Source organism: Methylobacterium sp. Leaf89 (genome assembly GCF_001422215.1).
GTDB lineage: Bacteria > Pseudomonadota > Alphaproteobacteria > Rhizobiales > Beijerinckiaceae > Methylobacterium.
This window is the reverse complement of sequence record NZ_LMML01000012.1, coordinates 330-58,000: the sequence shown is the minus strand read 5'-3', so window position 1 is coordinate 58,000 and position 57,671 is coordinate 330. Positions and strand designations below refer to the sequence as shown.

The window sequence follows — 57,671 nt, the reverse complement described above, 5'->3', positions numbered from 1 at the left end:
GTCCCCGTGCCGCCCGTTGTCGCAAGCGCGGCCGTGGGCTGCCCGTTCTTCGAAGCGAAGTAGGTATAGGAGAGCGTCATCTCCGACAGATGTGCGGTGTTCGAGTCTTTGCGGACCTCGGGGTCGATGTAGAACACCACCGGGAAATCCATCGTCTCGCCTGGCTGAAGGGTCTGCTCGTTGAAGCAGAAGCACTGCACCTTGACGAAGAAGCTGCCCATCAGACCCGGCTGAACGTTGAAGGTCGCTATGCCGGTGGAAGGCGTGCTGCCGGTGTTCTTCACGCGGAAAAAGACGGTCTTGGTCTCGCCAAGCTGGGCCTCAACCTTCGGCGACTCGGCCTGGAAGCGCCAGGGCAGGGTCGACGACACATTGGTGTCGAAGTGGACCACCATGCTGTCGTCGATCGCCGCAGCGGTCGGGGCTCGGCCCGTACGCGGCGTCCCGTCATAGCCGGTCGCTTTGCAGAACATGTCGTAGAGCGGCACCGACGCGAAGGCGAGGCCGATCATCCCGAAGGCGAGGCCTGCGCAGGCCAAGGCCGTCACGCCGGCCTTGCGGCCGGTTCCACGCGGTGGCGCATGTCTGGGGTCGGCCATCAGAAGCGTACTCCGTTGTCCGGCGCGATCAGATCGGACGGTTGAGGACCTGCGGCCCGAGCTTCGCGATCGTGAGCACGTAAAAGATGGTCACCAGGGCGAACAGGACGGCCGCGATGGCGATGGAGCGCTTGCGCCGGCGCTGCGACTCCTCGGGCGTCAGCGGGCGGGGCGTCCCCGGTGGGCCGGGGCGATCGCTCACAGGTTCACCGCGCGGAAAAGGCCGAGGCTCTGCTCGGCGAGCAAGGCCGCAAACATCAGGAAGAGGTGCAGAATCGAGAACCCGAACATGCCCATCGCCGCCTTGCGCTCCGGCTCGCCCTCACGATTGCGAAACACGTGGACGCTGAAGGCCAGCATCCCGAGACCGCCCAGCAACGCAGTGACCGCGTAGAGCCACCCACCGAAACCAAGGGCGACGGGCGCGAGGCCCAGGGGGAAAAGCAGGATCGAGTAGGCGATGATCTGGCGACGAGTTGAATCCGGCCCGGCAACGTTCGGCATCATCGGGATGCCCGCCTTGGCATAGTCGGCGGACTTGATGAGGGCCAGGGCCCAGAAATGCGGGGGCGTCCAGATGAAGATGATCATGAACAACACCAACGACTCGACGCCGACGGTTCCGGTGACGGCCGCCTGGCCGACCATCGGGGGGAGGGCGCCAGCGGCGCCGCCGATGACGATGTTCTGCGGCGTCGCGCGCTTGAGCCACATCGAATAGACGACGGCGTAGAAGACGATCGTGAAGGCGAGGAGTCCGGCGGCCAGCCAGTTGGAGGCAAGGCCAAGGACGAGCACCGAGCCCACCGACAGGACGATGCCGAAGGCCAGCGCCTCATCCGGGCGGATACGACCATCCGGGATCGGACGTTTGGCGGTCCGGGTCATCACGGCGTCGATGTCGGCATCCCACCACATGTTCAGGCAGCCTGAGGCGCCTGCGCCTACGGCGATCATCAGTAGCGAGATGGAGCCGACGACCGGTTGGATATGGACGTTCGAGACCAGCATGCCGACGAGGGCGGTGAAGATGACCAGCACCATCACCCGCGGCTTCAGCAGGGCGAAGAAGTCCGACACCTCGCCGCCGACCGGCGACAGAACTTGCGGCTCGGCGCCAGCGGATAGGCTGTTCGACAGGCTCGTCATGGGGTCCCGATACGGTTTTCGTGTCTGGTGGGGCTTCGGATCGCGCCGCGCGGCGCCGCCCTTTGCGGGAGGCCTCGGGCAAACACGCAGAGCGAACTCCGAGTGCTTGACCGGGGCCTCCTGGAAAGAGCGAGGACCGCTCGCGCGGTCCTCGCAATCCTCGAAGCTTAAAGCAGCTTCAGTGGTGGCCCGGCTCGTCGATGATCCGAGGCAGGGTCTCGAACTGGTGGAAGGGCGGGGGAGAGGACAGGGTCCACTCCAGTGTCGTCGCACCCTCACCCCACGGATTGTCGGCGGCGCGCCGGCTGGAGCGGAAGGCCAGGACGACGCCGATGAAGAACACCACCATGCCGAGGGCGAAGATGTGTCCACCCCAGGTGGAGACCTTGTGCCAGCCCGCGAAAGCCTCCGGGTAGTCGGCGTAGCGGCGCGGCATGCCGGCGAGGCCGAGGAAGTGCATCGGGAAGAACAGGACGTTCGCCCCGATGAAGGCGAGCCAGAAGTGCAGCTTGCCGGCCCATTCGGGGATGATGTGACCGGTCATCTTCGGGAACCAGTAGTAGACGCCGGCGAAGATGATGAACACCGCACCGAGCGAGAGCACGTAGTGGAAGTGCGCCACCACGTAGTAGGTGTCGTGCAGGTACTTATCGACCGCTGAGTTCGCGAGGACGACGCCGGTGACGCCGCCGACCGTGAACAGGAAGATGAAGCCGACCGCCCAGTGCATGGCAGCGGTGAAGCGGATCGAACCACCCCACATCGTCGCGATCCAGGAGAAGATTTTCACCCCCGTGGGTACTGCGATGACCATTGTGGCGAAGACGAAGTAGGACTGCGTCTGAAGCGACAGGCCGACGGTGTACATGTGGTGCGCCCACACGACGAAGCCGACGACGCCGATGGCGACCATGGCGTAGGCCATGGCAAGGTAGCCGAAGACGGGCTTGCGCGAGAAGGTTGAAATGATGTGTGAGACGATGCCGAAGGCCGGCAGGATCATGATGTAGACTTCGGGGTGACCGAAGAACCAGAACAGGTGCTGGTAGAGCACCGGATCGCCGCCGCCGGCCGGGTCGAAGAAGGTCGTGCCGAAGTTGCGGTCGGTAAGGAGCATCGTGATCGCACCGGCGAGCACCGGCAGCGACAGGAGCAGGAGGAACGCGGTCACAAGCATCGACCAGGCGAACAGTGGCATCTTGTGCAGGGTCATGCCCGGCGCGCGCATGTTCAGGATGGTGGTGATGAAGTTGATCGCGCCAAGGATCGAGCCGGCGCCGGAAAGGTGAAGGGCGAAGATCGCGAAATCCACGGCCGGTCCCGGGTGGCCGGAGCTCGACAGGGGCGGGTAGACGGTCCAGCCGGTGCCGGCGCCGGAGGAGCCGGGGGCGCCTTCCACGAACAGTGAACAGACGAGGCTAAAGAAGCCCGCGACCGTGAGCCAGAACGAGACATTGTTCATGCGCGGGAACGCCATGTCGGGCGCGCCGATCATGAGGGGTACGAACCAGTTGCCGAAGCCGCCGATCAGGGCGGGCATCACCATGAAGAACACCATGATGAGGCCGTGGCCGGTCACGAACACGTTGTAGGTGCCGGGATTGGCGAAGTACTGGAGGCCGGGCTCTTCCATCTCCATGCGGATGCCGAAGGAGAGGAACGCACCCATGATGCCCGCGCAGAATGCGAACAACAGGTAGAGGGTGCCGATGTCCTTATGGTTCGTCGACAGGAACCAGCGGGAGAAGAAGGAGGGCATGTGGTGGTCGTGGGCGTCGTGATGCCCCGTATGTGCAGCGGCGTTCGCCATGGATGCAGACCTTAGTCCAGGTTTCTCGTGATCATCTCGATGGGTGGATCCGGGCGCCGCTCGAGGGCCCGGGTCCGGGATCCGCGCCCCTACCGGGCGTCGGCGAACTTCGACGGGTCGTCGATGCGGGCGAACTTGGTCTTACCCTCGGCGAGCCACTTGGCGTAGGCCTCCTCGCTCACGACCTGAACCGTGATCGGCATATAGGCATGTCGGGCGCCGCAGAGCTCGGAGCACTGGCCGTGGTAGGTGCCCTCACGCTCCGCCTTGAACCAGAACTGGTTCAGGCGGCCCGGAACGGCGTCGATCTTGAAGCCGAAGGACGGCATCGCCCAGGAGTGCATCACGTCGGCGGCGGTGACCTGGATCTTCACGATCTTGTTCACCGGTACGACCATGTCGTTGTCGGTGCCAAGCAGCTTGGGCTGCTTGTCCTCGTCGAGGTTGGCATCGAAGGTGAAGCCGCCCCCGTTTTCCACAGCTGGGTACTCGTAGGACCAGTACCACGCATGGCCGATGACCTTCACGAGGACGTCGGCCTTGGGATCGGAGAGCTGCGTGCGCAGCAGGCGGAACGACGGGATCGCGACGGCGACCAGGATCAGCACCGGGACGATGGTCCAGGCCACCTCGATCATGGTGTTGTGCGTGGTCTTCGAAGGCGTCGGGTTCGCCTTCTCGCTAAATCGGAAGACGCAATAGAGGATCAGGCCGAGCACGAACAGCGAGATGCCGAACGACAGCCAATGCATGCCGTGCTCGAACGAGTGGATATCCCGGGCGTTCTCGGTGACGGCGACCTGACGGTCCATCTGCCACGGCACGGGCTGGCCGATGCCGGCCGCGAGAGCCGATGAAGAAGAAACGAGGAACGCGCCGAGCGCGGCAAGCCCCCATGATGACCGGTGTTGCGCCTGCGTCGTCCGCATGTGCCTCTCGTGGCTCCCCGTGATTGTGATCGTCGATGCCGCGCGTCTTGCTGGGTTTGTTCTAAATCGCAAGTGCATTTCGCGGATCGCGGGCCGTTTGCGGATAAGAACCCACGTCGGGCCGATTGGCGTGTCAGACCACAAGGGCGGGAGGCGCGCAACCGCAACAGCGTCGCATCAGACCGCTCGAAGGTCTCGACTCAGGCTGTTCACCGTCTATCGAAATGTCGCAGCCTCGGTAACGTGTCCTCCGGTATTCATCATGCCAGGTGAGGAAGCGTCGCCCGGCTTCGAGGCCGGCTGTGGGGTCGCGCGTGATCGATCGACTGGAATTCATCCTGGCTCTCGCCCGCGAGCGTCACTTCGGCCGGGCTGCCCAGGTCTGCAACGTCTCTCAGCAGACCCTCTCGGCCGGCGTGAAGCAGTTGGAAGAACGGCTCGGTGTGCTTCTCGTGCAACGGGGCTCGCGTTTCCAAGGGTTCACTCCGGAAGGCGAGCGCGTTCTCGAATGGGCGCGGCGCATCGTCGGGGATGCGCGGGCGATGCGAGAGGAGGTTGCGAGTCTGCGGCGCGGTCTTTCGGGAACGCTTCGACTCGCGGCAATCCCCACGGCGACTCCGATCGTCGCCGCGCTCACGACGCCGTTCCGGGCGCGCCACCCGAACGTCCGCTTTTCTGTCCAATCGACGACCTCCGGGGAAATCGGGCGCCTGATCGCCGATCTCGAGATCGATGCCGGCATCACCTATCTCGAGAACGAGCCCCTCGGCCGATTGACCGCCGTGCCGCTCTATCGGGAGCGCTACCGCCTGCTGACCGCGATCGACGGAGTGTTCGGCGAACGGGAATCGGTGACGTGGGACGAGGTGGCGAGCCTCCCTCTGTGTCTGTTGACCCCGGATATGCAGAACCGGCGGATCATCGACCGGCAGCTTCTCAACGCGGGAACGGAATCCGCACCGCTTCTCGAGTCCAACTCGATGATCGTTCTCCTGACCCACGTTCGCACAGCCAAATGGGCGAGCATCATGCCGGCGGTTCTCGCCGACACGTTCCGTCTGAATGACCGCGTCAGAGCCGTGCCGATCATCGATCCGGATCTCAGCCACGTCGTCGGTCTCGTGGTGCCGGAACGCGAACCGATGACGCCCCTCTGCGCGGGACTGATCGTGGAAGCGCGGGCCGTTGCTTCGTCCATTACCCAAATGATCGACGCGCTGTGAGAAAAGCTTGACGACGCGGCAAGAGGGACCAGGGTTGCGATGCCTTTTCGCGTCGCAGCATTCCTTTTCGACAAAAATCCGTTGTCGATCCACCGATCAGTGCGATTGATCGGGGGTTGGCGATATACCACCTTGGAACGAGAACAATCTCAGTCCAGGTAGGAATAATGGTGCCGAACGAACCCTGGAACGAGCCGCGGGCCGCCAGGATCATCGCCGAACATATTAACCTGGAGGGGGCGACGCTCCCGATCCTCCATGCGCTGCAGAATACCTTCGGCTACGTCGACGAAGGTGCTGTGCCGCTGATCGCCGACGCGCTGAACCTGTCGCGTGCCGAGGTGCATGGATGCATCACCTTCTATCACGATTTCCGTCGCGCGCCGGCGGGGCGCCACCAGGTGAAACTCTGCCGCGCCGAGGCCTGTCAGGCCATGGGCTCGGACGCGCTGCACGCCCAGATCCTGTCGCGTTTCGGGGTCGACTGGCACGGGACGACCGCCGACGGCCAGGTCACGGTCGAGCCTGTCTACTGCCTCGGTCTCTGCGCAAACGGTCCCGGAGCCCTCGTGGACGACGAGCCTCTGGCCCGGCTCACCGCCGATTCCCTCGAAGCCGCCCTGACGGAGATGACATCGTGAGCATCACGATCACCGTTCCGCGCGATGCCGTGGCCCTCGGGCTCGGCGCCAATCGCGTGGCCCGCGCGCTGTTCGCCGGCGCCGAGCGCCGTGGCCTCGACATCACGATCGTCCGCACCGGGTCCCGGGGCCTCCTGTGGCTCGAGCCGATGATCGAGGTCGCAACGCCGGGGGGCCGTATCGCTTATGGACCGGTGACACCCGCCGACATCGACAGCCTCCTCGATGCGGGCCTCGTCGAGGGCGGTGCCCATCCCCTCCGCCTCGGGCGACCGGAGGAGATCCCCTATCTCGCGCGTCAGCATCGGCTCACCTTTCAACGCTGCGGCGTGGTCGATCCGGTCTCGGTCGAGGATTACCGAGCGCATGGCGGCTACCGGGGCCTCGAAGCCGCCTTGAGGCTCGACGCGGCCGGCATCGTCGCGGAAGTGCGTGAATCCGGTCTTCGTGGCCGCGGCGGCGCCGGGTTCCCTGCCGGGATCAAGTGGAACACGGTGATGCTCGCTCAGGCAGAGCAGAAATACGTGGTCTGCAATGCGGATGAGGGGGATTCTGGAACCTTCGCCGATCGCATGATGATGGAGGGCGACCCCTTCAACCTCATCGAGGGTATGACCATCGCGGGTCTGGCCACGGATGCCACCCGCGGCTACATTTACCTGCGCTCCGAGTATCCTCAGGCCTTCGCGACCCTTAAGGAGGCGATCGCCAACGGCATCAGGGCCGGCGTCCTCGGCGAGAACGTACTGAACTCCGGCAAGGCCTTTCATCTGGAAGTTCGCCTCGGCGCCGGCGCCTACATCTGCGGCGAGGAAACGTCCCTGCTTGAGAGCCTTGAGGGCCGCCGCGGCATCGTGCGCGCCAAGCCGCCGATTCCGGCCCTGAAGGGATTTCTCGGCCAGCCGACGCTCGTCAACAACGTGATGACCTTCACGGCCGTGCCCTACATCCTACAGCATGGCGCCAAGGCCTATGCCGAGTACGGCATGGGTCGCTCGCTCGGTACCCTCGCGATCCAGCTCGCCGGCAACATCAAGCACGGCGGACTGATCGAGTACGGCTTCGGCATCACATTGCGCGAGATCATCGAGGATTTTGGCGGCGGCACGCAGAGCGGGCGTCCGGTTCGCGCTGTCCAGGTGGGTGGCCCTCTGGGCGCCTACTTCCCCGACCACCTCCTCGACACGCCACTCGATTACGAAGCGATGGCGGCCAACAAGGGTCTCGTCGGCCACGGCGGTATCGTCGTCTTCGACGACACCGTCGACATGGCCAAGCAGGCGCGGTTCGCGTTCGAGTTCTGCGCCGTGGAATCCTGTGGCAAGTGCACACCCTGTCGCATCGGCGCAACCCGCGGCGTCGAGACCATGGACAAGGTCATCGCCGGGATCCGGCCGACCGAAAATCTCGCCGTAGTCGCCGACCTCTGCGACGTGATGACCGACGGTTCGCTGTGCGCCATGGGCGGTCTGACGCCGATGCCCGTCATGAGCGCCATCACCCACTTCCCCGAAGATTTCCAGCAGCGCGGACCGATGTCCGTCGCAGCTGAATAAGGAGGCGCGATCCATGGCCCTCATCAAAGAGATCGACTACGGCACCCCGATCCGGGTGAACGAGCAGACCGTCACGCTCACCATCGACGGCATGAACGTGACGGTGCCCGCGGGCACGTCGGTGATGGCCGCCGCCATGCATGCCGGCACGCAGATCCCCAAGCTCTGCGCCACAGACTCGCTGGAGGCTTTCGGTTCCTGCCGTCTCTGCCTCGTTGAGATCGAGGGACGTCGCGGCACGCCCGCTTCCTGCACGACGCCTGCCGAGAACGGCATGGTCGTCTCGACCCAGACGGACAAGCTCGCCAAGCTCCGCAAGGGCGTGATGGAGCTCTACATCTCCGATCACCCCCTCGACTGCCTGACCTGCGCAGCCAACGGCGACTGCGAGTTGCAGGACATGGCGGGCGCGGTGGGCCTGCGCGACGTACGCTACGGCTATGACGGCGCCAATCACGTCAAACCGACCTCCGAGCAGTACCTAGCGAAGGACGCGTCGAACCCGTACTTCACCTACGATCCGTCGAAGTGCATCGTCTGCAATCGCTGCGTCCGCGCCTGCGAGGAGACGCAGGGGACCTTCGCGCTGACCATCTCCGGTCGAGGCTTCGACAGCCGCGTCGCTGCCGGCCCGACCGACTTCTTCAACTCCGAGTGCGTGTCGTGCGGCGCCTGCGTCCAGGCCTGCCCGACCGCGACCCTGCAGGAAAAGTCGATCATCGAGTACGGTCAGCCGGACCATTCGGAGATCACCACCTGTGCCTATTGTGGCGTCGGCTGCTCGTTCAAGGCCGAGATGCAAGGCACCCGGATCGTCCGCATGGTGCCCTACAAGGGTGGCAAGGCGAATGAGGGCCATTCCTGCGTGAAGGGCCGGTTCGCTTACGGCTACGCCACCCACAAGGACCGCATCACCAAACCGATGATCCGCGACAAGATCACGGACCCCTGGCAGGAAGTCTCCTGGGAGGTCGCGATCGACCGAGCAGCGTCCGAGTTCAAGCGCATCCAGGCCAAGTATGGCAAGGATTCGGTCGGCGGCATCACGTCGTCCCGGTGCACCAACGAGGAGGCTTACCTCGTCCAGAAGCTCGTGCGCGCCGCCTTCGGCAACAACAACGTCGACACCTGCGCCCGCGTCTGCCACTCGCCGACCGGCTACGGGCTGATGTCGACGCTCGGCACCTCGGCCGGCACGCAGGACTTCGCGTCCGTAGCGCATTCCGACGTGATCCTGGTCATCGGCGCGAACCCAACGGATGGCCACCCCGTCTTCGCGTCCCGCATGAAGAAGCGCCTGCGCGAAGGCGCGAAGCTCATCGTCGCCGATCCGCGCAAGATCGACCTCGTGAAGTCGCCCCACATCCAGGCCGACCATCATCTGCCGTTGAAGCCGGGTTCGAACGTCGCCTTCATCAATTCGATGGCGCATGTCATCGTCACGGAAGGCCTCGTCGACGAAGCTTATGTCCGCGAGCGTTGTGACCTCGGCGACTTCGAAGCCTGGGCGCGCTTCGTTGCCGACGAGCGCCATTCTCCCGAGGCGCAGGCGACCTACACGGGCATCGATCCGACCGAGCTGCGTGCCGCTGCGCGGCTCTACGCCAAGGGCGGTGCCGCCGGCATCTATTACGGCCTCGGTGTTACCGAGCACAGCCAGGGCTCGACCATGGTCATGGGCATGGCCAACCTCGCTATGGCCACCGGCAACATTGGCATGCTGGGTGCCGGCGTGAACCCGCTGCGCGGCCAGAACAACGTCCAGGGCTCCTGCGACCTGGGCTCCTTCCCGCACGAGCTGCCTGGCTACCGCCACGTCTCCGACGACGCCACCCGCAAGACCTTCGAGTCGCTCTGGGGCGTGTCGTTGGACCAGAACCCGGGCCTACGCATCACAAATATGCTCGACGAGGCCGTCGATGGTGCTTTCAAGGGCATGTACATTCAGGGCGAGGACATCGCCCAATCGGATCCTGATACGCACCACGTGACCGCCGGGCTGATGGCGATGGAATGCATCGTCATCCAGGACATCTTCCTCAACGAGACAGCGAAGTACGCCCACGTCTTCCTACCCGGCGCTTCTTTCCTCGAGAAAGACGGCACCTTCACCAATGCCGAGCGCCGCATCTCCCGTGTGCGCAAGGTGATGCCGCCGCTCTCCGGCGTCGGCGACTGGGAGGGCACGATGCTGCTGTCCAACGCCCTCGGCTATCCCATGAACTACAGCCATCCGAGCGAGATCATGGATGAGATCGCATCCCTGACGCCAAGTTTCTCCGGCGTGAGCTTCGCCAAGCTCGACGAACTCGGCTCGATCCAGTGGCCGTGCAACGAGGCCGCCCCGAAGGGCACGCCGATGATGCACGTGGACCGCTTCGTGCGCGGTCTCGGAAAGTTCATGATCACCGAGTACGTGCCCACCGAGGAGCGTACGGGCCCGCGCTTCCCGCTCATCTTGACCACGGGCCGCATCCTGTCGCAGTACAACGTCGGCGCGCAGACCCGTCGTACGGAGAACTCGCGCTGGCACGAGGAAGACGTGCTCGAGATCCACCCCTTCGACGCGGAGGTGCGCGGGATCGTCGACGGAGACCTCGTTGCGCTGGAAAGTCGCTCCGGCGACATTGCCCTGAAGGCCATCGTGTCCGAGCGCATGCAGCCCGGCGTGGTGTATACGACCTTCCACCACGCCAAGACCGGCGCCAACGTGATCACCACCGACTACTCGGACTGGGCCACCAACTGCCCCGAGTACAAGGTCACGGCGGTGCAGATCCGGCGGACGAACCGCCCCTCCGACTGGCAGGCGCGGTTCTTCGAGGAGGATTTCTCGTTGACCCGGATTGCGATACAGTTGAATGCGGCCGAGTGACCAGACCAGCCTGACGGCGAACGAGGATCATCCGGCGGTCGAGACCGCTCGGCGCGTCCCGACCCTGGTCGTCGCCTACGATGACCAGGAGCCACGGAGCGGCACCCGGCCCCTTGCGGTCGAGATGCCGGTCAACCTGATCTACGGCGCGGTGCCTTACGCCGTGATGATGACGACGCCGGCAGATCTCGTGGACTTCGCCTACGGGTTCAGCTTGACGGAGGGCATCATCGCCACCGCCGACGAGATCCGGTCGGTTCAGGTCGAGGCGGATACGACGGCGGGCGGCATGCGCCTTCTCGTCGATCTCGTGCCCGGGCGCCTGCGGGAACACCTCTCGCGTAAGCGCGCCATGTCGGGGCGTACCGGCTGCGGCGTCTGCGGAATCGACGATCTCGCGTCACTGCCGAAGACCGACGCGCCTCTGCACGGCGCCAGCCGGGTCACCATCGCGGCGATCCAGCGGGCTCTGATGGCCATGGGCGACGCGCAAGTGTTGAATGCCGAGACGCGGGCGGTCCATGCCGCGGCCTGGGCGAATCTCGATGGAAGCTTAGGGGCGCTGCGCGAGGATGTCGGGCGGCACAACGGCCTCGACAAGCTGATCGGCGCCTTGATCCAGCGCAAGACCGACCCGGCCGATGGATTCGTCGTCATCACCAGCCGCTGTTCCTTCGAGATGGTCGAGAAGGCGGCGAGCCTCGGCGTGACGGTGCTGGTGGCAATCTCTGCCCCGACTTCGCTGGCGATCGACCGGGCGCGTCTTCACGGTATGACGCTCTGCGCCATCGCCCGCTCAGATACCCTGACGGTCTTCACTGGACGCGAACGTCTCGACTTGCCCGCGCAGCCCTGACGCCACGCGATTCCCGTTCCCTCGACAGAGTTTTCGTACCGATGAGCGCCCTGACGTCCGACGAAAAACTGGTCCGCATGGCCAATCAGATCGCCACCTTCTTCCGGTCCTATCCGGACGAGGAGGCCGTGGCCGGCATTCACAAACACATCGTGGCGTTCTGGACGCCGAAGATGCGCAGAGCCCTCGAGGCCTGTGGACTCGATCCGGACAGTGGCCTCGATCCCCTCGCGCTCAGGGCCCTTCAGGACACCCCGGCTGCCGATAGCCCCGTTCGTGCCGCCACCCGCGACCCGCATTTGCAGGGTGCAGGGGCCAGCGACGCCGGCTGATCCAATTCCGGAATCGTCAAATGCGAAGGACCACGCGGTCCTTCGCGTCTCATTACCTGCAGCGCTGACTTCAGTCCTTCTCCGGTTCCTTCGTGGTACCTGGCACGATCGTCGCGCCACCGATCACCCGGACCGGTCGCTTGGCGTCCGCCGGCACGTCCTTCCAGTTCTGCGCCATCGGCTTCGGCACCGGAGGCGGCTGCACCGAGGCCGGCGTCATGGCGGCGGCCGGTCCATCGACCTTCGGAGATGAGACCGCGGCGGTTACGGCGGCGGGGGCAGCGTCGGCCTTTGATCCGGCAGGGGGCACATCGGACAGCTTCGGCGCCCCGGGTGTGACAACAGGCGAACCCGCTTTGACCGTTGGGGTGAGGCGGACGACTTTTCGAGGTGTCTCGGACTTCGGCTTTGCGTCTGCCCCGCGAGCATCGGGGTTCAGGCCCATGGGATTCCGATCGGCAGGTCCGGGCGGCGCCGGCGGAACGGTCCGCGATCCGGTTTCCGATCGATTCGCAAGGTCCGGAAGGCCCGCCGGAGCGGGGCGCGCACGTCGAGCCTGATCCTGCGGGAAGGGGATGTCCGCCGGCGGTATGATTCTTTCGGCTTGCCGGATCGGCTGACGGATCGCCTCGTCGTCTTCGGTCCAGCCATAGCCGGGTGCACGTCGCACGATCCGCGGAGGTGCGTCGGGCGCTATGTCCAGCCGATGGCGTCCAATAATTCGACCGTCGCGCGCATCGACGAAGAGCCGGAGGCGATCACCATAAGGATTCGATGCCTCGACGATATACGCCTGCCCATCGAAGCGTGGACGCGTGACGTCGGTGAATCCGCGGTCATTCAGCCGCCACACGACGGCACGGGGCGGTAGAAGGAGGTCAGGCTCGTAGGCGTATTGCGCCTGGGCAACAGGCGCGGCTGAAAGCGTCATGACACCGGCCAGGATGCCGGCCGACAGGGCGCGGGATGAGGGGGATGCACGCATGGGCTTCCTGCGAGACGAAAACATCGCTGTGAGATCCAGAGAGATGTCGGTGCGGAGGCCTGCTGTTGTCGCAGGTCCTCCGCTCCAAGGTCCGCCGGGATTCGGTACAATCCCCGCACGCCGCTTGTGCTCGGCACGCCGTGTAAACAGGCCGAATGGGGCGAGATTGCGAGGCTGCCACCGTGGGTTCGGCGTCAACGGATCTGGCTCGTTCCGATCACCCGTGGGCCTGCGGCAAGAAAGCTCGCGGCGGGATGGAACCATGCGCCGGAAAACCGCAGTGAGCCACCGGACACGCCCTTGCTGGAGCGGTTAAAATCTGTCACTTTCCGCCGGTAGGACAGTAACGCTGTCCCATTCCCGGCAGGGTATCTGTCCGGATGGCAGTGAGGATCTCGCCCAGGTGACGTTGCCGGCGACCAAACGAGATTCGAAGCCGGTCGCCATCGCGGCGATCCGGGCCCGCACGGCTTGAAACCAAGCCGGCGTCGAGCCCGCGAGTTGCGGGCGCTTCCTGACCGAAGAACCCGCCCAGAGCCGACGCTGTCGAGAGACAAACCCGGAAGCCCCTCGGGCTCTGGGCATGAAACATGCTCGCTTGCGGGCAGGTCGGAGGCGAGAGATGGTGGACGTGGTCGCATCTTCTGAGTTCGGGGCGCTGCAGGCGTCGGTTCCCGCCACCCGCGACGGGACCGCGCCGCTGATCGTGCGCGACCGGGCTCTGCCGAAAGCTCAGGGGCTTTACGACCCGGCTCGCGAGAGCGACGCCTGCGGCGTGGGTTTCGTCGCCGACATGCACGACCGGCGGACGCATGCCATCGTCCAGCAAGGCCTCCAAATCCTGAAGAATCTTGATCATCGGGGTGCCGTAGGCGCCGATCCGAAGATGGGCGACGGGTGCGGTATACTGGTTCAGATTCCGCACGCATTCTTCAAGGCTGAGTGCGAGGCACTCGGTATCACCCTACCCGAGCCCGGATATTACGGGGTCGGCCAGTTCTTCATGCCGAAGGATTCCGAGGCCCGTCGCCTCGTCGAGGAGATCGTCGAGAAGGCCCTGGCCGATGAGGGACTGCCCTTCCTCGGCTGGCGCGATGTGCCGGTCGATCCGAGCGACCTCGGCGTGACGGTCAAGGAGACAGAGCCCTGCCACCGGCAGATCTTCATCGGCCGTCCTGCCACGGTGTCGGACGAGGACGCTTTCGAGCGTCGACTGTTCACCGCTCGCAAGGTGATTTCGAACAAGGTCTATGGCCTGAAGGACGAGCGTGCGAGCACCTACTATCCCGTGTCCCTCTCGACCCGTACCATCGTCTACAAGGGCATGGTTCTGGTCGATCAGCTCGGCGAATACTATCGCGACCTTCAGGACGAGCGCTTCGTTTCGGGCCTCGCTCTGGTGCACCAGCGCTTCGCCACCAACACCTTCCCGACCTGGCGCCTGTCGCACCCCTACCGGATGGTCGCCCATAACGGCGAGATCAACACATTGCGCGGCAACGTCAATTGGATGGCGGCGCGTCAGGCGAGCGTCGATTCGGAGCTGTTCGGCAACGACATCTCGAAGCTCTGGCCGATCTCCTATGAGGGCCAGTCCGACACCGCGTGCTTCGACAACGCCCTCGAATTCCTCGTCCAGGGTGGGTATTCGCTGGCCCACGCGATGATGATGCTCATCCCGGAAGCCTGGGCCGGCAATCCGCTGATGAGCGAGGAACGCCGTGCATTCTACGAGTATCACGCCGCCCTGATGGAGCCGTGGGACGGTCCGGCTGCCGTCTGCTTCACCGATGGCCGCCAGATTGGCGCGACCCTCGATCGCAACGGCCTTCGACCTGCGCGCTACCTCGTCACCGACGACGGCCTCGTGGTGCTGGCGTCCGAGATGGGCGTGCTCCCGATCCCGGATGAGAAGATCGTCGAATCCTGGCGCCTGCAGCCCGGGCGGATGCTACTCATCGACCTGGAGAAGGGCCGCATCGTCTCCGATGAGGAGATCAAGAGCGAACTCGCCGCCGCGCATCCCTACGCCGAGTGGGTCAAGAACACCCAAATCGTCCTTGAGGACCTGAAGCCCGTGATCCCGCGGGCCTCGCGTTCGGACGTGTCGCTCCTCGATCGCCAGCAGGCCTTCGGCTACAGCCAGGAAGACCTTAAGCTTCTCATGGCGCCCATGGCTGTCACCGGCCAGGAGGCCGTCGGCTCCATGGGCACCGACACGCCGCTCTCGGCGCTGTCCGACAAGCCGAAGTCGCTCTACTCCTATTTTAAGCAGAACTTCGCGCAGGTGACGAACCCGCCGATCGACCCGATCCGCGAGGAAGCGGTGATGAGCCTCGTCTCGTTCATCGGCCCGCGCCCGAACCTGCTCGACATGGAGGGCGCCTCCCGCAAGAAGCGTCTTGAGGTTCGTCAGCCGATCCTGACCAACGGCGACCTCGAGAAGATCCGCTCGATCTCCCATTTCGAGGACCGGTTCGACACCAAGACCCTGGACATGACCTTCCCGGCCGAAACCGGTGCGGCGGCCATGGAGGGCGCGGTCGATCGCCTTTGCGATCGGGCCGAGGTTGCGGTGCGCGGCGGCTACAACATTATCATCCTGTCGGACCGAGGCGTCGGGCCGGATCGCATCGCAATTCCGGCGCTCCTCGCGACTGCCGCCGTGCACAATTACTTAATCCGCAAGGGACTGCGTACTTCCGTCGGCCTCGTGGTCGAGTCGGGGGAGCCACGCGAGGTACATCACTTCGCTTGCCTCGCCGGTTACGGCGCCGAGGCGATCAACCCCTATCTCGCCTTCGAGACGTTGATCGCGATGAAGGACGAGTTCCCGCCGGACCTGACGCCGGACGAGATCGTCTACCGCTACATCAAGTCGATCGATAAGGGCTTGCTCAAGGTCATGTCCAAGATGGGCATCTCGACCTATCAGTCCTATTGCGGTGCGCAGATCTTTGACGCGATCGGTCTGAATTCCGCTTTCGTCGAGCGGGACTTCTTCGGAACCGCGACGACGATCGAGGGCATCGGCATGGCCGAGGTTGCGCAGGAGACCGCGCGGCGTCACGCCGATGCTTTCGGCGACTCCCCGATCTATCGGACTGCCCTCGATGTTGGTGGTGAATACGCCTATCGCCTGCGCGGTGAGAGCCACACCTGGACGCCCGATTCGGTCGCGACGCTGCAGCATGCCGTGCGCCTCGGCCTGCCGGAGAGATACCGGGAATATGCGCGGTTGGTGAACGAGCAGGAGAACCATCTTAAGACGATCCGCGGGCTGTTCCGCATCAAGCAGGCGGCCGAGATCGGTCGGGCGCCGGTCGACGTCGATCAGGTCGAGCCCGCGGCCGATATCGTCAAGCGGTTCGCGACAGGCGCCATGTCCTACGGCTCGATCTCGAAGGAGGCGCATGAGACACTGGCAATCGCGGTGAACTCGTTCGGCGGTCGCTCAAATTCGGGCGAGGGCGGCGAGGAGGTCGAGCGCTTCAAGCCGATGGCGGACGGGCGCTCGCGCCGCTCGGCCATCAAGCAGGTCGCTTCCGGGCGCTTTGGCGTCACGACGGAATATCTCGTCAATTCCGACATGATGCAGATCAAGGTTGCACAGGGTGCCAAGCCGGGCGAGGGCGGCCAGCTGCCCGGCCACAAGGTCGATGCCAAGATTGCCAAGGTCCGCTACGCCACCCCCGGCGTCGGCCTGATCTCGCCGCCTCCGCATCACGACATCTATTCGATCGAGGATCTGGCGCAGTTGATCTTCGACCTGAAGAATGTGAATCCCGAGGCCGACGTCTCGGTGAAGCTCGTCTCCGAGGTCGGCGTCGGAACAGTCGCGACCGGCGTCGCCAAGGCGCGCGCCGATCACATCACGATCTCGGGCTTCGACGGCGGCACTGGTGCGGCCCCGCTGACCTCGATCAAGCACGCGGGCGGCCCCTGGGAAACGGGTCTGGCCGAGACCCAGCAGACCCTGGTGCTGAGCCACCTGCGCGGGCGCGTCGTCCTTCAGGCCGACGGTGGCATCCGCACGGGTCGCGACGTCTTGGTCGCGGCCCTGCTCGGGGCCGACCAGTTCGGTTTCTCGACCGCGCCGCTGATCGCGGCCGGCTGCATCATGATGCGCAAGTGCCACCTGAACACCTGCCCGGTGGGAGTGGCAACGCAGGATCCCGTTCTGCGCAAGCGCTTCAAGGGAACACCCGAACACGTGATCAACTACTTCTTCTTCGTGGCCGAGGAGTTGCGGGAGTTGATGGCGTCCATGGGCTTCACCAAGATCGAGGACCTTATCGGACGGGCCGACCTCCTCGACACGCTGGAGGTGATCAATCACTGGAAGGCGCGCGGTCTCGACTTCTCGAAGCTGTTCCACCGCCCGGAAGTGCCCGAGCACGTCGCGATCCGGCACACGGAGAAGCAGAAGCATCCGATCGATACGGTGCTCGACCGACGCCTGATCGCCGGCGCGCAATCGGCCCTTGACGGCGGAGAGCCTGTAGTGGTGCGGGAGGAGATCAAGAACTCGGATCGTACGGCCGGCGCCATGCTTTCCGGAGTCGTGGCCAAGTGGTACGGCCACGAGGGTCTGCCCGACGACACCATCCGGTTGGAGCTGTCCGGAACGGCCGGCCAGAGCTTCGGCGCCTGGCTCGCGGCGGGTGTCACGTTGGTTCTCACCGGCCACGCCAACGATTACGTCGGCAAGGGCCTGTCCGGTGGCAAGCTGATCATCCGCCCCTCCGACGCCCTGCGGGCGCCGGGCTCGCACACCATCATGGCCGGCAACACGGTCCTTTACGGGGCGATCGCGGGCGAGGCCTACATTCGCGGTTCGGCCGGTGAGCGCTTCGCCGTCCGCAATTCGGGCGCCATCGCGGTGGTCGAGGGCATGGGCGACCACGGCTGCGAGTACATGACCGGCGGCGTGGTGGTGTCGATCGGCGAAACCGGACGCAACTTCGCGGCGGGCATGTCGGGTGGCATTGCCTACGTCCTTGACGAGGACGGCTCGTTCTCGGCCCGTTGCAACCTGTCTATGGTCGATCTCGAACCCGTCGAGGAGGAGGACGACCTCATGCGTCGATTCCACCAGGACGGCGACCTGGAAACGAAGGGCCGTGTCGACATCCTGGCCGATATGTCGGGCCACGACGAGGAACGCCTGTCTCAACTCATCACCAATCACCTGAAGTACACGGGCTCCCCGCGTGCCAAGGCGATCCTCGATGATTGGGCCGGCTACCGCACCAAGTTCGTCAAGGTGATGCCGGTGGAGTACCGGCGAGCCCTGCGCGAAATGGAAATGGCGCGGATGCCGGTGGCGGCCGAGTAGGCGCTGCGCGACCGAAATTCTATCGAGACGGTTCCCGGTTCGTTGACGAACTGGGAACCGCACGGGTCAGCCCCTTGAGATGGCTGACGCATGAGGCAGGGCGGTGAGAGGCCGTTCTGCCGGGTGACAGCGGAATAGGCCATCGAGGCCGCCTTCCGCGCGACGGATCAGACAGACTCGCGAAAGACGGTCAGACGATGGGCAAGGTCACGGGTTTCCTCGAATTCGACCGGCAGGAGCAGAAGTATCAGCTCGCCGCCGATCGCGTGCGCCACTTCCGCGAGTTCACGCTGCCGCTCGACGAACACGATCTCAAGAAGCAGGCGGCTCGTTGCATGGATTGTGGCATCCCGTTCTGCCACGGTCCGACGGGCTGCCCGGTTCATAATCAGATCCCGGACTGGAACGAACTCGTCTACCAGTCCGACTGGGAAGAAGCGGCACGCAACCTCCATTCAACCAACAACTTTCCTGAATTTACCGGCCGCATCTGCCCAGCGCCCTGCGAGGAGGCGTGCACGCTGAACCTCGAGAATCAGCCGGTGGCGATCAAGACCATCGAGCAGGCGATCGCGGACCGCGCCTGGAACAACGGCTGGGTCAAGCCTGAGCCCGCCGATCATCAGACCGGAAAGAAAGTCGCGATCATCGGCTCCGGCCCTGCAGGGCTCGCAGCTGCGCAGCAACTCGCCCGTGTCGGGCACGAGGTCCACGTCTTCGAGCGCGAGCCCAAGGCCGGCGGCCTGCTCCGCTACGGCATCCCCGACTTCAAGATGGAGAAGCGCCACATCGACCGGCGCGTGAAGCAGATGGAGGGTGAGGGCGTTCACTTCCATTACGGCGTCAATGTCGGAATTAACAAGCCGCTCGATGAACTCACCGCCGAATTCGACGCAGTGCTGTTCGCCGCTGGTGCCGAGGACCCGCGTAATCCGCAGTTGCCCGGCCAGGATTTGGAGGGCGTCCACTACGCCATGCCATTCCTGGTGCAGTCCAACCGCCGCGTCGGTGCCGAGCCGATGCCGGGGAACGGCGAGGCTCCCATCCTTGCCACCGCCAAGAACGTCGTCGTCATCGGTGGTGGCGACACCGCTTCGGATTGCGTCGGCACCTCGTTCCGTCAGGGCGCCTTGTCGGTGACGCAGCTCGATATCCGGCCTCGCCCACCGGAGCGCGAGGACAAGCTCTCGGTCTGGCCGTACTGGCCGACCAAGATGCGGACCTCTTCCAGCCAGGCCGAGGGCGCCGAGCGCGAGTTCCAGGCCGCGACGCTCCGGCTGGAGGGAAAGAAGGGCAAGCTCACCGGCGTCGTCTGCACCCGCGTTGATGAGAAGCGTCAGCCGATCCCGGGCGGTGAGTTCACTTTACCCGCCGACCTCGTGTTCCTGGCGATCGGCTTTGCCGGCTCGGTCCGGAAGGGGCTGCTGGAAGAGTCCGGTGTCGTCATGGACAAGCGTGGGAACGTGACGGCGAACGAGCTTGACTACCGGACGTCGAACGAGAAGATCTACACAGCGGGCGATATGCGCCGCGGTCAGTCCCTCGTGGTCTGGGCCATCCGCGAGGGGCGTCAGGCGGCGCGTTCCATCGACGAGGCCCTGATGGGCGCGAGCATCCTGCCGCGCTGAAGATGATGCCGGACTGGATTGCGACGTCTCGCCGTCGCAGTCCGGAACACGCCGGGTCTACGCATCATTGCTGTCCTGACACCAAAGATGTCGGGATACGCGCATGACCGAACCGATGGCCGAACCCAAGATCGAACCGTATGACGGGCCTGCGGGAGGCTGGGGTTCTGCGGGCTCCCTCGCGGAGATCCTGACGCGGGAACAGATCCCAGTCTCCGGCGCGGCGCTGCTGATGAAGCAGAACAAGCCGGACGGCTTCATGTGCGTCTCGTGTGCCTGGTCGAAGCCGGCCAAGCCCAACACCTTTGAGTACTGTGAGAACGGGGCAAAGGCCACGGTCTGGGAGCAGACCGCCAAGCGGATCGGACCCGACTTCTTCCAGCGCCACACCGTGAAGGAACTGCTCAGCTGGACGGACTACGCCCTCGAGCAAAAGGGACGCCTGACCCATCCGCTCCGCTATGACCCCGGCAGCGACCAGTACGTGACGGTGTCGTGGGAAGAGGCTTTCGCGGAGATCGGACGCGAGCTGCGCGCCCTCGATCCGAACGCCGCGGTCTACTACACCTCTGGCCGCGCTTCGCTAGAGACCTCATACATGTACGCGCTGATGGCGCGGATGCATGGCACCAACAACCTGCCCGACTCTTCGAATATGTGCCATGAGCCGACCTCGGTCGGACTCAAATCATCGATCGGATCTCCTGTGGGGACCACGATCCTGGAAGATTTCGAATCGACCGATCTGATCCTGTTCTTCGGACAGAACGTCGGTTCGAATGCCCCCCGCATGCTCCACCCACTCCAAGAGGCACGAAAGCGGCGCGTTCCGATCGTCACATTCAACCCGCTGCGGGAGCGCGGCCTGGAGCGCTTCACGAACCCGCAATCGCCGACCGAGATGCTGACGCGCAGCTCCACCGAAATCTCGACGCAGTACCATCAGGTGAGGGCGGGCGGAGACCTCGCGGCGATCACCGGCATGTGCAAGGTCTTGATTGCCGCCGACCGCGAGGCGATGGAGGTCGGCCGCCCGCGTATCCTCGACGTCGATTTCATCGCTGAGCACACCCACGGCTTCCGGGAGTTCGTCGCATTCTGCGATTCGCAGTCATGGGCGGACATCGAGACGCGCTCGGGGCTCACCCGCGAGGCGCTGGAGGCGGCGGCGACGGTCTATGGGCGGGCCCGTTCGGTCGTTGCGGTCTACGGCATGGGCCTGACCCAGCACCGCCGTGGGACCGAGGGCGTACAGATGCTCGTGAATCTCATGCTTCTGCGCGGCAACGTCGGTCGCCCCGGGGCCGGGCTCTGTCCGGTCCGTGGGCATTCCAACGTCCAGGGTCAGCGCACCGTCGGCATCACGGAGAAGCCGGAGCTGGCACCCCTCGACAAACTCAAGGAACTCTACGACTTCGAGCCGCCGCGGGAAAAGGGTTGCAACACCGTCGAGACCTGCGAGGGTATCATTGCCGGTGAGGTGAAGGCCTTCATCGGTCTTGGCGGCAACTTCATCCGCGCCGTGCCCGATACCGTCCGGATGGAGAAAGCTTGGCGCGCGCTGCGCCTGTCGGTGCAAATCTCGACCAAACTGAATCGCTCGCACCTGGTTCATGGTGCCGTGTCCTACATCTTGCCCTGCCTCGGCCGGATCGAGGTTGACGAGCAGGCCAGCGGCCCACAGGCGGTCTCGATGGAGGATTCGACCTCCTGCTTCCACGGATCCCGCGGACAAACCAAGCCGGTCAGCGATCAGGTGCGCTCCGAGCCGTGGATCGTTGCTGAGATGGCGAAGGCATTGCTGCCGCCGAACCCGAGGGTTGATTGGGACGGTTGGGTCGGTGACTACGCCAGGGTTCGGGATGCGATCGAAGCGACCTATCCAGATGTCTTCCACGACCTGAACGGCCGGATGTTTCAGCCCGGAGGCCTCCACAAGCCCGTCGCGGCGCGTGATCGCAAGTGGGAGACCGAAACCGGCAAGGCCAACTTCACCGTTCCGGGCGGCCTGGAGGCCGACCCTGACATGCGCAGCAACCGCCGCGACGTGCTCGACCTGATCACCCTTCGCTCGAACGATCAGTTCAACACGACGATCTACGGCTATGACGACCGCTTCCGTGGTGTGAAGGGCACTCGGATGGTGCTGTTCATGAACGAAAAAGACATCGAGCGCTTCGGACTCGCCGACGGCGAGATGGTGGATCTTTCGGCCGACGCCGATGATGAGTTCCTGCGCGAGGTCAACGGCCTGCGGGTGATCAAGTACGGCATCCCGGAGGGTAACGTCGGTGGCTATTACCCGGAGCTCAACGCCCTCATTCCACTCTGGCACTACGACCAGCAGGCTAAAACGCCGGCCGCCAAGGCGATCCCGGTGCGGATCCGTAAAGGGGCGCCGATCGCCGTCGCGGATTGACGCGAAGTTGACTTTCCGCCGCTGGTCCCCTCGACGACCGGCGCCACAGACTCATAATCGACGGCATGGACCGCTCCGACGACGCCCATGACCGCCGCCAGACCATCATCGACCGGATGCTCGCCCAGGCGTTGGATCCGGCTTCGAATGAGCGGAGCCCGAGTCATGACGGACTGCCGAAGGACATGCGTGCAGTGGTCGATGTGCTCCTGGCCAAGGCCGAGGCACTGCGCCAGCGTCGCCTGACCTATGCCGACTTGGAGGCCGCGTTGCCGCCGCGGGATGTCACGGCGGAAGACCTGGAAGCGATCTTCTGGATCCTGTCCGAGCACGGAATCGCCATCGAAGACGGCGATTCGGGTGGAGACTGATTGGACGTGATTTCAATCGAAATCGGCGATTGCTCTTTTTAATCCAGACTCGCGCGCGTTGGGTGAATAGCAGCTACGGCTCGGCATCTCTCGCCTCTGCCGAAGAACCGCTTTATAAGCCGCGCTTCTCCGCGGGGCCCTCCGCCGCGCGGAGCCGACCGAAAGGCGGAACGGAGACGATTATGGCCGAGCGTTGGACACCGAAGACCTGGCGAAACCTGCCGATCCAACAGGTACCTGCCTATCCGGATGCCACCGCCCTGGAATCGGTCGAGTCACAGCTCGCAAGCTTCCCCCCCCTGGTGTTTGCAGGTGAGGCGCGGAAGCTTAAGTCGGCCTTGGCTCGAGTCTCGACCGGCGAGGCGTTCCTGCTCCAAGGGGGAGATTGCGCCGAGAGCTTCGACGAGCATTCGGCCGATAACATCCGCGACTTCTTCCGGGTATTCCTGCAGATGGCTCTCGTACTCACCTTCGCGGGCGGCTCGCCCGTGGTGAAGGTGGGGCGGATCGCCGGTCAATTCGCGAAGCCTCGTTCCTCACCGAATGAGACGATGAACGGCGTGACCCTGCCGAGCTACCGTGGCGACATCGTCAATGGTCTGACTTTCACGGAGGAGGCCCGCGTGCCCGACCCGCGCCGTCAGCTCGAAGCGTATCGCCAATCGGCGGCAACGCTCAACCTGCTGCGTGCCTTCGCGACTGGTGGCTATGCCAATTTGGAGAACTCGCACCGGTGGATGCTCGGCTTCGTGAAGGATTCTCCGCAATCCTCGCGCTACGCCGATTGCGCTGAGCGGATGACCGAGACCCTCGACTTCATGCGGGCCATCGGCATCAATCCGGAGACGCACCAAGAGGTTCGCACCACGGATTTCTACACCAGCCACGAAGCCTTGCTCCTGGGCTACGAAGAGGCACTTACCCGTGTCGATTCGACGAGCGGCGACTGGTACGCCACGTCAGGCCACATGCTCTGGATCGGTGACCGGACCCGGCAGCCGGATCACGCGCACATTGAATATGCGCGCGGCATTAAGAATCCGATCGGCCTCAAGTGTGGTCCGTCGATGACGGCCGAGGGTTTGCTCCAACTCGTGGATCAGCTGAACCCGGCCAACGAGGCTGGGCGCCTGACGCTGATCTGTCGCTTCGGAGCAGATAAGGTCGGAGACCACCTTCCCGGCCTAATCCGGGCTATCGCGCGCGAGGGCCGCAAGGTGGTGTGGGTCTGCGATCCGATGCATGGCAACACCATTTCGGCCGGAGGTTTCAAGACGCGTCCATTCGAACGGGTGATGCAGGAAATCGAGGGCTTTTTCGGCGTCCACCGTGCCGAAGGGACCATCGCTGGCGGCATCCACCTCGAGATGACTGGCAAGGATGTGACCGAGTGTACCGGCGGCGCCCGTGCGTTGACGGCTGAAGACCTGCGCGATCGCTATCACACCTACTGCGATCCACGCCTGAACGCCGAGCAGGCCTTGGAAGTGGCGTTCCTCACCGCGGAACTCGTGAAGCGAGAACGCTCGGCGATCGAACGTCCTCGCCTCGACGCTGCCGAGTAGCGCTCCGCTCACCGGGCGACGTCGGAAGAGCCTTGCAGCTCGTTCCGACGTTGCGTTCTCAGGATTGGGAACCCGGGTCCAGCATCGCGTTCCCAAAATGCTGCACCAGGCTCGTCTCGAGTTTTCCGGTCATCCCTGAGAGGATCGCCAGTGCGTCTCGCGGCGGCATCGGCTTCTTATAAGAGCGGCGCTCCGTCAGAGCTGCGTAAATGTCGCAGATGGTCAGCAATCGGACGGTGTCGCTGATCTCCGATCCAACAAGACCATCCGGATAGCCGGATCCGTCCAGCATCTCATGATGATGGCGGACGGCGCCGAGGGTAGCCGCGTCACACCCGCTCTCGCGTAGGATGTCGTAACCGATCACCGGATGGCGGCGCATGATAACCATCTCGTCGGCATCGAGGCGCCCGGGCTTGTTCAGAATCTCCAGCGGGATTTGCGCCTTGCCGACATCGTGCAGAAGGGCGGCCCGCACGAAATGTTCGCGATCCTCGGTGCGAAAGCCGAGATGCAACACGAACTGAGCCGCAACACCGGCAACGAGGAGACAGTGCTGGTACGTGGCATCGTCATGCGTCCAGACGGTCTCCAGCCAACGTGTTAGGCCGCCTTCCTTCACTGCAGCGAGGATTGGATCCAGCCCGGCATCGACCTGCGCCAGAGAGATTGGGCCGCCCCCACGGACGCCGTCGAAAAGGCCGCTCAGAATTTCCTTGGCGCGTGACACATTCTGAAGGACAGGCTGTATGCAGAGATCCGGCTCCGCTGTCTTCATCTCCGCCTGAAGTGCCTGCACGACGAGGTGCGGCGCGGTATAAGCGGGAAAGCAGATCGTTGCGCCGAGGTTGCGAGCCTGACGCAGATCGGTGTCGGTTGTCGATCGAAGGAGACAGATGACCGGTATATCGGTCGCCTTGCCGTGGTGCAGAAAACTACGGAGACGGCTCACCGACTCGCGTCGGCTCAAGGTCAGATCGGATACGATTGCGCGCGGCTGGACGTTCGACGGATGATCGTTGCCCGCAGCAATGACCTCGCAAGGTCCGATCGTTCTGATGAGTTTTTCCAAGGCCGCGCTCCGATCTGGACGATCAGTGAGCAGGTAAATGGCTCCTTGCGCCATGACGTGCGGGCTTCCTCCAGCGACCTTGATTGCGTATCCTGATTGCGACTGGGATATTGGTGATATATTTTGCCTTCGGGAGGCTTCTTTTTGCTGATCGCGTACTCGACAAATTTTCTAAGCACGATATCGATGTTGGTTGGGTCAGTGCAATCTGTAACACCCGCGCCGGAAATGCTCCGCACTGGTAAATTGTCATATGATACGATTTAACGCCAATAGCACGGTACGATAATGATCCGTAAGTGTTCTCAAGCCGTAAATTGCTGACGAGAAACGATGCGGGGACAGATCAATTCGATAGTCGAGCAGCGCGGAGGGCATGAGCGGAGGCTTAACAACCTTAGGTTCGATAAGCATACTTTCGCATAGCGATTTTTCAGGCGTCATTTTTTCATTAAGTCGTCATTAAGCTATTCTCTCGGTTTCAAGAGTTATTAATATTTATTTCTATATTGTATTATGAAACATTTAATTGAAAATCTCAATCGTGATAAATTGAGTAAAACTCTGACTTTGAGAATTTAAATTTTAATTTCAATATGATCCAAGTATTTGTATCAAAACTTATATATTTGATACTTTCAAATATATACTTATAAGCTTTCATTTTATTTGTAGTTATATACGAATGCTCGCGCAATTCCAACGGACGGAATTTAACCTATACATCGAAGGATCCTGCACGCGCATCGACGGTCTATGTTCCTCGCCTGGGCTCAGATGACGCACTATTGGCGCCTTTATTCATAAGGAGCGGCCGAACGGGCCGCACAGGAAGCGACACAGTCCCCAAAAATCCGGTCATTGGATCTGCTGCCGCCCGTCCGGTAACGTGGTGGTGCACCAAATACGAATCTCCCCGGTTGTTCACGCTACGTTGTGGTTCGTCATGGCCATGTATCCCGAGCTCGCATCCCCGTGGTGCGGGAATCTACGGCGTGGATGATGCCAATCCGACGCTTCGGCTCCTCGAACATCGTGTCCTGCATCCTGTGAAGATCGCCATCATCGCGCATCTGAAATTCCCGATCGCACAGCCGTTCTCGGGAGGGTTGGAGATGCACACGCATCTACTTGCGTCAGCACTCCAGGCCCGTGGCCACGATGTCACGCTCTACGCGTCGGAAGGGTCGCGGGGCGATTTCCAGCTGGTTGCCATCTGCCCTCCCACCGGATGCGCGTTCGATGATGTTTCGGAGGCGCGGATCGATGCCGCGGAACATTCTGCCTATGCCAGGATCATGGATGCGGTCGTGTCCGGTGGGTACGATCTCGTCCACAACAACAGCCTCCACTTCCTCCCCCTGCTTCGCGCCGGTGAACTTGCCGTTCCGATGGTGACGGCCCTGCATACGCCGCCCTTCGAGCCTTTCGTCCGTGGCGTGCGGGCACGGGCGCGGGATATGACTTTCGCGGCCGTCTCTCCGTCCCTCGCTCGAGAATGGCATGACCTGATCGGCAATCCGCAAGTCATCGGCAATGGCATCGATCTCACGGCTTTTGCCTATGCCGCGAAGCCGGCGGGCGAACCGCACGCGATTTGGATGGGTCGGCTCGTTCCCGAGAAGGGGCCGCATCTGGCCATCGATGCGGCACGCGCCGCCGGCCTGCCCCTGAAGTTTGCTGGGCCACGCTCCAATCCGGCCTATTGGGACAATGAAATTGCTCCCCGCTTGGGCGACGACGTGACCTACCTCGGGCATCTCGGACACGACGCGCTCGCGGCTCAGGTCGCGAAAGCCCATGTGGCTCTCTGTACGCCGCGGTGGGAAGAGCCGTTCGGGCTTGTGCTCGCCGAATTCTTGGCCTGCGGGACACCCGTGGCCGCCTTCCGGCGTGGCGCGATCCCGGACATCCTCGATGACTGCTGCGGGGTCCTGGCCGCGGCGGACGATGTCGCCGATCTCGGTCGGGCTGTGACGCAGGCCATCACTCTCTCCCGAGCCAATTGCCGCCGTCGGGCGGAGCAATTGTTCGATGCCGACACCATGACCGACCAGTACGAGGCCCTCTACGCACTCGAGCTCCAGCGAGTGGCCAGCACTGCGATCACTGCCCGTGCCAGCAATGCCTGAGCAGGATCTTTCCCTCGGGCGCGCTGTCGTTTGTGTGCCTGCCCGGAACGAGGCGAATGCGCTGCCGCGTCTGATACGATCTCTCAATCGGCAGTACGGCACCGGGGATGGCGCGCGTCTGCGCGTCGTGGTTCTCGCAAACAACTGCAACGATGACACCGTTGCGATGTTGCACGGACTGGAACGAAACGCCGAGATTCCGCACCTCGCCCTACGGATTCTCGAGGCGACGATTGCGTCACCCCATGCCCATGTCGGCACCGCGCGGCGTCGTGCCCTCGATGCCGGCGCTGCTTGGTTGGAGCAGGAAGGCGTGACCGAGGGCGTCCTCCTCAGTACCGACGCGGACGCGGTTGCGCCCGCGGACTGGGTGACGGCAAATCTGCGAGCGTTGCGAAACGCCGAGGTCGTGGGTGGACGCCTCGTGCTTCACGGCGAGACGCCGGCGGCCGACCCCCGTCTTGCCGCGCTCCATGCGCGGATCGAGGAATACTGGGTGGCTGTGCGGCACCTCGAGGAGGTCTTCGACCCGCCCGCCCACGATCCAGCCCCCCGCCATGGCGATCATGTCGCCGCCAGCCTTGCCCTGCGCGCCGACCTCTATCGTCGCGTGGGTGGGTTGCCGATGCTCTCCTGCGGCGAAGACAATGCCCTGGTTGCGCGGGTGCGCTGGCATGGCGGGCGCGTCCGGCATTGCCCCGGGGTATCGATCGCAGTCTCAGATCGGAGAACCGGCCGGGTGACGGGCGGAATGGCGACCGAGATGCTCCGCCGAACCCGTGTCGTGCAGGGGCTTGAAACCTATAGCCTTCCCTCGGCGGCTCACTGGCGCGCTCTGATCGCGCGACGCCATAGGCTGGCGCGATGCTTCACGGACCCCGCCGGGACCGCCGTGGCCCTGCGCGCCCTCGGTATGACCGAAGCCGATCTTGCCACCATCGATTGGGAGACCTGCCCGAACGAAATCGCACTGGTCGAGCGGATCGAGGCGCGCCTGGGGGAGGGCATCCCCGATGCGGTCCCGGTTCCTCTCGATGACGCCCTGGCAGGCCTTCAAGCGATGCTGGTCGGGTCGCATCCCGGCCGTGCCGCACAGGTCGCATGAGCCGGCGTCCTGTCGGCTACTACGTTCACCACCAGGGCGCCGGTCATTGGCAGCGTGCCTGCCTGATCGCGCGGGCGCTCGATCGCCCAATGACGCTGATCGGAACGTTTTCCAATCTCGACACCGCCACCGCAGCGGGATCGCTCCTCGATTTGCCCGACGATCGGGTTGGCCGCGAGTTCGACGGGAGGGACGGATCGGCCGAGCGGCCGCATGGCCTGCATTACGCGCCCGTCGGTGCCGACAACGTACGCGCACGAATGGGCCGGCTCGCAGGGTGGATCGCCTCCGCAGATCCTGCGCTGGTCGTCGTTGACGTGTCCGTGGAAATTGCGCTGTTCGCACGCCTGATGTCCGTGCCGACCTTGGTCGTCCGGCTCGCCGGCACGCGCACGGATACCCCCCATCTCGAGGCCTTCCGCAGCGCTGAGCGTCTGCTCGCGTTCTTCCCACCGGAACTCGACTCGGCCGAGATGCCGGAATGGGTTCGCGCCAAGACGTTCTACGCCGGATTGCTCTCCGGTGAGCCTGCATCGAACCGAGCGACGGATGCGGATGGATCGATCCTCGTCATCTATGGGCGCGGCGGGACCGGCGGTCGGCGCGCGGATCTCGCTGCGGCCGCGACGGCCGTACCGGATCGGCATTGGCATGTTCTCGGCCCCGTCGACGGGGCGGGTCTGCCTGTCCCGGCGAACCTTCACCTGCACGGTTGGGTCGCCGATCCGGGCTCCTACATCGCCCGAGCGGACCTGGTGGTCGGCGGCGGCGGCGACGGGGTTGTCTCGGCGGTCTCGGCGGCGGGAAAGCGCTTCATCTGCCTTCCCGAACCGCGCGCTTTCGACGAGCAGATTGAGAAGTCCCGCGCCCTCGCCGCGATGGGCGCGGCACTGCATTGCGCGTTCTGGCCCGAGCCTGCGGCGTGGCCGGAGATCATCGCGGCCGCGGAACGGCTCGATCCGCGGGTGATCGGCGGCCTGTCGCGTCCGGGCGTGATCGACCGCACCGGTGCCTTCATCGGCGACCTCGCGGATCGCCTCGACGCTCGGCGCCGTTAGGCGCCGAGCCCGTCAGAAGGGACGGTCCGCGGGAAGCCGCGTGGCGGCGATCTCGTCGGCGCCGGGTTGGCGCAGAACGACGAGGTCGTCGCGCCACTGCGTGTCGATGAGTCCGCGCTCGGCGAAGGCATCGAGCCATCCGTCCATGGGCCAGAGGCCGTGTCGCGCCCGAAAGCGCTGCGCGTTCCGAACGATGTCGGCGAAGTGCTGCAGCGGCGGATCACAGGCGACATGGTGCTGGTGAAAGGCTTGCCCGCCTGCGCTGAACAGCACCGGTATCCCGAGGGCATCGGCGCGGAAGGCGAGGTCGGTATCCTCCGCGCCGTAGCCGTCGAAGCCCTCGTCGAAGCCGCCGAGGCGGTCGAAGGTGGTGGCCCTGACGCCGAAAGCGAGCGACCAGAACAATCCGGGGTTGTCACTGCGCGCCAATCCCTGTTCGGGAAAGCGGCGGACGGGATGGGGATGTCCTACGGCCCGAAGCCCGGCTTCGGTCCAGCCGTCCGTGACGGCTCCGGCCGGTAAGTATCGGATTTCGCAGCAGATGAGGCCTTCGGCCTCCGCCAGATCGGCGCTGAGGCGCGGTACAAGATCGGCCGAGGGAATGCAGTCCACATCGAGGAAGACCAGCCGTCCGGTCTCGGCCGCGCGACGTCCGGCATTTCGGGCGCGGGCCAGCGGCAGACCGGGGCTTCCGAGGACGATGCGGCGGATCGGGAAGCCGTAATCCGGTAGGGGGGCGGGCTCGGCGCCCATTTCGACGACGACGCAGGCCTGCGGATGCGGACCCCGCGCGACGCCCTCGAGCAGGCGGGCGAGATGAGCGTCGCGACCCTTGTTCAGGGTGATAAGGGTGGTGTCGGCGATCACGGGGTGGGCGCGTCCATGGCGACGAAGATCTCGTAGGGGCCGGTGAAGCGATCGACCATGGCCGGCTCCAGGCGAAAGCCCGTCGGGTCGTCGGAGATGAGGTCGGTGGTTTGGGAGCGGTGGGCGCCGATCGCGGCGGTCTTCGCGGCGCGGTGGGCACCGAGGTCGAGGCGCAGGCCGGTCGGAGCGGGGCCGACCTCGGTACCCTCGGGCAGGGTCCAACCCCAGACGGGATAAGCGAAAATTCGGATCGGGCCGAGATGGGGCTGCGCGAGGCGGACGATGGCGGCGGCGGCCTGGTGGTCGCAGTGGGGATCGTGGCCCCAAGTGACGCAGACGGCTCCGGCATCGGCCTCATGGGCGATGGCGGCGATCCGGGCGGCGGCGGCCTCGGCGGTTGGGCCGGCGCTCGGGACGCCGGCATCGGGCAGGCGGAGGAAGGTCACGGCCTCCGGCGGGACGCCCAGTATACCAACGGCGTATACCGTCTCCGTTTCGCGCAGGTCACGCAGTTTTGCCGGCGGATAGAGTGTCGAGTGCGTGTGCGAGCCACAGCCGTCACTGACGATGACGACGCGGACCTCGCGACCCCGCGCCCGGGCCTCGGCCATGAGGCCGCCGCAGCCGAGGCTCTCGTCGTCGGGGTGAGGCGCCACCACGACGACGCCCTTGCCGCCGGTCAGGGCGTCGAGGTCGGCGACCGGCAGGCGTTCGGCGGCGGCGAGGAAAGCGTCGGCATGCATGAGTGGACTCGGGGCAGGCGTCGAGGACGCGAGCAGCCTGTCTAAACGGTCCAGTCTGATCGATGTCTGAACGGTCGGCCGACGCCGACCCGCTACCGGGCGGTACCGCTCTCCGCCGCGAAGGCCGCGATGCCGCCGGCAGTGGTCAGCCAGATCTCATCGCGGCGGGCGGCGATATGGGCGAGGGCGCGGCGCAGGGGGCGGAGGCGATGCGGCTGGCCGACGATGTAGGGATGCAGCGCGATGCCCATGACCAGGGGGGCGGTGCGCGCCTGCTCCAGCATCTCGTCGAAGGCCTCCACGAGGGCGTCGGCGAATTGCTGGCCGGTTTCCTTGCGGGCGACGATGGCGGGGATGTCGTTGAGTTCCTGGGGGTAGGGCACCGCCAGGATGCGGCCGCCGTCGCGGGTGGAAAACCAGGTGGGCTGGTCGTCGTGGCACCAGTCGAGGAGGTAGCTGTAGCCCGCTTCCGCCAGGAGGTCCGGCGTCCGATGGCTCTGCGAGATCCAGGGCCCGAGCCAGCCCTTCGGCGGCTTGCCTTCCTGGGCGGTCAGGACAGCGGTGGCCTCGGCGATGAGGGCGCGCTCCTCGGCCTCCTCCCGGTCGCCCTGGCGCTCGGCGTTGGTGCGTCCGTGGCCGACGATCTCGTCGCCGCGCGCCCGGAAGGCTTCGATCAGGCCGGGACAATCGGCGTAGAGGCGGCTGTTGACGAGGACGCTCGCGGGCATCTCCAGCGCGTCGAGGGTGTCCTTGATCCGCCAGGCGCCGACGCGGTTGCCCCAGTCGCGCCAGGCGTAGTTGAGCACGTCCGGCTGCGGACCGCCGGGGGCCAGTTCCGCGCCGAGGCCCCGGCCGAAATCGAAGCCCTCGAGGTTGAGCGCGAGATAGACCGCGAGGCGCTTGCCCCCGGGCCAGTCGTAGACCGGCCTGTCGGGCAGGGCGCTGTAGGCGTAGCGGCCGTGATGCGGCGCGGGCGTGTCGGTCATCGGGGGTCTCGAAGGAGGAGCGCGAAGAAAATCAGGAAGGGTTCAGCAGCGCGGGCCTGCGCCGGGTCACCCATCGGGTCGCGGCATCGTAGGCGGCCCCGAGCTGGAGGCAGGCGCGCTCGCCGTTGTTGGGGCCGACGATCTGGATGCCGGAGGGGCGCCCGGCGGGGTCGAAGCCGGCCGGCACGTTGAGGGCGGGCAGGCCGCTCATGGTGACGGGGATCGTCGCCTCCATCCAGCGATGGTAGGTGTCCATGGTCCGGCCGCCGACGGACTTGGGCCAGCGCTCCTCGACGTCGAACGGGAACACCTGGGTCGAGGGCATCAGCAGGAAGTCGTAGCGCTCCTGGAACCGCCGTACGGCCTCGTACCACGCGGTGCGGCCCTCCTGCGCGGCGGTGACCTGATCGGCCGAGAGCGCCAGGCCGCGCTCGACCTCCCAGACCGCCTCCGGCTTGAGCAGCGCCCGATAGGCCGGCTCGTCGTAGAGGGGGCGCAGGTTGGAGGCGGTCATCCAGGCGCGCAGGGTGAGCCAGTCACGCCAGACCTTGGCCATGTCGAAGCGCGGACGATCCCATTCGACCTTGGCGCCGAGGGACTCGAAGGCGGCGAGCGCGCTGCGGTCGAGGTCGAGCACGCCGGGCTCGAAGGGCAGGTAGCCGCCGAAATCGTCGAACCACGCGATGCGGGCGTTCGTGAAGTCCCGCTTCAGGTCCTCGGCGAAGATCGCCGGGTCCTGCGTGTTCGCGAAGGGCACCCGCGCGTCGTAGCCGGCCTGGACCGAGAGCAGCAGGCCGATGTCGGCGGGCGAGCGCCCGATGCCGCCCGAGACGCCGAGGCCGGGGGTGAAGGCGTCCTTGGTCTCGATGGGGATGCGGCCGTAGCCCGTACGCAGGCCGAACAGGTTGTTGAAGGCGGGGGGATTGCGCAGGGAGCCGGCATGGTCGCTGCCGTCGGCGACGGGCTGCATGTGGAGCGCCACCGCCACCGCCGCGCCCCCGCTGGAGCCCCCGGAGGTCTTGGTTGGATCGTAGGCGTTGCGGGTGGCGCCGTAGACCGGGTTGAAGGTCTGCGAACCGAGGCCGAATTCCGGCATGTTGGTCCGGCCGGTGAAGATCGCGCCGGCCCTGCGCAGGCGCTTCACCATGATCGAATCGGCCGCCGCGATCCGGTCCCGGAAGATCGGCGACCCTTGCGTGAAGGGCAGGCCCTTCACCGCGTCGATGTCCTTCACCGCGTGGGGAAACCCGTGCAGCGGCCCGAGAAATTCGCCGCGCGCGGCCTGGGCATCGCGCTCCCCGGCGGCGGCAATCAGCTCCGCCCGGTCGCGCAGGGCCACGATGGCGTTGACGGTCGGGTTCACCCGGTCGATCTGGTCGAGACAGGCGGTCATGACCTCGACGCAGGAGACGCGCCGGGCGCGGATCGCGGCCGCGAGGTCGACGGCGCCGAGGCCGAGGATGTCGTCGTCCGAAGCCGTGCTGGAGGCCGGTTCGGTGGCGGCGATGGAGGGGGCTGTGCTCATGATCTGGCTCTGGAACGCGCCCGCATGGACCACCGGCTCTCAGGCCGGCAGCCGCCGCTCCTGGAAGGCGTGGCAGGCCACACCCTCGACCAGGGCCGGGACCTCGATGCGACAGCGCTCGTTCGCGAAGGGGCAGCGCGGGTTGAAGGCGCAGCCCGAGGGGGGATCGATGGGGTTCGGGATCTCGCCGGAGACGGGGATGCGCTTGCGCCCGGTGAGCCCGATATCCGGTACCGCGTCGAGCAGCATGCGCGTGTAGGGATGTTTCGGAGCACGGAAGAGTTCCCGTCCGTCTGCGATCTCGACCACGCGCCCCAGATACATCACGCCGATCCGGTTCGCCATGTGGCGCACGACGGCGAGGTTGTGGCTGATGAAGAGGTAGGTGAGTCCGAGACGGTCCTGCAGGTCGCGCATCAGGTTGAGGATCTGGGCCTGGACCGAGACGTCGAGGGCCGAGGTCGGCTCGTCGCCCACCAGGAACTCCGCCTCGGAGGCCAGCGCCCGCGCGATCGCGATGCGCTGGCGCTGGCCGCCGGAGAATTCGTGCGGATACTTCACCCCGTCGTCGGGATGCAGGCCGACGAGGCCGAGGAGGTCCCCGACGCGGCGCCCGATCGCGACCTCGCCCTGCAGCAGGTTGAAGGCCCGGATCGGCTCGGCGACGATCTTTCGGACCCGCCAGCGCGGATTCATCGAGGCGTAGGGGTCCTGGAAGATCATCTGGATGCGGCGGCGCAGGCGCCGACGGGCGGCGGCCTCGCGCGGATCGGTCATCGAGACGCCGGTGATGCGGACGTCCCCGGCGCTCGGCGGCAGCAGGCCCACCACCATGCGGGCCACCGTCGACTTGCCCGAGCCGGATTCGCCGACGAGCGCGAAGGTCTCGCCGCGCCGGATCTCGAAGCTGACGCCGTCGACGGCGCGGAGGATCTGCCTGGGCTGACGCTCGATGACCCGGGCGAGCCAGGGACGGGACACGTCGAAGGTGCGGCGCAGGCCCTCGATGGCGACGTAGGGGGCCTCCGGGGCGCGGGCGCCCGTCCGGGGTGGAGGCATGACGGGCGCGTTCATGCGGCGGAGGCCTCCGACCGGTCGTAGAGGTGGCAGGCGACCCGATGGGCGCCGACCGGGATCGGGTCCGGCCGCTCCACGCGGCAGCGCCCGAAGACGGAGGGACAGCGGGGGTTGAAGGCGCAGCCCGGCGGAATGTCGGACAGGCGCGGCATCGATCCGGGGATCTGGGCGAGGCGGTTGGTCTCCTGGGCCAGGGTCGGAATCGCCCCCATCAGGCCCTTGGCGTAGGGGTGGAGCGGGTTCTGCACCACGTCGCGCACGGGGCCGATCTCGGCGATCCGGCCGGAATACATCACCGCCACCCGGTCGGCCGCCTCCGCGATCACGCCCATGTCGTGGGTCACCAGCATGACGGCGGTACCCCGCTCGCTGCCGAGGCGCTTCAGGAGCGCGATGATCTGGGCCTGGACCGAGACGTCGAGGGCCGTGGTCGGCTCGTCGGCGATGATGAGCTCCGGTTCGGCGGCGAGCGCCAGGGCGATCACCACGCGCTGGCGCATCCCGCCGGAGAACTCGTGCGGGTAGCCGTCGATCCGCCGCTCCGGGGCCGGGATGCCGACCTCGGCCAGGAGGTCGATGGCGCGCGTCCGCGCCGCCTTCTCGGACAGGTCGGTGTGGGTGCGGATGGTCTCCACGATCTGCCGGCCGACCCGGTAGAGCGGGTTCAGGCTGGTGAGCGGGTCCTGGAAGATCATGCCGATGCGCCGGCCCCGGATGCGCCGCAGGGCCTCCGGCGGCAGGTTGTCGATGCGTTCTCCCTTGAGCAGGACCTGACCGCCGACGATGCCGCCGGGCGGGTCGATGAGACCGATGACGGCCGAGCCGGTGACAGACTTGCCGGCCCCGGACTCGCCGACGACGCCGAGGATCTCGCCCCGCGCGATGTCGAAGGAGACGTCGTCGATGGCCGTGAGGGTGCCGCGCCGGCCCGCGAAGGCGACGCGCAGGTTGCGGACCGAGAGGACGGGCTCTGTCATGGCAGCTGTGTCATGCCGGCGCGATCACTGGAGTTTCGGGTTCAGGGCGTCGCGCAGCCAGTCGCCCAGCAGGTTGATCGCCAGGACGAGCCCGGCGAGCGCCAGGCCCGGGAAGGCGACGATCCACCACTCGCCGGAGAACAGGAAGCGGTTGCCGGTGCGGATCAGGGTGCCGAGGGACGGCATCGAATCGGGCAGGCCGGTGCCCAGGAAGGACAGGGTCGCCTCGGTGATGATGGCGAGTGCGAGGTTGATGGTGGCGATGACGAAGACCGGGCCGAGGACGTTGGGCAGGACGTGCCGCACCATGATCACCGGCGAGGACAGGCCGATCAGCCGTCCGGCCTGGACGTAGTCCTTGTTCTTCTCCACCAGCACCGAGGAGCGGACGGTGCGGGCGTACTGCACCCAGAACGACAGCCCGATCGACAGCACGATGAGCCCGATGGCGGCGTTCGTGTCCATCTGGCTGCCGACGGCGGCCTTGGCGACGCCGTCCACCACCAGGGCGATGAGGATGGCCGGGAAGGTGAGCTGCACGTCGGCGATGCGCATGATGAGGGTGTCGACGAAGCCGCCGAAATAGCCCGCCACCAGCCCGAGCACGATGCCGAGGAATCCGGAGACGACGACGCCGAGCAGCCCGACGATGAGGGAGAGGCGGAGGCCGTAGAACACCGCCGAGAGCACGTCGCGGCCCTGGTCGTCGGTGCCGAGGGTGAAGGGCGCGACCCCATCCGCGTACCAGAGCGGGGGCAGGTTCGAGTTGATCAGCTCGAGCTGGGCCGGATCGTACGGGTTCTGCGGCGAGATCACGGGGGCGGCGAGCGCCAGGAGGACCAGGACGAGGGTGACCGCGAAGGCCCCCATCGCCAGCTTCGAGCGGCGGAAGCTGGCATAGACGTCGGACTCGCGGAAGCGGGCCAGCGCCGAACGCTTCACCGGCGCCGGCGGGAGGAGGGGGGTGTCCTGCACGGAGGCGCTCATGAGGCCCGTCCCGTGGACAGCCGCAGGCGGGGATCGACGATGGTGTAGAGCACGTCCACCACGAGGTTGATGACGACGAAGATGGCGGCGACCAGCAGCAGGTAGGCCGCCATGATGGGGATATCGACGTTCTGCACCGCCTGGACGAAGAGCAGGCCCATGCCGGGCCACTGGAACACCGTCTCGGTGATGATCGAGAAGGCGATGACCGAGCCGAGCTGCAGGCCCGCGATGGTGATGACCGGCACCAGGGTGTTCTTCAGGGCGTGACCGAGGTGGATCGAGCGGGTGGTGAGCCCCCGCGCCCGGGCGAAGCGGATGTAGTCGGTGCGCAGCACTTCCAGCATCTCGGCCCGCACCAGCCGCATGATCAGGGTCATCTGGAACAGCCCCAGGGTGACCGAGGGCAGGATCAGGGCGCGCAGGCCCGAGGCGGTGAGGAACCCGGTCGTCCACCAGCCCAGCCGCACGGTGTCGCCGCGCCCGAACGAGGGCAGCCAGCCCAGCGTCACGGAGAACAGGAAGATCAGCAGGATGCCGATGAGGAAGGTCGGCAGGCTGATGCCGATGAGCGAGATGGCCAGAAAGACCTTGGCGAGCCAGGTGTCCCGCCGCAGGGCGCAGTAGACCCCCATGAGGATGCCGACGGTGAGGGCGAACAGCGTGGCACAGAGCGCGAGTTCGAGGGTGGCGGGCATGCGCTCGGCCAGCAGCGCCGAGACCGGCTGGCGGAACTGGTACGAGGTGCCGAACTCGCCCCGGGCGACGTTCCCGGCGTAGCGCAGGAACTGCACCGCCACCGGATCGTCGAGCCCGAGATCCTTCCGGATGGCGACGCGCTCGGCATAGGGCGTGTCGACGCCCACGATCTGGTTCACCGGGTCGCCGGCGAAGCGGAACATCGAGAACGCGATCAGGCCGACGGCGAACAGCACCGCGACCGACTGGAGCAGGCGCTGGAGGATGAAGGCGATCATGGGCGGGCGATCCGATCGTGCACATCGCCAAGACCGGCACGCCGAGCGATCGCAGACCGAAGCGCGACGTCACTCCGGGGCGCCGCAGGCGAGCCCGGAATCCAGGACTGCCGACGGTGTGAAGTCCTGCACCACCTTCGTTTCTGGATTCCGGGCTCCGCTGCGCGGCCCCGGAATGACGGGGTGCTCCACGCGCCATCCCGGCGGACACGCCAGCGGATGCGATCGCCCTGTCCGCGCCGGGCGGAGACGCGGGTCGGTGCCAGATCCTGAAACAGATCGGTCATGGGTGTCACGGCTGCTTCGAGACCCAGTACAGCATCAGCATGTTGTCCGGCCGCTGGACCAGGGTGACCTTCTTGGAGACGCCCCAGGCGAGGGCCTGCTGGTGCAGGGGGATGAAGCCCCAATCGGCCTGGATGGTGTCGAACCCCTCCTTGATCTCGGCGTTGCGCTTGGTCTGGTCGCTCTCGGCCTCGACGGAATCGGCGAGCGCGTCGACCTTCGGGTTGCAGTAATTGCCGAGGTTCCAGTTGCCGCGTCCGGGCTTGGAGCCGTTTCGGCAGCCGGCGATCTCGAACAGGATGTTGTGCGAATCCTGGGAGGAGGGGGTCCAGCCGACGAGGTAGAACGAGGTGTCGTAGGCCGGCGCCAGGACCTTGGCGAAGTACTTGGCCTTGGGCTGCGCGTTGAGGTTCACCTTCACGCCGACCCGGGCCAGCATCGAGACCACGGCCTGGCAGATCGCCTCGTCGTTGACGTAGCGGTCGTTCGGGCAATCCATGCCCAGGGAGAAGCCGTCCGGATAGCCGGCCTCGGTGAGGAGTTGCTTGGCGCGCTTCGGGTCGTAGTCCGGCCGCTTGAACTCGGAGGCGCGGGGGAACAGCACCGGCGCGATCAGCAGGGCGGAGGGCGCCGCCTGCCCGCGCATGACGCGCTTGGCGATCGTCTCCTCGTCGATGGCCCGGTAGAAGGCCTCGCGCACGCGCACGTCCTTGAACGGGTTCTTGCCCTTGACGTTCGAGTCCTTCAGCTCGTCGCGGGACTGGTCCATGCCGAGGAAGATCGTGCGCAGCTCCGGCCCGGCCATCACCGTGGCGGTGCCGCTCCCGTTGACGCGCTGGGCGTCCTGCAGGGGCACGGGGTCGATCCAGTCGACCTCGCCGGAGATCAGGGCGGCGACGCGGGTGGCGTCGTTCTGGATGGTGGTGAAGACCGCCTCGTCGAGGTTCGACTCCACCTTGCCCCAGTAGTTCGGGTTCTTCTTGAACACCGTGCGCACGCCGGGCTGGTGCTCGGTGATGATGAACGGCCCGGTGCCGTTCTCGTGCAGGGCGGCGTAGCTGGTGGAGGTGGCGCTCGGCAGGGTCGGCGCGACGGCGCCGTTCTTCTCGGCCCAGGACTTCGACATGATGTACCAGGTCGAGAACTGGTACAGGGCGATGGGGTTGGGGCTCTTGAGCTTCATGTCGACGGTGTGGTCGTCGATCTTCACCCACTCGGCGTCGGACGGCACGTTGGTGGTGAAGTTCGAGCCCGGCGCCCGCACGCGGGTGGCCGAGAAGATCACGTCGTCGGCGGTGAAGTCCGAGCCGTCATGGAACTTCACGCCCTTGCGCAGGTGGAAACGCCAGCGCGTCGGCTCCGGATTCTCCCAGGATTCCGCCAGCATGGGCGCGAGCTTCAGGTCCTTGTCGCGCGTGATGAGCGAGTCGAAGACCGCCCCGTGCATGCCGATGGTAAAGCTTTCCTTCAGGGAGTAGGGGTCGAGGGACTTGATGTCGCCCTGGAAGGCGAAGCGGAAGACGTTCGCCGCGGCGGCCGGGGCGGTGGCGGACAGGCCCAGCACGGCGGCGAGGGCGGTGGCCGAGACGAACGCTTTGACCGTGGACTTCAACAAGGCACCCATCCTCTTCGAGTCTGCTTCCCACGCGACTGCCGACACCTTGGCATGGATCGGGCCAAGCCCGAACCGGGTTCTCCGCGCCGTCCACGCCGAAGCCGCGGACCCGCCACCGCCCATCGACCGGGCCATTTCATGCCCAAAAATCGGTCAATAGCCACGAATCGGTCAAGTCCCAACCCAACGTGGTCGAAACGCAGCGACGGGTGCATCCGGACGACAGGGCCCGGATTGTCGTGTCGGGCCCGGGGGACGCTCCCCGAGCGCGGGCGCCGCTCCATATGATTTACGATCAGGCACCCGACGGAGCCGGCCCGCCGGTGCCTGGGCTCGGCGCGGGGCGTGCACCGCGCCCGGTTCGTGCCGGGCCGATCGTCACCGAGGACCCAGGGAGTTCGACATGGCCGATCTCGACCACACGCTGCAGCGCTTCCAAGGCCTCCTGCTGGCCGAACAGCCCGTCGCGATCGGCGAGGCCGAGGACGCGATCTGGGCGTATCTCTCCCAGGCCCAGGGCCTGTCCGCCCAGGTCGAGGCCCTGGAGCGGCTGCAGGAGGCGGTGAGGCCGTGGGACAGCCACTCGCCGTTCCTGCCGCAATTGCGGGCCGCCCTCGACCGGCATCGCACCCGCCTGGCCGAGCCCTCGGCCTGACGGAGGTCGCCCCGCCCTTGCGCCTCCTCAGCTACAATATCCGCCACGGCCGCGGCACCGACGGGCGCGTCGACCTGGAGCGCGTGGCCCGTGCCATCCGGTCGAGCCACGCCGACATCGTCGCGCTGCAGGAGGTCGATCTCGGCCGTGCCCGGACCGGCGGCGTCGACCAGGCCCAGGCCCTCGCCCGGCAACTCGGCCTGCGGGCGCATTTCCACGCCGCGCTCCAGGTCGAGACGGAGCGTTACGGCGACGCGATCCTCACGCGGCATCCCTCCCGCCTCATCAGGGCCGGGGGCCTGCCGGGGCTCGCCGGTCGGCCCGGTCTCGAGCCGAGGGGCGCCCTGTGGGTGGAGGTCGCGTGCGACGGACACCGCCTTCAGGTCCTCAACACCCATCTCGGCCTCGTCGCGGCGGAGCAGAAAGGGCAGCTGGCGGCGCTGCTCGGTCCCGACTGGCTCGCGGCGGCATCGGCGGCGGGACCGGTGGTCCTGGCGGGCGACTTCAACGCGACGCCGTGGTCGCGGGCCTACCGTCAACTGACCGCGCAGCTCAGCGACGCCCGCGCAATCGCGCGCAGCCGGGCGGGGCGCGCGACCTTCCCCAGCCGCTATCCGGTGCTGCGCCTCGACCACGTCTTCGTCGGCCCCGGCCTCCGGGTGGACCACGTGGCGGTGCTGCGCGACGGTGACGCGCGTCGCGCGTCCGATCATCTCCCGCTCCTGGCCACGCTGGATTTCGCCGCGCCGCCGCGGGCGGTGCGGCGGCCTCAGGACACGCCGGCCGCCGCCCCCGAGGCCTGAGTCGCGGGGGCCTCTGCGGGGTGCTCGCCCCGCCGGACCTGGTCCAGGGCGCCGGTCCGGCGCCAGGGCCGCCAGGCGTCGCGCACGCTCGCGGGGTCGCCGAGATGCCAAGACTCCACCACGCGCGCCAGGGCGCCGCGGGGTGAGGGCACCACCGGGCAGAGTCGGCGGGGCGCCACCAGGGCGGGGTCGTCGAGCACTGCGCGCAGGGAGCCGCGCCGGCGCACGGCCTCCTCGAAGATATCGCGCGGGCAGCCCGAATGGTGCGCGAGCAGGCCGTCCCGCAGCCGCAGGATGGCGGATCGCAGGAGGGGCGCGTCCTCGGCCGGCAGGACCTCGAGGGCGAGGTCGCACTCGCTGTCGTAGCCGAGGGAGCGGTTGTTGAGATTGGTCGACCCGACACGCACCAGGCGATCGTCGAAGATGCCGACCTTGGAATGCACGAGGATCGGGCGTCCCTCCGGCGTATGCGGCGCCAGGATGCGGAGGCGGTCGTGGCGGTCGGCCGCCCGAAGCTTGTGGATCAGTCCCCGCCGGGCGCTGTCCATGGTCAGCCGGTCGAAGGCGTTCGGGCTGCGCTCGGCCACCACGATGATGATTTCCGGTCCCTCGGCCTCGCCGAGGCGCTCCATCAGCGCGTCGCCGATCAGGGGCGATGTGAGGTACTGGTTCTCCAGGTAGATGACGCGGGCGGCGCCCCGGATGGCGGCAGCGTACAACGCGGCGTTCTCTTGCAAAGCCACGCGCTTCCGGCCGGCGGGCCGGGTGCGCGACAGGGCGACCGACATGTCCCTGAGGAGCGGGGTCACGGAGGCCGGCCAGGGCGTGCCGTCCCGCGCGGGCGGGGGCGTCAGCCGCTCGCCGGTTGCATCGAGCCAGCGTTGGCGCGCAAGGTCCCCCAGGGCGGCCGCCGCCGGCCCATCGACCGCCATCATGATGTCGTGGCGCGGCGGATAGGCCTCGCCGTTCGGGAGGCGCCGGCGCGGATCGCCGTCCCGGTGGGCCGGCGTGTCCCAGCGATTGGCCTCGAAGTCGCCGCCGCCGCAAAAGGCCATCGCATCGTCGACGACGAGGATCTTCTGGTGCTGGCAGGCGCCGAAGGGCAGCGTCGCATCGACCCGGTACGTGATGCCGGGACCGAGCAGGGCGCGGACCGCCGCGGGCGTCAGGTCCCGTCCGGCCGAGAGCGGCCACGGCATGTCCCAGATCAGAAGATGGATCGCGAGGTCCGGCCGGCAGGCGCGCAGGCTCTGGAGGAGGTCCGCCAGGGTTTCCCCCTCCGGGGCATGGCTCCCATCCGGCGCGAGGCGCAGGCGCGGGTCGAAACTCCAGCCGATCAGCAGGACGGAGTGGCGCGCCGCCAGCATGGCGCTGCGGGCGGCCGCGAAATACGCGGCGCCGTCATGGAGCACGGCGACCCGATGGGCCTGCTCGATGCGCCAGCAGGTCTGGCCCGGCCGCAGCCAGCGCCCCTCGGGGCGGGGTGGCCCCGGCGCGGGGGGGCCGGGCGCCCGGGAGGCTCGCGGAGCCGGATGCAGTCCGCGCGCGGCGAGCTTCGCCTGCACCCGGCGACGCGTCACCGCGACGGCGGCGAGGGTCGCGGCTAGGCCGAGCCCCAGCGGAATCCAGTGGGCGGCCGAGTCTGCCGCCGTCCGGCCGATCACGCCGAGATAAACGCAGAGAATCGTCCCGGGGATCATGCCGAGGAGGGTCGAGACGAGGAAGTCCCGCATGCGGACGCGCGTCAGGCCGAGGATGTAGTTCTGCGCATTGAAGGGCACGAAGGGACTGACCCGCATCAGGGTCAGCAACTGCCATCCGCCGTCGCCCACCGCCTCCATCGTGGCAACCATCGCGGGACGCCGGGCGATGACGCGCTCGACGCGCTGCCTCAGGACGGATCGCGCCGCGAAAAACGCCAGGACCGAGCCGATCGTCGCCGCTGCGAGGACGATCGGCAGGGACCACCATCCAAAGGCCAGTGCGCCGGCGATCGTCAGCGGCGTGCCCGGGATCACCAGCAGCGTGGCCAGGATGAAGAGGGCCGCGAAGGCGACGGGACCGAGGGGGCCGAGTCCTGCCGTCCAGGCGCCGAAGGCCTGGAGCCAGTCCTGAACCGGCAGGAGGAACCAGACGGCAGCCGTTGCCGCCAGACCGAGCAGGATGAGAAGCCAGGAGCGCATAACGGTTGATGTCAAACGGCCGCGCTCGCGTCACGCCGAAAATCGATGAACGCTCCGCTTCTCCGGCTTCGTCTCACCGCGTCTCCCGTTCCCCCGGCTGTTCCGGCACGGTCACACAGAATGCTTCGCGCGTCGAAGCGATGCGCTGCAGCATCCACCTTTGCACCCTCGCGGCGCATCCGCTATCGCTCGCGCACCCCGCCCACCGGCTGGCCGGACGATCAGGCCATGCGCCGCGAGCCCGGCGATGGGGCGCGACAACGCAGGATTCAAAAGCCATTCCCCAGGATGCCGAGATCACCTTCCGCGGCCGTGGGCGCGGCGTCCTCTGCGACGGGGGACTTCGGCTCGTGGTCTGCCCGCTCTGCTCCCAGGCGAACACCCCGCGCGGGGCAGAGGCCGGCCGATGCGCCTGGTGCGCCTACGTCCCCTCCCTCGACGACGTGGAGCCTGTGCGCGCGAAGGATCCGTCGCACGCCGACGATTAGGCCCGGGGGCGCGGTGCATCCGCCCGCCTCGATCGGGCGCCGATCGGCCGCCTCGGCCAGCGTCACCCAGCAGCGCTGAGCGCTCCGCATCGCCGCCAGGGTCTCGTGGCTTTGGGGGGAGGCCGTCGCCTGCGACGCGGTCGAGACACATGGGAAGTCAGCGAGCGAGCCCCCGGTCACCCGAGTGATCCCGCCGATCCCGTCGGCCTCTCGAATGTGCACGTGGGTCGTGCGCTTCAGGAACTCGGGCGCCGAGGCGTGATTGAACGCAAGGGTGGGACGCGGAAGCTCCGCAATCGTCAGCCTCTGAAATCGATGGCGGAATCCAATCCGAAGTCCCTGTACCTGGGAACGCTGGCCACGGCATGACCATGAAACTCCAGCCCGTTCAGATCGCGACGGGCAGCAATGACCGCGAGAGCCGGTTGGTTTTCGAGGATGGGATTCTCGTCGCCGTGCTCGTCCAGCTCTCCAGCGAGCATGACTCCGAGGCGGGACATTGGTTTCTGGAGGCGGGCTTCGGGTGCGTGGAGGATCCGCATGCGCCGATCTTCGCGGATCTCGACGAAGCGCAGGCTTGGATTGCCCGGCAATTGTCGGAGGGCCGATCCTTCGGCTGAGACGGCCCGCGTTCGCGCGTCGTCTCGATCACACCGCGTTGCGGATCGCGACGGAAAGGTCTTCGTGCGTGGCGATCCTCCATGGCGTTGATGTGTGTGAATGTGTGGTCCGCAATCGTCGGACATGGTCTCCCCGTCGCGCCGTCTTCGGATCGACCGGGTCTCGCCGATGCCTTGCCCCCCGATCGTGTCGGCGAGACCATTCGAACGCTGAAGCACAGAGAACGATAAAGTGCAGAATCGTTACCTTCCAACAGGTGACGATAGTCTGTAATGCTCGCTTCCATCGCGGCTGATCCTACGGGATCGGGTGGGGTCTGGACGGCGTAGTGCTGTACGACAGCCTCCTTCATCGGCGATGATTTTCGGATCTGAAAATCCGTGGTGCAAGAACCTATAATTTACTTTCAGGGCTCTATTCTCTCCGTGCTGGCGCACCCCGGATGCGCACCGGAGCGGCGACGTGATGCAGGCAGTCCAGGTTCTGGCGAGACCGGAGACGATTCCAGGGCCGGCTGAGGCCGCCCTCGGTCTGGCGCCGTATCTCGACGTGGTGCGACAGGGGTTCATCGTGTTCGAGCGGGGCCGGCTGGTCCTCTGCACCGGGCCGGCGCGGGAGCTTGTGGGCGGGTTCGGCCTGCCCGATCGTCCCAGTCTCCGTCAGGCCCTGCACACCCTCTGCCGCCTCCTGCCCCTCCGCAGGAACGCCTTGTTCGCCCAGGTGCGGCGCGCCCTGGAGCGCTGCGAGGGCCTTGCCTTCGAGATCCTGCGCGCGGGGTTGACGCTCGAGATCGGCATCCAGCCCTTCGGCCCCTCCCGCGGGGCCTGCCAGGGTTGGACCATCACCGTCGAAGACGTCACCCTGCGCCGCGCCGCCGAGATTGCCGCCAGCGAGCGGGCGCGCCTCGACCCCCTGACCGGCCTGCCGAACCGCCTCCACCTGCGCGAACGCCTTGAGGATGCGCTCGTCCAGGTGGAGACCTCCGACGGCACCTGCGCGGTGCTTCTGGTGGACCTGGACCGGTTCAAGCCCGTCAACGACACCCTGGGTCACGCCATCGGCGATGCGCTCCTCGCCAAGGTCGCCGACCGCCTCAGTGCCACGCTCCGTCCCAGCGACACGGTCGCCCGCATCGGGGGAGACGAGTTCGTCGTGGTTCAGCACGGCGTGACGGACCTCGAGGAGACACGCGTCCTGGCGCGCCGCATCGTCGACCTGATCGGCCGCACCTACATGATCGAGGGGCAACTGCTCACCATCGGCGCCAGCGTCGGCGTGGCCGTGGCGCCCCGCGACGGGACCGACGCGGATCGTCTCCTGAAATGCGCCGATCTCGCCCTCTACCGGGCGAAGCTCGATGGGCGCGGGGCCTTCCGCTTCTTCGAGGCCGAGATGGACGCGCGCATGCAGGCGCGGCGTCGCCTCGAACTCGACATCCGCCAGGCCCTCGGCCGGCGCGAATTCTCTCTCCATTACCAGCCGCAGCTGAATCTCGAGAACGATCGCGTGACCGGCTGCGAGGCGCTGCTGCGCTGGCATCACCCGGAGCGCGGCATGGTCCCCCCGGGGGAGTTCATTCCCCTCGCCGAGGAGATCGGGCTGATCGTCCCGATCGGCGAATGGGTCATCCGCCAGGCCTGCCGCGATGCCGTGACGTGGCCCGCGGCGATCACCGTCGCGGTGAACGTGTCGCCCGCGCAGTTCAAGGGCGATCGTCTCGTCGAGGTCATCGTCTCCGCACTGGCAGGTTCCGGACTCCCCGCGAGCCGCCTGGAGATCGAGATCACCGAGGGCGTGCTGCTCCAGGAGAATGAGCGCACCCTGCGGACCCTGCACCGGCTGCGGGCCCTCGGCATCCGCGTCTCCATGGACGATTTCGGGACCGGGTACTCCTCCTTGAGCTACCTGCGCTCGTTCCCCTTCGACAAGATCAAGATCGATCGTTCCTTCGTGGCCGACATCACCCAGAAGCCGGACGGAGACGCGGTGATCCGCGCGATCGCGGGTCTCGGGCGCAGTCTCGGCATGACCACCGTCGCCGAGGGCGTCGAGACCGAGGACCAGATGCGCCGCATCCGCGCCGAGGGCTGCACCGACGTCCAGGGCTACCTGGTGAGCCGTCCGATCCCGGCCGAGGCGCTCCTGGCCCTCTTCACCGACCTCGGCCCGCACGGCCTCGCCCAGGCGTGAGGCGGCCGCTCCCGACCCTGTTCCCCCTTTCCGGAGATCGGAAATGAGCGACCTCTACCGTCTCGTCTATGCCAGCAAGAACCTGCTTCAGGTGCCCGACGCCGAAGCGAGCCACGCGGTGGCGCAGATCCTCGAGACCTCGCAACGGAACAACGCCGAGGTCGGCGTGACCGGCGCCCTGATGTTCAACGGCGGCGCCTTCGCGCAGGTGCTGGAAGGCCCGCGCCAGGGGGTGGAGCGGACCTTCGAGCGGATTCAGCGCGATCAGCGGCACGGCGACGTCACGGTTCTCGAATGCGGGCCGACCGAGGCGCGGGGCTTCGCGAACTGGTCCATGGCCTTCGTCGGTCAGGCCGAGACCGGACAGACGCTGTGGAGCGATCTCGCCCGCGAGAGCGGGTTCGACCTGTCCCGGCTCGACGGCGACGCCGTGTTCCGGATGCTCCACGGTCTGGTGATCGAGGAGGAGGGCATTCCCGCCTCCGCGCCGGTGCCCGTCGATCCGGGCACCACGGACGCCCCCGCGGCGGCTCCGGCGCCCGACAGGACCGGTCTCGACGTCGACCGTCTCCGCGCGGAGGTGGCCGACCTGCGTCCGGTCAACCCGCCCGGTCCAGCCGGCCATCCCGCCGCGTCCGATCACGCCGCGCTGGTAGTGCTGCGGGAGGCGTTGGCTCAGGAGCGGCGCCGGACCACGGCGTTGCGCGAGGAGATCGACGACCTGCGCATCGCGCGGACACAGGACAGCGCCGCGGTCGAGGCCCTCCGCCAGGAGCGCGACATCTGGGTGGAGCGCGCCCGCTGCCTGGCCTCGGCCCTGTGCCGCGAGGCCGAGGCGGTCCGCAGGTCGCCCGACGCGCCCGTCGTCGCGGCGTCCGTCCGAGCCGCGTGACGGGGCCGGGACGCAGGTCGAGTGGGTCAGGCGCGTCGATGCGCTTCCGCCGGCCTGCCACCCGGCCGGCCGATGAGCGCGCGCCACCAGGCGGAGAAGGTTCGCGCATCGGCGAGCCGTGTCCGAAGGGGCCGGCGACGGGGTAGGCAGGCCTGCAGCGACGGGCTCAGGCGGGGATCGGCGCGATACATCGGGCGTGCTGCGATTCGTCTGTGATGGCGGTGGCCGGAGGGGGTGTCGGGATCGGGGCGCCGATGACCGTGAGACTCAGCCCTGGAGGCCGAGGATCAGCAGGACGACGGTGGCGACCGCCGGAACGGCGCAGAGGAGCAGGTCGACGATCAGGCGCGGTTGTCGAGGATCCGACCGGCTGGGGGAACGGCGCGCGACGCCGGACATCAGTTCGCCCGCGAAAGGTCGGACGCCGCAGCCATCCGACGGGGCGCAGCGAGGCGGGTGGCGGCGACCCGCGGCATGTCCGTCGCCGCCGTCACGTCCTTTGCCGCCGATAGCGTCCGCTGGCCCGCGGATCCGAGGACGAGGGTGCCCAGAGCCACGACCGCCAGGACGGCCAAGCCGCGCGCGAGGGGAGCCAGCGGCCGGGCCGCCGGACCTGCGGAGCGCATCGGCGCGCCCGCCCGCAGCGGCGGCAAGGCGTCCGTGGGATAAAGGGGCCTCAACTCGGCCATGGCAGAACTCCGACCTGAACTCACAACCTCGTTTTTATGTGGGTAAATTTCCCACGTCAATCAGAGTCGGTGGAGATCGGGTGTCGGGACGCACGCCGTGGGATTGTCTCCCACAGCCCGGCGGCTATGGTGTGCGCATGGCCGATCCGACCGAGACACCTTCCGAGGGGGCGAACCTCCACGCCCCCGTCGCGCGTCTGCTCCGGCCGCTCGTGCGCCTCTTCGTGGCACGGGGCATCACCTTTCCGGCGCTCACCACGCTCCTGCGCGAACTCTACGTGAACGTCGCCGAGTACGACTTCGCGCTGCCGGGCAAGGAGCAGACCGACAGTCGGGTCAGCCTGCTGACCGGGATCCACCGCAAGGAGGTCAGCCGTCTGCGCGGCGCTGGCGCTCCCGTCAGCGCCGTGCCGTCCTCCGTGTCGCGGACCAGCCGGATCATCGCGCGCTGGCTCGCCGATCCCGCCTTCACCGACCCGGACGGCCAACCCCGGCCCCTGACGCGGGCGAGCGACGGGAAGGGCCCGTCCTTCGAGGATCTCGTCGCGGCCGTGACCCGCGATCTGCGCCCCCGCGCCGTTCTCGACGAGTGGCTCGACCGGGGACTCGTGGTCGCCGATGCCGACGGCCACATCGTCCTCGCGGAGGCGGCCTACGTGCCGAAGGGCGGTGGGGAGTCGCAGCTCTATTACTTCGGTCGCAACCTGCACGACCACATCGCCGCGAGCGTCGCCAACGTCACTGCGCCGATCCCGCGCTTCCTCGAGCGCGCGGTTCATTACGACGGCCTGTCGAAGGAGCTGGCCGATCGCCTCGAGGCCCGCGCCCGCGAGATCGCCATGGAGGCGCTGCAGCAGGCCAACCGCGAGGCCCACGCGGCCTGTGAGACCGATGCCGGCGGCGCCCATCGCTGGAATTTCGGCGTCTACGTCTATGCCGAGGATGCGCCGGCCGCGGCGGCGAAGGCGTGAGGACAGCGTCCATGCGCGCACCGAACCGCCGCGACGCCCTGCGCCTGCTTGCCGTGGCGCCCCTCGCGCTTGCGGCCCGCGCCGACCCGCTCCCACCGATCCGCGACCAGGGCATCGGCGGCACCGGCGCGCGCCCGAGCCACCCGCCGGGTGACGGATCGGAGTCGGAGGGCGACCGCGGCCTGGGCGGCACGGGCGTGATCGGAACGATCCGCAAGTTCGGATCGATCATCGTCAACGACCTGCGCATCACCTATCCGCAAGACGTCCCCGTGCGGATCGACGGGCGACCGGCGGCGGTGAGCGACCTTCGGATCGGGCACGTGGTCCGCGTCGTCGCTCTCGAGACCGGCGGCATCCTCGCCACGCGCCGCATCGACGTCACGAGCGAGGTCGTCGGACCGGTCGAGGCCCTCCGGAAGGGCGGACTGACCGTCCTCGGCCAACGGGTCGCCCTGCCGACGACCCAGCGTGACGGATGGAGGGTCGGCGACCGCGTCGCGGTGAGCGGCCTGCGGCGCCCCGACGGAGTCGTCGTCGCCAGTCTGGTGGAACGGCGGTCGGAGGGAGCCGCGCGGGTGGCCGGTCCGGTCCGACGGGGGCCGGATGGCAGTCCGGCGATCGGCGATCTCCGCCTCGTCGGCGTCGATGCCGGGCAGATCGGACGGCGCGCCATCGTCACGGGCGTTCCGGCGGGGTCGAGCCTCACGGTGACGGGGTTCGAGGAATCGCGCGCCCTGTTCGTTCCGGGCCTGCGCCGCGTCTCCATCGAGGCCTATGTCGGCCGAAATGCACGGGGTCTCCAGATCGGGTCCGGCCTCGACATCGCCGGTCGGCCCGATCCCGGATTGCCCCGCCGCGGCAGCGTCCGCGCGGTCGTCACCGCCGAGCCGGCCCGTGACGGCCGCCTCGCCGTCGAGAGCCTGCGCATCGACACGCGCGGCACCGAGCGCCCCGGCCCTCAGACGGGTCCTGATCGGGGATCGCTCCCGAGATCCGAGGGCCGTGGTTTCGAGGGGCGCGGCCTCGACGGACGCGGCCTCGACGGACGCATGCCCGGGAGCCAACCCGGCGGCCCACCGCGCTTCGATATCGATACCCGCTTGCCGTCGGGCGGCGAGCATGCACGCCCCGGGGGTGGGTTCGAGGGTGGACCGGGCGGCATCGAGCGCCCCGGCGGGTTTGAGCGCCCCGGCGGCTTCGGACGTGGTCCGGGGGGAGGGCCCGGGGGGCCGGAAGGTCCGGGCGGCTTCGGCGGTGGCCCCGGACGTGGTCCGGGCGGGCCGGGCGGACGCTGAACCGTCGCCGTCGTGGCGCGCTCTGCGAGAGGCGCGGTGTCAGGCGGCCGGGACGCCGAGGGCCGTTCCGAGGCGGGCCCGGCACCGGGTGAGGCTCTGGAAGGCGCGGCCCGAGTCGCGCGCCAGGCGGATCAGCGCGGGAATCTGGCCGGGCCGGCGCGCGATGGCGGCGAGGACCGCGCGGATGTCGGGCTCGCCGTCGGGCTTCAGCGCCTGCGCAGCGAAGGCCGGGATCGCGCGGTCGGCCGGATCGCAGACGATGCGCAGGGCCGCGAAGGGCAGCCCGTGCCGCGCGGCATAGGCCGCCGCGACGTGAGATTCCATGTCGACGCCGGCGCACCCGGTGGCGGTGCGCAGGGCGGCCTTCGCGGACACGTCGATCACGGCGGCATCGACGCCGGCCAGCACGGCTTCGCGGACGGTCGAGCCCGATCCCGCCAGCGCGCGCATCCAGGCCGCGGCGATGGCCGGATCGGCCGGGTAGCGCTGCGTCGGCGTGACGATGGCGGTGGCGATCAGCACGTCGCCGGGCACCAGGGCCGGATCGAGACCGCCGGCGATGCCGAGACTGACCACGGCGCGGCATCCCGGCTCGTGCCGCGCGGCCAGGAGGGCGCGCAGGCGTTCCGGGTCGCCCCCCGCCCCGATTGCGCGAACGCCGGCGCCGGAGGCGAGGCGCGCCTCCTTGGCGAGGCCGGTCACGGCCAGGACGGGGAGGGCACCGGACGTGGCGATCGCGCTCATGCTGTTACGCGATCGATCGTGAACCAGAGTCTTCGCATCACGGGCCTTCGCATCACATGCCGAAGGCGACCGTCCGGGTGTTGCTGCGCTGGAGGTTGCGGTAGCGCGCCATGGCCCAGAGGGGGAAGAACTTCGGGTAGCCGTGGTACCGCAGGTAGAACACCCGCGGGAAGCCGGTCGCGGTGTAGCGCTCCTCGGACCAGAACCCGTCGGCGCCCTGGGTGCGGGTCAGATAGTTGATCCCGCGAGTCACCGCCGGATCGTCGGCCTCGCCGGCCGCCATCAGGGCCAGCAGCGACCAGGCCGTCTGCGAGGCGGTGGAGTAGCCGGGCTCGAAGGCCGGATCGATCTTGTAGGACGAGGCGTCCTCGCCCCAGCCGCCATCGGGGTTCTGGATGCGGATCAGCCAGGCGACGGCCCTGCGGATCTCCGGAGAGGCCGGATCGACGCCGGCCGCGTTCAGGGCGCACAGCACCGACCAGGTGCCGTAGATGAAGTTCATGCCCCAGCGGCCGTACCAGGAGCCGTCCTCCTCCTGGTCGTTCAGGAGGTAGGTGACGCCGCGGTCGAGGGCCTTGGAACTCTCCCGGGTCTCGCCGAGCTGCGCCAGCATCGAGACGACCCGGGCCGTGACGTCGGCCGTGGGCGGATCCAGCAGGGCGCCGTGGTCGGAGAACGGAATGTGATTCAGGTAATGGTGGTTGTTGTCGGCGTCGAAGGCGGCCCAGCCGCCGTCGCTCGACTGCAGGCCCTCGACCCACTCGCGGGCCCGGGCGATGGCGTTGCCGTAATCCGGCACGTCGGCGACGAGGCCGTGCTGGTGCATGGCGCGATCCATCGCCATCACCACCACGGCGGTGTCGTCGAGGTCCGGGAAGTGCGGGTTGGCGTACTGGAAGGCCCAGCCGCCGGGGCGGACGTTCGGCCGGCCAGCGGCCCAGTCGCCCTTGATGTCGAGGACTTGGAGCGGCTTCAGCCAATCGAGGCCGCGCCGGGCCTGATGCTCCGCGTCGGGGCCCCCGGCCTCGAGGAGGGCATGGCCGGCCAGCGCCGTGTCCCAGACCGGGGACAGGCAGGGCTGCACGTAGGCCTCGTGCTCCTTGACGACCACGAGCTTCTCGATCGCCTCGCATGCGATCCGCACCTGGGGATGGTCGGCCGGGTAGCCGAGCACATCGTACATCAGCACGGTGTTGACCATGGCGGGGAAGATCGCCCCGAGGCCGTCGTCGCCGTTGAGGCGCTCGCTGACCCAGGCCACGGCCTTGTCCGTGGCGCGCGCCCGCGGCGTCTTCGGAAAGTAATCCTGCGAGACCTGCAACATCCGGTCGATGGCACCGAAGATCGGCGTCCAGGGCCAGGTCGCGTGGGGGCTGCCGGGCCAGGTGCGCACGGTCTGCGGCGGGGCGACGAACAGCTCCGGGATGCCGATCCCGCGGGGATTGCGGGCGAGCGGCTTCCTCGCCTGGATCACCAGCATCGGCACGATCACGCAGCGCGCCCAGTACGAGACCTTGTCGAGGTGGAAGGGGAACCACTTCGGCAGATGCATGATCTCGACCGGCATCACCGGCACCGCGCGCCACGGGACCTCGCCGAAGAGGGCCAGGAGGAAGCGGGTGAAGACGTTCGAATTGGCGGCGCCACCGCGGGACAGGATCGCCTCGCGCGCCCGGCGCATGTGCGGGGCTTCGATCGAATCGCCGCTCATCTTGAGGGCGAAATAGGCCTTCACGCTGGCGCTCATGTCGAACGGGCCGTCATGGACCAGGGCCCAGCCGCCGTGCTTGCCCTGCGTGCGGCGCAGGTAGTTGCCGATCTTGGTCTCCAGCTCCGGCGCGATCTCGGTGGCGCGGAACTGGTGGAACATGATGTATTCGGACGGGATCGTCGCGTCGGCCTCGAGCTCGAAGCACAGGTGGCCGTCGGCATGCGACAGCGCCGTCAGCGCCTGGGTCGCGCGCACGACTCCCCGCTCGACATCCTCGAGGGAGATCTCCTGAGTCTTCGGGCGCTGCAGCGCCTCGACCTTCCTGAATGCGTCCCGCATCGTCCTCGCCTCACCGGCCGCGCAGGCGGCCGCCTTATCTCACGCCGCGCCGCGCGCTCGTGCCTGTCCGCACGTGCCGGTCCTCCGGGCGAGGGCCGATGCGGCGGTTGTTCCTGAACGGATGGCTCCCTCGATCGTCGATGGCAGACCGGTCGCGGTCCAATCGCCTGCCAGGACGAGATTCTCGTGGGCCGTGACGGCGCCGGAGCGCCGCGCGGCCTCGGCCGGCGTTGCCGCGAAGGTCGCCCGCTTCTCCTTGACGATCTGCCAGCTGGGCAGTTCGGGTGCAAGACCGGTCAAAGTCACGATTTCGGACCAGATCTGACGTCCCAAATCTTCGCGCGGCACATCCAAGAGGCGATCGGCGCCGCTGATGGTCACGGATAGACGATCCGGATAGGCAAAGAGCCACTCCGTCATTCCGTTCACCACGCCGAGCAGTAACGGCGATCCCGGCGGCGGAATCACAGCAAAATGCGCGTTGACGATGGAGCGGTGGCTCTGCGGCGCCGGCAGGCCCGGCAGCAGGTCGCAGGCGACCCAGGGCGGCAGGGCGAGGACCACCGAGTCCTCGGGGGCGAGCGCGATGGTCTCGTCGCTGAAGACGAGGCCGGCGATCCGGCCGTCCCCGAGGGCGAGGCTGCGCAGGCGGTGGCCGAAGCGCAGCTGCGCGCCGCGCCGGGTCAGATAGTCCACCGCCGGATCGACGAAGGCCGCCGAGAGGCCGCCGACGGCGACCAGCGGCCGGCAGGCTTTTCCGCCGGCCCCCAGGGTCTCGCGCAGGATTGTCGCCGCGAGTCCGGTGTCGCTCTCCTTGGGATCGGTGTTGAGGGCGGCCAGCAGCACCGGGTGCCACAGGCGGTCGTAGAGCATGCCCTCGCAGGCCATGCTCTCGCCGATGGTGCCACCCTGGCCCGGCGCCTTGCCGGCCGCGGCCTTCAGGATGCCCAGGGGCGCGAGGTAGTCGCGCGCCGCCGTACCGGGCACCCGGCGCGAGGCCTGCAGGACCCACCACGGCACGCGCCCCGCGTTGGGGCGCAGGGTCCAGCGCTCACCGGTCTTCAGGTCGGCGAAGGGGAAGGCCGCCTCGTCCGGGCCGGACAGGGCGCTCTCCGGTGCACCGATCGTGCGCATAAAGGCGAGCGCCGAGGTGTTGCCCGACAGGAGCAGGTGGTTGCCGTTGTCGATGGTCAGCCCGAGGGTCGGATCGTAGTACGAACGGCAGCGGCCTCCGGCCTGCTTGGCCGCCTCGTGCACGACGGCGCGCGCACCGCGCTCCACCAGTGACACGGCGGCGGACAGCCCGGCGAGACCCGCTCCGACGATGTGGACCGTGCCCACCATCAGACGATCCCGTGTCGGAGGACGACGCCGAGGAGCGCGCGCTTGCTCGGCTTGACGCGGGCGCGGGGCTTCTCCCAGCCGCGGGCCAGGACGGCGTCGAGGTACAACCGATAGGCCGCCGCCATGAGGCGCGGCGCCTTAGTTACCTTGCGCGGGCACTTGGCGATGATGTCCCAGGTCGCCCGGTAATGGGCCTCGGCCTCGCGGGCGACGGCGATGCAGACCTCGCCGATGCGCGGATGGTCGATGGCGGCCTGCGGCGTCGGCGCGGTCAGGCCGATGGCGGCCAGCTTCTCGCGCGGCAGGTAGAGGCGGTTGCGTTCCGCATCCTCGTCGATGTCGCGCAGGATGTTGGTGAGCTGCAGGGCACGGCCTTCATGGTGGGCGAGGGCGATGCCCTCCTTCTCGGCGATCCCGAAGATCCGCACCGACAGGCGGCCGACCGCGCTGGCGACCCGGTCGCAATAGAGGTCGAGGGTGGCCTCGTCGGGTGCGACGATGTCCTCGAAGGCATCCATCGCCATGCCGTCGATCACCGCCTGGAAGTCCTCGCGCAGGAGACCGTAGCGGCGGATCGGCACGACGAGGTCCTGCACCCGCGGCGCCGGCCGTCCGGCATAGAGGTCGTCGATGTCGGCGCGCCAGCGGTCGAGTTCCGCGGCGCGCACGGGGGCGGGGCCGCCGTCGTCGGCGACGTCGTCGACGGCCCGGCAGAAGGCGTAGACCGCGTACATCGCCGCGCGGCGATCCGGCGGCAGCAGGCGCATCGCCGTGTAGAACGACGAGGATTTCGCCGGAAGGGCGTCGACCGGGGGGGACGCGGTTTCGGCGGCGGGAGACAGGGTTGCGCTCATGCCCGGTTCCCTCGCGCGACCTTCGCGGCCTGAGCCTTCAGGGTCCGGCCTCGCAGGGGTCGGCGCGCCAGGGTCGCGGCGATGCCACCGAACGCGGTCAGGGCGAAGGCGGCCTTGCCGTGATGCACCTTCTCGCTCAGGGGATCGCGCGTCATCAGCCCCTTGCACAGCACGACGGCGAGGCGATGGATGGCCGCGATCTCCAGGCTGAGGCGCAGGTCGGCGATGAGGTCGGGCAGCACCGCGCCTTCGTCGAGCAGCCCCATGGTACGCTGCGCCAGCTCGCCGATGACGCCGCGGAGCGCCGGGGAGGCCTTCTCGGCGGCCAGCTCCGAGATCGCGGCACCATGCGAGTCGAGGGTCTCCTGCGGCAGGTAGACCCGATCGATCTTGCGAAAATCCTTCCCGCAATCCTGCAGGTGGTTGATGATCTGCAGGGCTGCGCAGATCGCGTCCGACGGGCCCCAGACGACGCTGCGATCCTCGCCGTGCACGTCGAGCACGTAGCGGCCGACCGGCATGGCCGACAGGCGGCAATAGGCGATCAGCTCGTCCCAGTCGGCGTAGCGGCTCTTGCGCGCGTCGAGGCGAAAGGCGTCGAGGAGTTCGAGGGCGTGCGTCGGCGCGAGCCCGCGGGCGGCGAGTTCCCGGCGCAGGGGTTCGGCGGCCGAATCGGCCGGGCGGGTGCCCGTCAGGTCGTCGGCCAGGGCGTCGAGGAGCTCGATCTTCCGCTCCGACGTCAGGCCCGTATGGTCGGCGACGTCGTCGCCGGCGCGCACGAAATCGTAGAACGCCAGGATCGCGCCGCGATGCTTCGGATGGATCAGGTGCGACGCGACGGGGAAGTTCTCGTCGCGGTAGCCCTTGCCGGTGCGCGCCTCGGTGGCTGTCTGGATCGTCGTGCTCATCACAGGCGTCCTTCCTGGCGGAACCAGGCGATCGCGTCGGACAGGCCCTCGCGGTAGGGCCGGGCGGTATAGCCGAGCTCGGCCCGCGCCTTCGCGTCGGAGAAGAACATCCGGTAGCGGGACATCCGGATGCCGTCGATCGTGGCGAAGGGCGCCTTGCCGGTGAAGCGGGCGATCTGCTCGGAGACGAAGGCGATCGGGTAGACCACCGCCCGCGGCAGGTTCACCGTCGGGGGCCTGCGGCCGACCATGCCGGCAATGTCCGCCAGCATCTGCGACAGGAGCACGTTCTCACCACCGAGGATGTAGCGCTCACCGATCCGGCCGTGCCGGAGGGCCAGCAGGTGGCCGGCGGCGACGTCGTCCACGTGGGAAAGGTTCAGTCCGGTATCGACGAAGGCCGGCATCCGGCCCAAGGCGGCTTCCAGGATGATGCGGCCGGTCGGAGTCGGCTTGACGTCGCGCGGGCCGATCGGCGTCGAGGGATTGACGATGACCACGGGCAGGCCGTTGCGGGCGGCCATCTCCTCGACCACGCGCTCGGAGACGACCTTGCTGCGCTTGTAGGCGCCGATGGCCGTGGCGGGGGTGAGGGGACGGGTCTCATCGGCCGACGCGCCGTCGTCGTGCGGCTTGATGGTGGCGACGCTCGACGTATAGACGACGCGCTCGATGCCGGCCCGCAGGGCCTCCTCCATCAGGATCACGGCGCCGTCGCGGTTGGTGGCGACGATCTCCTCCGGATCCGGAGCCCAGAGGCGATAGTCGGCGGCCGCGTGGACGAGATAGCGCTGGCCCTGGAGAGCCCGTGCCACCGCCGCGCGGTCGCGCATGTCGCCTTCGACGATCTCGACGTCGGTCCAGGTCAGGTTGGTGCGCGGCGAGGTGGCCCGGACCATGATCCGGACGGGGAAGCCGGCCTTGCGGAAGACGTCGACCAGGGCCGCTCCCAGGAAACCGCTCGCGCCCGTGATGAGAACCGGGCCGGCATCGAACGGGCCGGAAGGGGTCGCCTGTGGCATTTCTCTCGTAAGGGTCTGAGGATCTTGTGCGTGCGCGGAGCCCGAAGCGGACTTCGGACCCGAGGATGGCGCGCTTTTGTCATCGAAACCGGTGTCGGACAAGCGCAACGGGGACACACCCGGGCCGCAAAGCCCGGATGCTCCGTGCGTCCGCCCGGCGGCTCAGGCGAGCCGCAGGCGTCCCGACTGCCCGGCCTTCCGCTCGGGCAGGGCGTTCTTGACGGTCTGGAGGATGCCGGCGGCGTCGAGGCCGGCCTCGGCGTACATGGCGTCCGGC

General features: G+C 67.3%; 46 protein-coding genes (1 of these 46 only partly in view). 21 read left to right on the top strand and 25 right to left on the bottom strand.

What is annotated here, in order from left to right:
- The 5 genes from ASF18_RS06635 to coxB form a co-directional block, all read right to left on the bottom strand.
- Window positions 1–599: the 5' portion of a cytochrome c oxidase assembly protein gene (locus ASF18_RS06635; RefSeq protein WP_056350337.1), read on the bottom strand. Its footprint begins 16 nt before the window's first position; 599 of the gene's 615 nt are visible here — the first part of the coding sequence; its start codon is at window positions 597–599; its stop codon lies beyond the left edge, outside the window.
- A gap of 28 nt (window positions 600–627) precedes the next feature.
- Window positions 628–801, bottom strand: coding sequence for a hypothetical protein (locus ASF18_RS24245; protein ID WP_056217313.1), 174 nt, complete (start codon window positions 799–801; stop codon window positions 628–630).
- Window positions 798–1,748, bottom strand: coding sequence for a heme o synthase (locus ASF18_RS06625; RefSeq protein ID WP_056217316.1), 951 nt, complete (start codon window positions 1,746–1,748; stop codon window positions 798–800). Before ASF18_RS06625 ends, ASF18_RS24245 begins: the two co-directional genes overlap by 4 nt.
- A 178-nt stretch (window positions 1,749–1,926) precedes the next feature.
- Window positions 1,927–3,558 (bottom strand): cytochrome c oxidase subunit I, encoded by a 1,632-nt coding sequence (ctaD, locus tag ASF18_RS06620; protein ID WP_056350335.1) that lies wholly within the window; start codon window positions 3,556–3,558, stop codon window positions 1,927–1,929.
- Window positions 3,559–3,647: 89 nt separating this feature from the next.
- Window positions 3,648–4,487 carry a cytochrome c oxidase subunit II gene (gene coxB / locus ASF18_RS06615; protein WP_055954876.1) on the bottom strand — a complete coding sequence of 280 codons (840 nt, stop codon included), beginning with the start codon at window positions 4,485–4,487 and terminating at the stop codon, window positions 3,648–3,650.
- A 314-nt stretch (window positions 4,488–4,801) separates the two neighbouring features.
- Between coxB and ASF18_RS06610 the strand changes: the two genes are divergently transcribed.
- From ASF18_RS06610 to ASF18_RS06585, 6 genes are all read left to right on the top strand, one after another.
- Entirely contained in the window at window positions 4,802–5,710 is a 909-nt protein-coding gene (locus ASF18_RS06610) for a LysR family transcriptional regulator (protein ID WP_056217323.1), read from the top strand.
- 167 nt (window positions 5,711–5,877) lie between these two features.
- Complete coding sequence (locus tag ASF18_RS06605; RefSeq protein ID WP_056350333.1) at window positions 5,878–6,351, top strand: formate dehydrogenase subunit gamma; 474 nt, start codon at window positions 5,878–5,880, stop codon at window positions 6,349–6,351.
- A complete protein-coding gene (locus ASF18_RS06600) occupies window positions 6,348–7,907 on the top strand; it encodes a formate dehydrogenase beta subunit (RefSeq protein WP_056350331.1) in 1,560 nt (519 codons plus the stop codon). The genes ASF18_RS06605 and ASF18_RS06600 overlap by 4 nt, the downstream gene beginning before the upstream one ends.
- Before the next feature lie 13 nt (window positions 7,908–7,920).
- Window positions 7,921–10,782, top strand: coding sequence for a formate dehydrogenase subunit alpha (gene fdhF, locus ASF18_RS06595; protein ID WP_056350329.1), 2,862 nt, complete (start codon window positions 7,921–7,923; stop codon window positions 10,780–10,782).
- Window positions 10,769–11,638, top strand: a complete 870-nt coding sequence (gene fdhD / locus ASF18_RS06590) for a formate dehydrogenase accessory sulfurtransferase FdhD (RefSeq protein WP_056350327.1) — start codon at window positions 10,769–10,771, stop codon at window positions 11,636–11,638. Before fdhF ends, fdhD begins: the two co-directional genes overlap by 14 nt.
- Before the next feature lie 41 nt (window positions 11,639–11,679).
- On the top strand, window positions 11,680–11,970 hold the full coding sequence (locus ASF18_RS06585; RefSeq protein WP_056350325.1) for a formate dehydrogenase subunit delta: 291 nt from the start codon (window positions 11,680–11,682) through the stop codon (window positions 11,968–11,970).
- Window positions 11,971–12,040: 70 nt separating this feature from the next.
- Here ASF18_RS06585 and ASF18_RS06580 read toward each other — a convergent pair whose 3' ends face one another.
- Entirely contained in the window at window positions 12,041–12,955 is a 915-nt protein-coding gene (locus ASF18_RS06580; RefSeq protein ID WP_056350322.1) for a hypothetical protein, read from the bottom strand.
- A 700-nt stretch (window positions 12,956–13,655) separates the two neighbouring features.
- On the opposite strand from ASF18_RS06580, the gene gltB reads away from it, so the two are divergent.
- The 5 genes from gltB (at window position 13,656) to ASF18_RS06555 (ending at window position 24,276) form a co-directional block, all read left to right on the top strand.
- Window positions 13,656–18,293: a glutamate synthase large subunit gene (gene gltB, locus ASF18_RS06575; RefSeq protein ID WP_244472613.1), complete on the top strand. Its 4,638-nt coding sequence runs from the start codon at window positions 13,656–13,658 to the stop codon at window positions 18,291–18,293.
- Between the two features lie 197 nt (window positions 18,294–18,490).
- The gene (locus tag ASF18_RS06570; protein WP_056350318.1) at window positions 18,491–19,921 is read left to right on the top strand and encodes a glutamate synthase subunit beta; all 1,431 of its coding nucleotides are present in this window, start codon (window positions 18,491–18,493) and stop codon (window positions 19,919–19,921) included.
- A 115-nt stretch (window positions 19,922–20,036) separates the two neighbouring features.
- Window positions 20,037–22,340 (top strand): FdhF/YdeP family oxidoreductase, encoded by a 2,304-nt coding sequence (locus ASF18_RS06565; RefSeq protein ID WP_056350579.1) that lies wholly within the window; start codon window positions 20,037–20,039, stop codon window positions 22,338–22,340.
- A 65-nt stretch (window positions 22,341–22,405) separates the two neighbouring features.
- On the top strand, window positions 22,406–22,711 hold the full coding sequence (locus ASF18_RS06560; protein WP_056269539.1) for an RNA polymerase sigma factor region1.1 domain-containing protein: 306 nt from the start codon (window positions 22,406–22,408) through the stop codon (window positions 22,709–22,711).
- Between the two features lie 182 nt (window positions 22,712–22,893).
- Window positions 22,894–24,276, top strand: a complete 1,383-nt coding sequence (locus ASF18_RS06555; protein ID WP_056269536.1) for a 3-deoxy-7-phosphoheptulonate synthase class II — start codon at window positions 22,894–22,896, stop codon at window positions 24,274–24,276.
- A 58-nt stretch (window positions 24,277–24,334) separates the two neighbouring features.
- Here the strand turns inward: ASF18_RS06555 and ASF18_RS06550 are convergent, their stop codons facing one another.
- The gene (locus ASF18_RS06550; protein ID WP_348271392.1) at window positions 24,335–25,348 is read right to left on the bottom strand and encodes an HD domain-containing phosphohydrolase; all 1,014 of its coding nucleotides are present in this window, start codon (window positions 25,346–25,348) and stop codon (window positions 24,335–24,337) included.
- A 1,049-nt stretch (window positions 25,349–26,397) separates the two neighbouring features.
- On the opposite strand from ASF18_RS06550, the gene ASF18_RS06545 reads away from it, so the two are divergent.
- Genes ASF18_RS06545 through ASF18_RS06535 form a run of 3 tightly spaced genes read left to right on the top strand, consistent with a single transcriptional unit; the run spans window position 26,398 to window position 29,643 of the window.
- Window positions 26,398–27,480, top strand: coding sequence for a glycosyltransferase family 4 protein (locus ASF18_RS06545; protein WP_056350577.1), 1,083 nt, complete (start codon window positions 26,398–26,400; stop codon window positions 27,478–27,480).
- Window positions 27,473–28,585, top strand: a complete 1,113-nt coding sequence (locus ASF18_RS06540; RefSeq protein WP_056350314.1) for a glycosyltransferase — start codon at window positions 27,473–27,475, stop codon at window positions 28,583–28,585. The genes ASF18_RS06545 and ASF18_RS06540 overlap by 8 nt, the downstream gene beginning before the upstream one ends.
- Complete coding sequence (locus ASF18_RS06535; protein ID WP_056350313.1) at window positions 28,582–29,643, top strand: glycosyl transferase; 1,062 nt, start codon at window positions 28,582–28,584, stop codon at window positions 29,641–29,643. Before ASF18_RS06540 ends, ASF18_RS06535 begins: the two co-directional genes overlap by 4 nt.
- 12 nt (window positions 29,644–29,655) lie before the next feature.
- On the opposite strand, the gene ASF18_RS06530 is transcribed toward ASF18_RS06535, so the two are convergent.
- From ASF18_RS06530 to ASF18_RS06490, 9 genes are all read right to left on the bottom strand, one after another.
- Window positions 29,656–30,507, bottom strand: coding sequence for a galactosyltransferase-related protein (locus ASF18_RS06530; RefSeq protein ID WP_056350574.1), 852 nt, complete (start codon window positions 30,505–30,507; stop codon window positions 29,656–29,658).
- Window positions 30,507–31,253: a PIG-L deacetylase family protein gene (locus ASF18_RS06525; RefSeq protein ID WP_056350310.1), complete on the bottom strand. Its 747-nt coding sequence runs from the start codon at window positions 31,251–31,253 to the stop codon at window positions 30,507–30,509. Before ASF18_RS06525 ends, ASF18_RS06530 begins: the two co-directional genes overlap by 1 nt.
- A gap of 92 nt (window positions 31,254–31,345) precedes the next feature.
- A complete protein-coding gene (locus ASF18_RS06520) occupies window positions 31,346–32,239 on the bottom strand; it encodes a polysaccharide deacetylase family protein (RefSeq protein ID WP_056269517.1) in 894 nt (297 codons plus the stop codon).
- 31 nt (window positions 32,240–32,270) lie between these two features.
- Window positions 32,271–33,764 carry an amidase gene (locus ASF18_RS06515; protein ID WP_056350572.1) on the bottom strand — a complete coding sequence of 498 codons (1,494 nt, stop codon included), beginning with the start codon at window positions 33,762–33,764 and terminating at the stop codon, window positions 32,271–32,273.
- A gap of 39 nt (window positions 33,765–33,803) precedes the next feature.
- Window positions 33,804–34,823 carry an oligopeptide/dipeptide ABC transporter ATP-binding protein gene (locus ASF18_RS06510; RefSeq protein ID WP_056269968.1) on the bottom strand — a complete coding sequence of 340 codons (1,020 nt, stop codon included), beginning with the start codon at window positions 34,821–34,823 and terminating at the stop codon, window positions 33,804–33,806.
- Window positions 34,824–34,834: 11 nt separating this feature from the next.
- On the bottom strand, window positions 34,835–35,818 hold the full coding sequence (locus ASF18_RS06505; RefSeq protein WP_056350308.1) for an ABC transporter ATP-binding protein: 984 nt from the start codon (window positions 35,816–35,818) through the stop codon (window positions 34,835–34,837).
- Window positions 35,819–35,842: 24 nt separating this feature from the next.
- Window positions 35,843–36,805, bottom strand: coding sequence for an ABC transporter permease (locus ASF18_RS06500; RefSeq protein WP_056217367.1), 963 nt, complete (start codon window positions 36,803–36,805; stop codon window positions 35,843–35,845).
- Window positions 36,802–37,782, bottom strand: a complete 981-nt coding sequence (locus tag ASF18_RS06495) for an ABC transporter permease (protein WP_056217371.1) — start codon at window positions 37,780–37,782, stop codon at window positions 36,802–36,804. Before ASF18_RS06495 ends, ASF18_RS06500 begins: the two co-directional genes overlap by 4 nt.
- A gap of 292 nt (window positions 37,783–38,074) precedes the next feature.
- Window positions 38,075–39,631 (bottom strand): ABC transporter substrate-binding protein, encoded by a 1,557-nt coding sequence (locus tag ASF18_RS06490; protein WP_244472612.1) that lies wholly within the window; start codon window positions 39,629–39,631, stop codon window positions 38,075–38,077.
- A 454-nt stretch (window positions 39,632–40,085) separates the two neighbouring features.
- Here ASF18_RS06490 and ASF18_RS06485 point away from each other — a divergent pair, with 454 nt between their 5' ends.
- A complete protein-coding gene (locus tag ASF18_RS06485) occupies window positions 40,086–40,337 on the top strand; it encodes a hypothetical protein (RefSeq protein ID WP_056350306.1) in 252 nt (83 codons plus the stop codon).
- Window positions 40,338–40,354: 17 nt separating this feature from the next.
- The gene (locus ASF18_RS06480; protein WP_056350304.1) at window positions 40,355–41,140 is read left to right on the top strand and encodes an endonuclease/exonuclease/phosphatase family protein; all 786 of its coding nucleotides are present in this window, start codon (window positions 40,355–40,357) and stop codon (window positions 41,138–41,140) included.
- Here ASF18_RS06480 and ASF18_RS06475 read toward each other — a convergent pair.
- Window positions 41,107–43,338 (bottom strand): VTT domain-containing protein, encoded by a 2,232-nt coding sequence (locus ASF18_RS06475; RefSeq protein ID WP_156649699.1) that lies wholly within the window; start codon window positions 43,336–43,338, stop codon window positions 41,107–41,109. The genes ASF18_RS06480 and ASF18_RS06475 overlap by 34 nt on opposite strands.
- Window positions 43,339–44,176: 838 nt before the next feature.
- On the opposite strand from ASF18_RS06475, the gene ASF18_RS06465 reads away from it, so the two are divergent.
- The 3 genes from ASF18_RS06465 (at window position 44,177) to ASF18_RS06455 (ending at window position 47,514) form a co-directional block, all read left to right on the top strand.
- Window positions 44,177–44,431, top strand: coding sequence for a hypothetical protein (locus ASF18_RS06465; RefSeq protein ID WP_056217382.1), 255 nt, complete (start codon window positions 44,177–44,179; stop codon window positions 44,429–44,431).
- A 466-nt stretch (window positions 44,432–44,897) separates the two neighbouring features.
- Complete coding sequence (locus ASF18_RS06460) at window positions 44,898–46,622, top strand: EAL domain-containing protein (RefSeq protein WP_056217384.1); 1,725 nt, start codon at window positions 44,898–44,900, stop codon at window positions 46,620–46,622.
- Between the two features lie 43 nt (window positions 46,623–46,665).
- Entirely contained in the window at window positions 46,666–47,514 is an 849-nt protein-coding gene (locus ASF18_RS06455; protein ID WP_056350300.1) for a BLUF domain-containing protein, read from the top strand.
- Window positions 47,515–47,781: 267 nt separating this feature from the next.
- On the opposite strand, the gene ASF18_RS25035 is transcribed toward ASF18_RS06455, so the two are convergent.
- Both ASF18_RS25035 and ASF18_RS06450 read right to left on the bottom strand, forming a co-directional pair.
- A complete protein-coding gene (locus ASF18_RS25035; RefSeq protein ID WP_274534738.1) occupies window positions 47,782–47,913 on the bottom strand; it encodes a hypothetical protein in 132 nt (43 codons plus the stop codon).
- Complete coding sequence (locus tag ASF18_RS06450) at window positions 47,913–48,203, bottom strand: hypothetical protein (protein WP_056217388.1); 291 nt, start codon at window positions 48,201–48,203, stop codon at window positions 47,913–47,915. Before ASF18_RS06450 ends, ASF18_RS25035 begins: the two co-directional genes overlap by 1 nt.
- A gap of 137 nt (window positions 48,204–48,340) precedes the next feature.
- Between ASF18_RS06450 and ASF18_RS06445 the strand changes: the two genes are divergently transcribed.
- Together ASF18_RS06445 and ASF18_RS06440 are read left to right on the top strand one after the other, a co-directional pair.
- Window positions 48,341–49,174: a DUF6502 family protein gene (locus tag ASF18_RS06445; protein ID WP_056350299.1), complete on the top strand. Its 834-nt coding sequence runs from the start codon at window positions 48,341–48,343 to the stop codon at window positions 49,172–49,174.
- Between the two features lie 11 nt (window positions 49,175–49,185).
- Entirely contained in the window at window positions 49,186–50,472 is a 1,287-nt protein-coding gene (locus ASF18_RS06440; protein ID WP_056350297.1) for a DUF5666 domain-containing protein, read from the top strand.
- Window positions 50,473–50,511: 39 nt separating this feature from the next.
- Here ASF18_RS06440 and ASF18_RS06435 read toward each other — a convergent pair whose 3' ends face one another.
- From ASF18_RS06435 to hpnA, 6 genes are read right to left on the bottom strand one after another with little or no spacing between them, the layout of a single operon-like run.
- Window positions 50,512–51,216 carry a phosphorylase gene (locus ASF18_RS06435; RefSeq protein ID WP_056350294.1) on the bottom strand — a complete coding sequence of 235 codons (705 nt, stop codon included), beginning with the start codon at window positions 51,214–51,216 and terminating at the stop codon, window positions 50,512–50,514.
- 52 nt (window positions 51,217–51,268) lie between these two features.
- On the bottom strand, window positions 51,269–53,266 hold the full coding sequence (shc, locus tag ASF18_RS06430) for a squalene--hopene cyclase (protein ID WP_056217401.1): 1,998 nt from the start codon (window positions 53,264–53,266) through the stop codon (window positions 51,269–51,271).
- Between the two features lie 39 nt (window positions 53,267–53,305).
- Window positions 53,306–54,610, bottom strand: a complete 1,305-nt coding sequence (gene hpnE, locus ASF18_RS06425; protein WP_056350293.1) for a hydroxysqualene dehydroxylase HpnE — start codon at window positions 54,608–54,610, stop codon at window positions 53,306–53,308.
- Entirely contained in the window at window positions 54,610–55,464 is an 855-nt protein-coding gene (hpnD, locus tag ASF18_RS06420; protein WP_056350290.1) for a presqualene diphosphate synthase HpnD, read from the bottom strand. Before hpnD ends, hpnE begins: the two co-directional genes overlap by 1 nt.
- Window positions 55,461–56,372: a squalene synthase HpnC gene (gene hpnC, locus ASF18_RS06415; protein WP_056350289.1), complete on the bottom strand. Its 912-nt coding sequence runs from the start codon at window positions 56,370–56,372 to the stop codon at window positions 55,461–55,463. The genes hpnD and hpnC overlap by 4 nt, the downstream gene beginning before the upstream one ends.
- Complete coding sequence (gene hpnA, locus ASF18_RS06410) at window positions 56,372–57,394, bottom strand: hopanoid-associated sugar epimerase (protein WP_056350286.1); 1,023 nt, start codon at window positions 57,392–57,394, stop codon at window positions 56,372–56,374. The genes hpnC and hpnA overlap by 1 nt, the downstream gene beginning before the upstream one ends.
- Between the last annotated feature and the right edge of the window lie 277 nt (window positions 57,395–57,671).

Excerpts from the sequence above, each read along its gene's own strand:
- ASF18_RS06625 (WP_056217316.1), bottom strand. The coding sequence starts at position 1,748 with ATGACGAGCCTGTCGAACAGCCTATCCGCTGGCGCCGAGCCGCAAGTT.
- ctaD (WP_056350335.1), bottom strand. The coding sequence starts at position 3,558 with ATGGCGAACGCCGCTGCACATACGGGGCATCACGACGCCCACGACCAC.
- coxB (WP_055954876.1), bottom strand. The coding sequence starts at position 4,487 with ATGCGGACGACGCAGGCGCAACACCGGTCATCATGGGGGCTTGCCGCG.
- ASF18_RS06605 (WP_056350333.1), top strand. The coding sequence starts at position 5,878 with ATGGTGCCGAACGAACCCTGGAACGAGCCGCGGGCCGCCAGGATCATC.
- fdhF (WP_056350329.1), top strand. The coding sequence starts at position 7,921 with ATGGCCCTCATCAAAGAGATCGACTACGGCACCCCGATCCGGGTGAAC.
- fdhD (WP_056350327.1), top strand. The coding sequence starts at position 10,769 with ATGCGGCCGAGTGACCAGACCAGCCTGACGGCGAACGAGGATCATCCG.
- ASF18_RS06585 (WP_056350325.1), top strand. The coding sequence starts at position 11,680 with ATGAGCGCCCTGACGTCCGACGAAAAACTGGTCCGCATGGCCAATCAG.
- ASF18_RS06580 (WP_056350322.1), bottom strand. The coding sequence starts at position 12,955 with ATGCGTGCATCCCCCTCATCCCGCGCCCTGTCGGCCGGCATCCTGGCC.
- ASF18_RS06570 (WP_056350318.1), top strand. The coding sequence starts at position 18,491 with ATGGGCAAGGTCACGGGTTTCCTCGAATTCGACCGGCAGGAGCAGAAG.
- ASF18_RS06565 (WP_056350579.1), top strand. The coding sequence starts at position 20,037 with ATGGCCGAACCCAAGATCGAACCGTATGACGGGCCTGCGGGAGGCTGG.
- ASF18_RS06560 (WP_056269539.1), top strand. The coding sequence starts at position 22,406 with ATGGACCGCTCCGACGACGCCCATGACCGCCGCCAGACCATCATCGAC.
- ASF18_RS06555 (WP_056269536.1), top strand. The coding sequence starts at position 22,894 with ATGGCCGAGCGTTGGACACCGAAGACCTGGCGAAACCTGCCGATCCAA.
- ASF18_RS06540 (WP_056350314.1), top strand. The coding sequence starts at position 27,473 with ATGCCTGAGCAGGATCTTTCCCTCGGGCGCGCTGTCGTTTGTGTGCCT.
- ASF18_RS06535 (WP_056350313.1), top strand. The coding sequence starts at position 28,582 with ATGAGCCGGCGTCCTGTCGGCTACTACGTTCACCACCAGGGCGCCGGT.
- ASF18_RS06525 (WP_056350310.1), bottom strand. The coding sequence starts at position 31,253 with ATGCATGCCGACGCTTTCCTCGCCGCCGCCGAACGCCTGCCGGTCGCC.
- ASF18_RS06520 (WP_056269517.1), bottom strand. The coding sequence starts at position 32,239 with ATGACCGACACGCCCGCGCCGCATCACGGCCGCTACGCCTACAGCGCC.
- ASF18_RS06515 (WP_056350572.1), bottom strand. The coding sequence starts at position 33,764 with ATGAGCACAGCCCCCTCCATCGCCGCCACCGAACCGGCCTCCAGCACG.
- ASF18_RS06510 (WP_056269968.1), bottom strand. The coding sequence starts at position 34,823 with ATGCCTCCACCCCGGACGGGCGCCCGCGCCCCGGAGGCCCCCTACGTC.
- ASF18_RS06505 (WP_056350308.1), bottom strand. The coding sequence starts at position 35,818 with ATGACAGAGCCCGTCCTCTCGGTCCGCAACCTGCGCGTCGCCTTCGCG.
- ASF18_RS06500 (WP_056217367.1), bottom strand. The coding sequence starts at position 36,805 with ATGAGCGCCTCCGTGCAGGACACCCCCCTCCTCCCGCCGGCGCCGGTG.
- ASF18_RS06495 (WP_056217371.1), bottom strand. The coding sequence starts at position 37,782 with ATGATCGCCTTCATCCTCCAGCGCCTGCTCCAGTCGGTCGCGGTGCTG.
- ASF18_RS06485 (WP_056350306.1), top strand. The coding sequence starts at position 40,086 with ATGGCCGATCTCGACCACACGCTGCAGCGCTTCCAAGGCCTCCTGCTG.
- ASF18_RS06465 (WP_056217382.1), top strand. The coding sequence starts at position 44,177 with ATGACCATGAAACTCCAGCCCGTTCAGATCGCGACGGGCAGCAATGAC.
- ASF18_RS06460 (WP_056217384.1), top strand. The coding sequence starts at position 44,898 with ATGCAGGCAGTCCAGGTTCTGGCGAGACCGGAGACGATTCCAGGGCCG.
- ASF18_RS06455 (WP_056350300.1), top strand. The coding sequence starts at position 46,666 with ATGAGCGACCTCTACCGTCTCGTCTATGCCAGCAAGAACCTGCTTCAG.
- ASF18_RS25035 (WP_274534738.1), bottom strand. The coding sequence starts at position 47,913 with ATGTCCGGCGTCGCGCGCCGTTCCCCCAGCCGGTCGGATCCTCGACAA.
- ASF18_RS06450 (WP_056217388.1), bottom strand. The coding sequence starts at position 48,203 with ATGGCCGAGTTGAGGCCCCTTTATCCCACGGACGCCTTGCCGCCGCTG.
- ASF18_RS06445 (WP_056350299.1), top strand. The coding sequence starts at position 48,341 with ATGGCCGATCCGACCGAGACACCTTCCGAGGGGGCGAACCTCCACGCC.
- ASF18_RS06440 (WP_056350297.1), top strand. The coding sequence starts at position 49,186 with ATGCGCGCACCGAACCGCCGCGACGCCCTGCGCCTGCTTGCCGTGGCG.
- ASF18_RS06435 (WP_056350294.1), bottom strand. The coding sequence starts at position 51,216 with ATGAGCGCGATCGCCACGTCCGGTGCCCTCCCCGTCCTGGCCGTGACC.
- shc (WP_056217401.1), bottom strand. The coding sequence starts at position 53,266 with ATGCGGGACGCATTCAGGAAGGTCGAGGCGCTGCAGCGCCCGAAGACT.
- hpnE (WP_056350293.1), bottom strand. The coding sequence starts at position 54,610 with ATGGTGGGCACGGTCCACATCGTCGGAGCGGGTCTCGCCGGGCTGTCC.
- hpnD (WP_056350290.1), bottom strand. The coding sequence starts at position 55,464 with ATGAGCGCAACCCTGTCTCCCGCCGCCGAAACCGCGTCCCCCCCGGTC.
- hpnC (WP_056350289.1), bottom strand. The coding sequence starts at position 56,372 with ATGAGCACGACGATCCAGACAGCCACCGAGGCGCGCACCGGCAAGGGC.
- hpnA (WP_056350286.1), bottom strand. The coding sequence starts at position 57,394 with ATGCCACAGGCGACCCCTTCCGGCCCGTTCGATGCCGGCCCGGTTCTC.